The sequence below is a fragment of the Lysinibacillus sp. NPDC094177 genome (assembly GCF_050279145.1).
Taxonomy (GTDB): domain Bacteria; phylum Bacillota; class Bacilli; order Bacillales_A; family Planococcaceae; genus Lysinibacillus.
The window spans coordinates 88,385-135,630 of sequence record NZ_JBNNTW010000006.1 but is presented as its reverse complement, the minus strand read 5'-3'; the positions used below and the strand labels follow the sequence as shown (position 1 = coordinate 135,630).

General features: G+C 37.1%; 49 protein-coding genes, 3 pseudogenes, 1 riboswitch and 2 other annotated features. Of the genes and pseudogenes, 43 read left to right on the top strand and 9 right to left on the bottom strand.

What is annotated here, in order from left to right:
- Positions 1 to 230: 230 nt before the first annotated feature.
- The 3 pseudogenes from ACQKNC_RS12300 to ACQKNC_RS12290 form a co-directional block, all read left to right on the top strand.
- Positions 231 to 461, top strand: a pseudogene (locus tag ACQKNC_RS12300) (DNA-deoxyinosine glycosylase); the annotation flags it as partial.
- Between the two features lie 702 nt (positions 462 to 1,163).
- Positions 1,164 to 2,314 (top strand): annotated as a pseudogene (locus tag ACQKNC_RS12295) (RNA-guided endonuclease InsQ/TnpB family protein).
- Between the two features lie 397 nt (positions 2,315 to 2,711).
- Positions 2,712 to 2,999 (top strand): annotated as a pseudogene (locus tag ACQKNC_RS12290) (DNA-deoxyinosine glycosylase); the annotation flags it as partial.
- An 81-nt stretch (positions 3,000 to 3,080) separates the two neighbouring features.
- Here ACQKNC_RS12290 and ACQKNC_RS12285 read toward each other — a convergent pair.
- Entirely contained in the window at positions 3,081 to 3,233 is a 153-nt protein-coding gene (locus tag ACQKNC_RS12285; protein ID WP_427425131.1) for a hypothetical protein, read from the bottom strand.
- A 286-nt stretch (positions 3,234 to 3,519) separates the two neighbouring features.
- On the opposite strand from ACQKNC_RS12285, the gene ACQKNC_RS12280 reads away from it, so the two are divergent.
- The 3 genes from ACQKNC_RS12280 to ACQKNC_RS12270 all read left to right on the top strand — a co-directional run bounded on the left by ACQKNC_RS12280 (position 3,520) and on the right by ACQKNC_RS12270 (position 6,996).
- Positions 3,520 to 3,930: a hypothetical protein gene (locus ACQKNC_RS12280; protein WP_427425130.1), complete on the top strand. Its 411-nt coding sequence runs from the start codon at positions 3,520 to 3,522 to the stop codon at positions 3,928 to 3,930.
- A gap of 545 nt (positions 3,931 to 4,475) precedes the next feature.
- Positions 4,476 to 6,104 carry a ribosomal protection-like ABC-F family protein gene (gene abc-f, locus ACQKNC_RS12275; protein ID WP_427425129.1) on the top strand — a complete coding sequence of 543 codons (1,629 nt, stop codon included), beginning with the start codon at positions 4,476 to 4,478 and terminating at the stop codon, positions 6,102 to 6,104.
- A gap of 94 nt (positions 6,105 to 6,198) precedes the next feature.
- On the top strand, positions 6,199 to 6,996 hold the full coding sequence (locus tag ACQKNC_RS12270; RefSeq protein ID WP_427425128.1) for a hypothetical protein: 798 nt from the start codon (positions 6,199 to 6,201) through the stop codon (positions 6,994 to 6,996).
- Between the two features lie 187 nt (positions 6,997 to 7,183).
- Here the strand turns inward: ACQKNC_RS12270 and ACQKNC_RS12265 are convergent, their stop codons facing one another.
- Complete coding sequence (locus tag ACQKNC_RS12265) at positions 7,184 to 7,675, bottom strand: SRPBCC family protein (RefSeq protein WP_427425127.1); 492 nt, start codon at positions 7,673 to 7,675, stop codon at positions 7,184 to 7,186.
- Between the two features lie 216 nt (positions 7,676 to 7,891).
- Between ACQKNC_RS12265 and ACQKNC_RS12260 the strand changes: the two genes are divergently transcribed.
- Positions 7,892 to 8,251, top strand: a complete 360-nt coding sequence (locus tag ACQKNC_RS12260) for a YybH family protein (RefSeq protein WP_427425126.1) — start codon at positions 7,892 to 7,894, stop codon at positions 8,249 to 8,251.
- Here ACQKNC_RS12260 and ACQKNC_RS12255 read toward each other — a convergent pair.
- Positions 8,248 to 9,042, bottom strand: a complete 795-nt coding sequence (locus ACQKNC_RS12255; RefSeq protein WP_427425125.1) for a sulfite exporter TauE/SafE family protein — start codon at positions 9,040 to 9,042, stop codon at positions 8,248 to 8,250. The two genes, ACQKNC_RS12260 and ACQKNC_RS12255, sit on opposite strands and share 4 nt — an antisense overlap.
- Positions 9,043 to 9,306: 264 nt before the next feature.
- On the opposite strand from ACQKNC_RS12255, the gene ACQKNC_RS12250 reads away from it, so the two are divergent.
- The 7 genes from ACQKNC_RS12250 (at position 9,307) to ACQKNC_RS12220 (ending at position 13,710) form a co-directional block, all read left to right on the top strand.
- The gene (locus ACQKNC_RS12250) at positions 9,307 to 10,122 is read left to right on the top strand and encodes an alpha/beta fold hydrolase (protein ID WP_427425124.1); all 816 of its coding nucleotides are present in this window, start codon (positions 9,307 to 9,309) and stop codon (positions 10,120 to 10,122) included.
- A gap of 50 nt (positions 10,123 to 10,172) precedes the next feature.
- A complete protein-coding gene (locus ACQKNC_RS12245; protein ID WP_427425123.1) occupies positions 10,173 to 10,730 on the top strand; it encodes a nucleotidyltransferase family protein in 558 nt (185 codons plus the stop codon).
- A gap of 23 nt (positions 10,731 to 10,753) precedes the next feature.
- On the top strand, positions 10,754 to 11,248 hold the full coding sequence (locus ACQKNC_RS12240; RefSeq protein ID WP_427425122.1) for a DinB family protein: 495 nt from the start codon (positions 10,754 to 10,756) through the stop codon (positions 11,246 to 11,248).
- Positions 11,249 to 11,337: 89 nt separating this feature from the next.
- On the top strand, positions 11,338 to 11,811 hold the full coding sequence (locus tag ACQKNC_RS12235; protein WP_427425121.1) for a GNAT family N-acetyltransferase: 474 nt from the start codon (positions 11,338 to 11,340) through the stop codon (positions 11,809 to 11,811).
- A 13-nt stretch (positions 11,812 to 11,824) separates the two neighbouring features.
- Complete coding sequence (locus ACQKNC_RS12230) at positions 11,825 to 12,469, top strand: hypothetical protein (protein ID WP_427425120.1); 645 nt, start codon at positions 11,825 to 11,827, stop codon at positions 12,467 to 12,469.
- Between the two features lie 92 nt (positions 12,470 to 12,561).
- Positions 12,562 to 13,047, top strand: a complete 486-nt coding sequence (locus tag ACQKNC_RS12225; RefSeq protein WP_427425119.1) for a hypothetical protein — start codon at positions 12,562 to 12,564, stop codon at positions 13,045 to 13,047.
- A gap of 150 nt (positions 13,048 to 13,197) precedes the next feature.
- Positions 13,198 to 13,710 carry a YfiT family bacillithiol transferase gene (locus ACQKNC_RS12220; RefSeq protein WP_427425118.1) on the top strand — a complete coding sequence of 171 codons (513 nt, stop codon included), beginning with the start codon at positions 13,198 to 13,200 and terminating at the stop codon, positions 13,708 to 13,710.
- A gap of 232 nt (positions 13,711 to 13,942) precedes the next feature.
- Here ACQKNC_RS12220 and rpmG read toward each other — a convergent pair whose 3' ends face one another.
- Positions 13,943 to 14,092 carry a 50S ribosomal protein L33 gene (gene rpmG / locus ACQKNC_RS12215; RefSeq protein WP_053481849.1) on the bottom strand — a complete coding sequence of 50 codons (150 nt, stop codon included), beginning with the start codon at positions 14,090 to 14,092 and terminating at the stop codon, positions 13,943 to 13,945.
- Positions 14,093 to 14,261: 169 nt separating this feature from the next.
- Between rpmG and ACQKNC_RS12210 the strand changes: the two genes are divergently transcribed.
- Positions 14,262 to 15,455, top strand: a complete 1,194-nt coding sequence (locus tag ACQKNC_RS12210) for a GTP-binding protein (RefSeq protein ID WP_427425117.1) — start codon at positions 14,262 to 14,264, stop codon at positions 15,453 to 15,455.
- Positions 15,456 to 15,479: 24 nt separating this feature from the next.
- On the opposite strand, the gene ACQKNC_RS12205 is transcribed toward ACQKNC_RS12210, so the two are convergent.
- Both ACQKNC_RS12205 and ACQKNC_RS12200 read right to left on the bottom strand, forming a co-directional pair.
- Positions 15,480 to 16,022 carry an isoprenylcysteine carboxyl methyltransferase family protein gene (locus tag ACQKNC_RS12205; RefSeq protein WP_427425116.1) on the bottom strand — a complete coding sequence of 181 codons (543 nt, stop codon included), beginning with the start codon at positions 16,020 to 16,022 and terminating at the stop codon, positions 15,480 to 15,482.
- 1 nt (position 16,023) lies between these two features.
- Positions 16,024 to 17,106 carry a type III polyketide synthase gene (locus ACQKNC_RS12200; RefSeq protein ID WP_427425115.1) on the bottom strand — a complete coding sequence of 361 codons (1,083 nt, stop codon included), beginning with the start codon at positions 17,104 to 17,106 and terminating at the stop codon, positions 16,024 to 16,026.
- A 318-nt stretch (positions 17,107 to 17,424) separates the two neighbouring features.
- Between ACQKNC_RS12200 and ACQKNC_RS12195 the strand changes: the two genes are divergently transcribed.
- The 5 genes from ACQKNC_RS12195 (at position 17,425) to metG (ending at position 22,547) form a co-directional block, all read left to right on the top strand.
- Positions 17,425 to 17,607 (top strand): ATP-binding cassette domain-containing protein, encoded by a 183-nt coding sequence (locus tag ACQKNC_RS12195; protein WP_427425114.1) that lies wholly within the window; start codon positions 17,425 to 17,427, stop codon positions 17,605 to 17,607.
- A 369-nt stretch (positions 17,608 to 17,976) separates the two neighbouring features.
- Entirely contained in the window at positions 17,977 to 19,053 is a 1,077-nt protein-coding gene (gene rsgA, locus ACQKNC_RS12190) for a ribosome small subunit-dependent GTPase A (protein ID WP_427425113.1), read from the top strand.
- A 143-nt stretch (positions 19,054 to 19,196) separates the two neighbouring features.
- Positions 19,197 to 19,625: a FosM family fosfomycin resistance protein gene (gene fosM / locus ACQKNC_RS12185; RefSeq protein WP_427425112.1), complete on the top strand. Its 429-nt coding sequence runs from the start codon at positions 19,197 to 19,199 to the stop codon at positions 19,623 to 19,625.
- 50 nt (positions 19,626 to 19,675) lie between these two features.
- Positions 19,676 to 20,323, top strand: a complete 648-nt coding sequence (locus tag ACQKNC_RS12180; RefSeq protein ID WP_427425111.1) for an HAD hydrolase-like protein — start codon at positions 19,676 to 19,678, stop codon at positions 20,321 to 20,323.
- Positions 20,324 to 20,467: 144 nt separating this feature from the next.
- Positions 20,468 to 20,733 (top strand) — a binding site (T-box leader).
- A gap of 179 nt (positions 20,734 to 20,912) precedes the next feature.
- On the top strand, positions 20,913 to 22,547 hold the full coding sequence (gene metG, locus ACQKNC_RS12175; protein ID WP_427425110.1) for a methionine--tRNA ligase: 1,635 nt from the start codon (positions 20,913 to 20,915) through the stop codon (positions 22,545 to 22,547).
- 53 nt (positions 22,548 to 22,600) lie between these two features.
- Here the strand turns inward: metG and ACQKNC_RS12170 are convergent, their stop codons facing one another.
- The gene (locus ACQKNC_RS12170; RefSeq protein ID WP_427425109.1) at positions 22,601 to 24,172 is read right to left on the bottom strand and encodes a 2-isopropylmalate synthase; all 1,572 of its coding nucleotides are present in this window, start codon (positions 24,170 to 24,172) and stop codon (positions 22,601 to 22,603) included.
- Positions 24,173 to 24,297: 125 nt separating this feature from the next.
- Positions 24,298 to 24,535, bottom strand: a binding site (T-box leader).
- Positions 24,536 to 24,816: 281 nt separating this feature from the next.
- On the opposite strand from ACQKNC_RS12170, the gene ACQKNC_RS12165 reads away from it, so the two are divergent.
- Together ACQKNC_RS12165 and ACQKNC_RS12160 are read left to right on the top strand one after the other, a co-directional pair.
- Positions 24,817 to 25,566, top strand: coding sequence for an HAD-IIB family hydrolase (locus ACQKNC_RS12165; RefSeq protein WP_427425108.1), 750 nt, complete (start codon positions 24,817 to 24,819; stop codon positions 25,564 to 25,566).
- A gap of 93 nt (positions 25,567 to 25,659) precedes the next feature.
- Entirely contained in the window at positions 25,660 to 25,899 is a 240-nt protein-coding gene (locus tag ACQKNC_RS12160; RefSeq protein WP_427425107.1) for a hypothetical protein, read from the top strand.
- A 226-nt stretch (positions 25,900 to 26,125) separates the two neighbouring features.
- Here ACQKNC_RS12160 and ACQKNC_RS12155 read toward each other — a convergent pair whose 3' ends face one another.
- Positions 26,126 to 27,820, bottom strand: coding sequence for a methyl-accepting chemotaxis protein (locus tag ACQKNC_RS12155; RefSeq protein WP_427425106.1), 1,695 nt, complete (start codon positions 27,818 to 27,820; stop codon positions 26,126 to 26,128).
- 309 nt (positions 27,821 to 28,129) lie between these two features.
- Between ACQKNC_RS12155 and ACQKNC_RS12150 the strand changes: the two genes are divergently transcribed.
- From ACQKNC_RS12150 to ACQKNC_RS12130, 5 genes are all read left to right on the top strand, one after another.
- Entirely contained in the window at positions 28,130 to 28,624 is a 495-nt protein-coding gene (locus ACQKNC_RS12150) for a DUF1648 domain-containing protein (RefSeq protein WP_427425105.1), read from the top strand.
- A 205-nt stretch (positions 28,625 to 28,829) separates the two neighbouring features.
- Entirely contained in the window at positions 28,830 to 29,486 is a 657-nt protein-coding gene (locus ACQKNC_RS12145) for a YdeI/OmpD-associated family protein (protein ID WP_427425104.1), read from the top strand.
- 138 nt (positions 29,487 to 29,624) lie between these two features.
- Complete coding sequence (locus ACQKNC_RS12140; RefSeq protein WP_427425103.1) at positions 29,625 to 30,062, top strand: DUF1801 domain-containing protein; 438 nt, start codon at positions 29,625 to 29,627, stop codon at positions 30,060 to 30,062.
- Positions 30,059 to 30,436 (top strand): VOC family protein, encoded by a 378-nt coding sequence (locus ACQKNC_RS12135; protein WP_427425102.1) that lies wholly within the window; start codon positions 30,059 to 30,061, stop codon positions 30,434 to 30,436. Before ACQKNC_RS12140 ends, ACQKNC_RS12135 begins: the two co-directional genes overlap by 4 nt.
- 92 nt (positions 30,437 to 30,528) lie before the next feature.
- Positions 30,529 to 31,509 (top strand): GNAT family N-acetyltransferase, encoded by a 981-nt coding sequence (locus ACQKNC_RS12130; RefSeq protein WP_427425101.1) that lies wholly within the window; start codon positions 30,529 to 30,531, stop codon positions 31,507 to 31,509.
- Between the two features lie 51 nt (positions 31,510 to 31,560).
- Here ACQKNC_RS12130 and ACQKNC_RS12125 read toward each other — a convergent pair whose 3' ends face one another.
- A complete protein-coding gene (locus tag ACQKNC_RS12125; protein WP_427425100.1) occupies positions 31,561 to 31,998 on the bottom strand; it encodes an Rrf2 family transcriptional regulator in 438 nt (145 codons plus the stop codon).
- Positions 31,999 to 32,188: 190 nt separating this feature from the next.
- On the opposite strand from ACQKNC_RS12125, the gene hmpA reads away from it, so the two are divergent.
- The 16 genes from hmpA to ACQKNC_RS12045 all read left to right on the top strand — a co-directional run bounded on the left by hmpA (position 32,189) and on the right by ACQKNC_RS12045 (position 46,682).
- Positions 32,189 to 33,355, top strand: coding sequence for an NO-inducible flavohemoprotein (hmpA, locus tag ACQKNC_RS12120; RefSeq protein ID WP_427425099.1), 1,167 nt, complete (start codon positions 32,189 to 32,191; stop codon positions 33,353 to 33,355).
- 367 nt (positions 33,356 to 33,722) lie between these two features.
- Positions 33,723 to 33,983 carry a metal-sensitive transcriptional regulator gene (locus tag ACQKNC_RS12115; RefSeq protein WP_427425098.1) on the top strand — a complete coding sequence of 87 codons (261 nt, stop codon included), beginning with the start codon at positions 33,723 to 33,725 and terminating at the stop codon, positions 33,981 to 33,983.
- Between the two features lie 43 nt (positions 33,984 to 34,026).
- The gene (locus tag ACQKNC_RS12110) at positions 34,027 to 34,368 is read left to right on the top strand and encodes a rhodanese-like domain-containing protein (RefSeq protein WP_427425097.1); all 342 of its coding nucleotides are present in this window, start codon (positions 34,027 to 34,029) and stop codon (positions 34,366 to 34,368) included.
- Between the two features lie 12 nt (positions 34,369 to 34,380).
- The gene (locus tag ACQKNC_RS12105; RefSeq protein WP_427425096.1) at positions 34,381 to 34,677 is read left to right on the top strand and encodes a rhodanese-like domain-containing protein; all 297 of its coding nucleotides are present in this window, start codon (positions 34,381 to 34,383) and stop codon (positions 34,675 to 34,677) included.
- Positions 34,678 to 34,755: 78 nt separating this feature from the next.
- Entirely contained in the window at positions 34,756 to 35,310 is a 555-nt protein-coding gene (locus ACQKNC_RS12100; RefSeq protein ID WP_427425095.1) for a sulfurtransferase TusA family protein, read from the top strand.
- 12 nt (positions 35,311 to 35,322) lie between these two features.
- Positions 35,323 to 35,718, top strand: coding sequence for a DsrE/DsrF/DrsH-like family protein (locus tag ACQKNC_RS12095; RefSeq protein WP_427425094.1), 396 nt, complete (start codon positions 35,323 to 35,325; stop codon positions 35,716 to 35,718).
- Between the two features lie 90 nt (positions 35,719 to 35,808).
- Positions 35,809 to 36,936 carry an MBL fold metallo-hydrolase gene (locus ACQKNC_RS12090; protein ID WP_427425093.1) on the top strand — a complete coding sequence of 376 codons (1,128 nt, stop codon included), beginning with the start codon at positions 35,809 to 35,811 and terminating at the stop codon, positions 36,934 to 36,936.
- Between the two features lie 153 nt (positions 36,937 to 37,089).
- A complete protein-coding gene (locus ACQKNC_RS12085; protein WP_049663237.1) occupies positions 37,090 to 37,317 on the top strand; it encodes a sulfurtransferase TusA family protein in 228 nt (75 codons plus the stop codon).
- Positions 37,318 to 37,412: 95 nt separating this feature from the next.
- The gene (locus tag ACQKNC_RS12080; RefSeq protein WP_427425092.1) at positions 37,413 to 38,189 is read left to right on the top strand and encodes a sulfite exporter TauE/SafE family protein; all 777 of its coding nucleotides are present in this window, start codon (positions 37,413 to 37,415) and stop codon (positions 38,187 to 38,189) included.
- A gap of 13 nt (positions 38,190 to 38,202) precedes the next feature.
- Positions 38,203 to 38,907: a DsbA family oxidoreductase gene (locus tag ACQKNC_RS12075; protein ID WP_427425091.1), complete on the top strand. Its 705-nt coding sequence runs from the start codon at positions 38,203 to 38,205 to the stop codon at positions 38,905 to 38,907.
- Between the two features lie 12 nt (positions 38,908 to 38,919).
- A complete protein-coding gene (locus ACQKNC_RS12070) occupies positions 38,920 to 39,060 on the top strand; it encodes a hypothetical protein (RefSeq protein WP_427425090.1) in 141 nt (46 codons plus the stop codon).
- 179 nt (positions 39,061 to 39,239) lie between these two features.
- Entirely contained in the window at positions 39,240 to 40,190 is a 951-nt protein-coding gene (locus ACQKNC_RS12065) for a c-type cytochrome (RefSeq protein WP_427425089.1), read from the top strand.
- A 371-nt stretch (positions 40,191 to 40,561) separates the two neighbouring features.
- Positions 40,562 to 42,550 (top strand): ABC1 kinase family protein, encoded by a 1,989-nt coding sequence (locus tag ACQKNC_RS12060; RefSeq protein WP_427425222.1) that lies wholly within the window; start codon positions 40,562 to 40,564, stop codon positions 42,548 to 42,550.
- Between the two features lie 845 nt (positions 42,551 to 43,395).
- Entirely contained in the window at positions 43,396 to 44,568 is a 1,173-nt protein-coding gene (locus tag ACQKNC_RS12055; RefSeq protein ID WP_427425088.1) for an NlpC/P60 family protein, read from the top strand.
- A gap of 812 nt (positions 44,569 to 45,380) precedes the next feature.
- Entirely contained in the window at positions 45,381 to 45,929 is a 549-nt protein-coding gene (locus ACQKNC_RS12050) for a hypothetical protein (protein ID WP_427425087.1), read from the top strand.
- A gap of 207 nt (positions 45,930 to 46,136) precedes the next feature.
- Positions 46,137 to 46,682: a glutathione peroxidase gene (locus tag ACQKNC_RS12045; protein ID WP_427425086.1), complete on the top strand. Its 546-nt coding sequence runs from the start codon at positions 46,137 to 46,139 to the stop codon at positions 46,680 to 46,682.
- 288 nt (positions 46,683 to 46,970) lie between these two features.
- A riboswitch (cobalamin riboswitch) is annotated at positions 46,971 to 47,173 on the top strand.
- Positions 47,174 to 47,246 lie beyond the last annotated feature (73 nt).

The window sequence follows — 47,246 nt, the reverse complement described above, 5'->3', positions numbered from 1 at the left end:
CTAAAGCGAAGCGTCAGCAACAAATGTTTTATCTGTGCGAAAGCGAAGCGTCAGCAACAAATGTTTTATCTGTGCGAAAGCGAAGCGTCAGCAACAAATGTTTTATCTGTGCGAAAGCGAAGCGTCAGCAACAAAGCGCACAGTCGGAACGGCAATCTAATAATTGGATACGTCCCTTCAATGACATTGATACAAATTCTCCGTTACAATATAGGGAAGGAGTGATTGTAATGTCGAATGAACTTAAAAATGTATTATCACCAGTTATTGACTTGTCAACGAAGGTGTTAATCGTCGGCTCAATGCCAGGGAAGCAATCATTAGAGAAGCAGCAATATTACGGTAACCCACGCAATCACTTTTGGCCGATTATTGGGGAAATATTAGAGATGGATGTACCTCAGGATTATGAACAAAGATTAAAATTGCTAAAGAACAATCATATCGGCCTCTGGGTAACTAAACTGTTACAACAAATTTAAACCAAACTATACAAACCTGTATAGAAGCATAGATTTATAACAGAATACCCTTCGTATCAAGCGATTGGTGCGAACTCCACGTTAATTGCTTTTAACTCCTAAAGCCTTGTGACCAAAGCGGAGCTGGAAACGGCAGACGTAACGGTGCGAAAGCAGAAAAAACAACAAGGATGGCATAAGCTGAAAAAAAATACTCAGTGTCCGTAAAGGATCATCGTGACAACGGAAAACGGTAGCGCTAAGTGCTTTGGCAATGGATGTTTAGCAGCGAACTCCTAAATCTCTAATGAGACAAGGAAGACGTTCAACGACTATCTCCTTGAGGGAGAGTAAAACCGCAAGCGAATGGCGGAAGAAAAATGTGGCTCTTATTAGAAAATAAGATGAAGATATAGTCTGCGCTTATGTGAAAGCATAAGAGGTCTACTCGTGAGAGAAAGACTGCATTGAGGGTTGCGTCTTCATGTGAACAAGAAAAATATATACAACTATAAAAATGTTAACAACCTCTCTAAACAGGGTAATGTGATTTTATCATAGTGAAAGAGAGGTGGTACGCATGGAATTAATGTCCATTGAGAAATTTGCTAAACTAATTTGCTATTGTCGAGTCAGTACACCAAGTCAATAAAATCATACGGTCGAAGGAAACTAAACGATTGATTGACGAGGTGAAAAACAATGATATTGGCGACAAGGATAAGACTAAAACCAACTAAAGAACAAGAGGTTTTGTTTTGGAAGTCTGCGGGGACTGCGAGATGGGCTTACAATTATTTCTTGGCTGAAAGCGAACGTATTTATAACGACGAGAAGCGTACAGTCAAAGAGGGCGAAGTTCGGAAGAAAATCAATAACGAACTGAAACCAACAACGCATAAATGGCTGAAGGAAGTCGGAAGCAATGTGATGAAACAGACGGTGAAAGATGCCGATATTGCTAGAAAGCGTTGGTTCGAAGGCTTGACTAAAAAGCCAAGGTTCAAAAGCAGACGAAGAAGTAAAGTTAGCTTTTATGTAAATTACGAAAGTTTAAAACGAACAAATGAAGGTTTTAGAGGTGAAAAGATTGGCAGTGTAAAAACTTGCAAAACGCTTCCTAAGCTTAAAAAAGGTCATAAATATTCGAATCCACGCATTTCATTTGACGGACGAAATTGGTTCTTATCCATTGATATGAGCAAGAATTTGAACAGTTTGATTTGACAGGAGAAAGTTTAGGAATTGATGTAGGGATCAAAAAATTGGCAGTTTGTTCTGATGGCAAGTTCAAAAAGAACATCAACAAAACCAAAGAAGTCAAACGATTAGAGCAAAAGTTGAAACGAGAGCAACGAAAACAAGCTCGTAAGCTCGAAGCCAACACGAAAGAGTATACTAAAAACCGAAAGCCAATCTATAAAACACCTTTAAAGAATATGAAAAATATTCAAAAACAAAACATTGCAATCCGTAATTTATATAAGCGACTTAGCGACATCCGAACAAATCATTTACATCAATGTTCTAATGAGATTGTGAAAACCAAGCCATCTCGTATTGTCATGGAACATTTAAATGTAAAAGGGTTGATGAAAAATAAACATCTGGCGAAGGCGGTAGCCGTGCAAAAGCTATATGAATTCAAATGGCAAATTAACTACAAATGTGAAAAATATGGAATTGAATTTGTTGAAGCTGACAGATGGTTTCCATCATCAAAGACTTGTTCTAGTTGTGGACAAATCAAAACCGATATGAAACTGAAAGACAGATTATTTTTCTGCTCTTGCGGATTAAAGCTGGATAGAGATTTGAACGCAAGCATTAACTTAGCAAATTACTCAATCTAAGGAATTTAACTTCTTTCAGCAGAAGTCTCCTACCTCTATAGGTGGTAAGATGTATGCGGGTTTAAGTTAATTTTCAGCAGGTGTCCAAACATCCGCTGAAAGAAGTTAAAGCCTCCGGTGGATGTCACGGAATCGGAAAGGAGTTCTTTGTGCAAGCACAAAGCCGATTCCGGACGCAATTATGCCGAGGCATAATTGATCTGACACTAAACCTTAGATGTGTACGCAACGATACTGCGGAATTTAAGCCTTTGGAGAGTCATACTAAATGGTAGTAGCTTTGGCGAAACCAGACTCGGAGAATAAGGAAGACACAAATACGAAAGTCGGAAGATATAAGTTGTGTCACAGTAGAGATGTTTACATTTTTTAAGAAATGTATATGTTTTTCGTATCGGATACAATAGAATCGTGCGAGCGTAAAGGAAGCTTAGATGCGGCCATTCGTAATGAAAAACCGAATGATTTTAAAACGCTTTTTGAACACTATCCTAATATTGAGTTAGTGCTTTTTAATGGCGCAAAGGCGTTCGAGGTTTTTAAAAAGCATATTGGCCTTGGGATTTTAGATGGACGAGCATATCAAAAAATGCCTTCGACTAGCCCGATACCAGGTAAAAATATTAAATCTTTTGAAGAAAAGCTTGAGGATTGGCGAGTGATGCAACCCTATTTGCTTAGATGAATACATTACAAAAAATCCCCTCCGCTTAGTGTTACTTAACGGAGAGGATTATCAGCACTATTTTATAGATGGGGAGGACCATTACTGCCATGTGTTGTAGTAAGATCCTGCCGGGTTATAAAAGAATTTATAATGATATTTTTCAGCTAAGGCACGACTTTTCTCTTCATCGTTAAAGCCGATTGTCATCACCTGTGTACCGAATTTTTCTCGAATCTGAACTAATTGCTGCATCCTATTCAACGCCCATTCATCTTCTCCGACTACATCATACGAAAAGTTTCCCACATAATAAAATTGATATATGGTGCTGTATAATCAGCTAATGTTTGAAAGCCCCAATTTTGAGCAACAGACAAGTCATTGGATAGTTATTGGAAAATGAACCTATTATTATACAATGTCAACCATGAAAATACGAATGCAGTTTAGGCCGACTGAACCCAAAGCTAATGGGCAATTGCTCAACAGTTATTAGCCCTTTTACATATATTGAAATATGAAAAAGGAGGGGTTTATCATGTACAATCCATATGAAGAAATTATGCCACTTCCAGAATCCGAATTTGAGCCATCATTCGGACTGCCTGGATTTGGTCCACCGCCATCATATGGACCGCCTAGTTTCGGCCCACCGCCATCATATGGACCGCCTGGATTTGGTCCACCACCAGTAGGTCAAATGCCTCTTGGCCCACCGCCTAGCTTTGCGCCATCACTTCCGCCTTTTGGAGTAGGTACAAGTGGTATTCAATCATGCTTATTCAGGAATACGTATATATGGATGTTAAATGGAACAGGCTTTTGGTTCTTCCTAACTGCTGTAGGAAGAGAGTTTATTGCAGGGTTCCGATGGAGTAGTAGAAGTGGTTGGCGCTTCCAAACCATTGCAAGAAGAAATATTCGCTCGTATGAATGCTCGAGATGGTAATTAAGGGTATTAAGAAGTCATATTAAATAGTTCATTTAGTTGTAAACTATTATGTCTATGAAATATCCCATTCGGAACGGAAATCATCCCCCACGTTGTGCTCCATAGCTATACTTTGTATTAATATGAACGTTAGTTATGAGGAATTATTTTGCAGTTTTATCGTTTTTATTTTAAAGACAATGGTGTTACAATTACTGTAATTAATGATGAAGGGACGATGGGTGGCTAATGATTAACTAATCTTATTTTTTGCGCATGAAATTTTATTTCAATCAAAAATAGGATTAGTCTGCCCATTTTCCATAACGCGCAACTTGTATCGATGAATCTTTGTTGATATGAAGTTGCACTATACTTTCAAGTGCTTGATTTTCCATCTGAACATCTTTATTTAGAAGCAGATGGGGAAGTAGCTTGCTTAGTAATGGGACACAAATAAAGCTGTCTTCATAAGCTTATTTGTGTATGATATTTTTGCGACTAATCCTTCCAAAATATTGGGGGGATTTTTTTGTCCCTCCGAATAGAGAGGAATGGAAGTTATGAAGGAACTTTTAAAATTACAAGACTTACATTATGAAGTAAAGGATATAAAAATTTTTGAACATGTGACGGCATCTGTAAAGGAAGGTGAGGTCATTGGCATTATTGGTAGAAATGGTGCTGGTAAATCAACATTATTGCAGTTGATCGCAGGTTCGATAATGCCATCTGCTGGACAGTTACGTTGGGTGCAGTCTGCTAAAGTTGCCTATGTGGAACAGGAGAGTGCACATTTTGATACGCTGGAGGTAACTGCGAGCGAGGCTGATTTGCTTGCTAAATGGCAAGTACCAGATGTGTTATTTTCAGCCTTAAGTGGTGGGGAGAAGCTTAAAATGCGGCTTGCTGATGGTTTTGCACAAAAAGCTCAATTACTTTTACTAGATGAACCTACGAATCATTTAGATGAGCAAAGCACTATATTGCTCATCGAACAAATAAAAAATTACGATGGTGCAATCATTGTTGTCTCCCATGACCGCTATTTTTTAGACGAGATTGCAACAAAAATTTGGTCTCTAGAAGAATGGACACTGATAGAGCATAGCGGTAATTATACTAGCTATATGGCTGCTAGAGAACAACGAAGACTAACACAACAACGCGCTTATGAAAAACAGCAAAAAAACATCGAACGTATAGAAGCGCAGATGCAGGAGCTAACATCCTGGTCACAGAAGGCACACGCCCAGTCTACAAAGCAAGAGGCCTTTAAGGAATTTTATCGAGTAAAGGCAAAACGTATGGACTCACAGGTTAAATCCAAGAAAAAACGATTAGAGAAGGAGCTTGAGAAGGCTAAGTTTGATGCTGTAGAACCTGAAGAAGAGGTTCGTTTTTCTTTAGATACAAAACAACGGGTAGGGAAGCGTTTTTTAGAGACAAAGCATTTAACGAAGTGCTTTGAGCAACGTGTTTTATTTAAAGAGGTAAACGTAACTGCTCAATTTGGAGACAAGATTGCCATTACTGGATCGAATGGTAGTGGCAAAACAACATTATTAAAAGTGCTCTTAGGACAGATAAAGGCAGAAGGAGAGGTTTGGACATCTCCTGCCGCGAATATCGGTTATTTAACGCAAGAAGTGTTTGACTTACCACTGGATCAGACGCCTGAGCAATACTTCAATAAGGAAACTTTTGAGGAGCAAGGGAAGGTTCGGAATTTAATGAAGCATCTAGGCTTCACGCAAGCACATTGGACTGCACCAATAGGCGAAATGAGCATGGGGGAGCGGGTAAAATGTAAACTAATGGCTTACATTTTAGAGGATAAAAACGTGCTTATTTTAGATGAACCCACGAATCACCTTGATCTACCTTCAAGGGAGCAATTAGAAAAAACATTAGCACAATATAAGGGAACTTTACTTGTTGTCTCACATGATAAATATTTTCTTGAGAAGGTAACAGATAGTGTGTGGGAGCTTAGAAATCAACGTATTGAGAAAAAGTGGAGAAATAACTCACCTGCTCAATTTGATGACAAAGCTACTCTTCGTTTAAAGCTTGAAAATGAAAGACAAGAGATACTTGGTAAACTTAGTTTCCTTACAGTGAAGGATAAGGATTACGTTATGCTTGATCAAAAGTTTAATGAATTGACGAAGCGAATTAATGAGCTTTAATAACTAAGAGAGTTTTTAGGTATGGAAGGAAGAGGACCTAACCCGAGCAATTCTAAGGTCAACCTGATCACTTTTAATAAAGGGGGCCAATGCCATGAAAAAAGTATTTTTTACCTTCATGCTTTTAAGTTTCAGTATAGTAGGTGCATGCTCTGATAAAGAAGAAAAACCTAACGTACCAAACAAGCCACAAGAAGAAGAACATCAATCACATGAAAATCAACAAGAATCGCCTAAAACGAATAAAGAAGATACGGTAGCATCCATTACACAGGCTGGAGTACTAAAAAATATTAAGGACCAGCTTAAAACGAATTTACCGATAACTTTACCAAAAGGGCTTCCGATTACAGAAGGAGCATTTTTAACGGCAACAACGAAGGCTGAAACTAACCAAGTTGAAATAGTATTTCTTGAAAGCAAAGAGTATTTGCCAATTAATGATATTAAACTAAAACAACCAGATAGAGCGACAGTAATTGCTCGACTCTCAGTGCAGCAATATGAAAGTACTGACGAAACAAATAAGCAAATTTCTTTTGAGAATTTTAGTCAAAATGGCGGTCAAGAGGTTGATCTTGGATTTAACATTAAAGGTTACCAAGATGCAGGTGTAGGGTCATTATGGACTGGTTGGAATGAGGGAAGATGGGCAGTAGCGACACATACTAGAACAGACAATCCGGAGACAGGTGTGAAGCTTGCTAAGCAGGCAGTACAATTTTTAGAAACACATATGCTTCCTATTCCAAAGCAGAACGGCTTTGCCCATTTAGATGTTTATGAATCCGGAAATTTAATCGTATGGCAGGATGGCAAACTTGTCTATACGCTTGATTCAATCAAGAATCCGCTAAAAGCACTCGAAATTGCTACAGCTTTTTATCATTAATAAAATATTTGTAATTAATATAAGTTCTTTAGCAGCTTCATTGGGGCGTCCCGGTGAGCCGCTTCGCTCCAGCCAACAGATGTTTTTTGCGCGAAAGTGAGTAGCCGCCTTTATCATTTTTTTTCAACACTAATAAAACTCCTAGGGGGTATGTATTTCTACTCTAGGCGTTTTATTCGTGATATGCTTAAATCTTTTCAACGTCATCCACAAGTTGCTTATACTCCACAAACCATTTCTGCCATTCTTCCATTGGAAATTCTTCATGTATAGTTCCATTTAATAAATCCGATAGCAGGTCTAAGCATACATGCCAGCCGGCTAAATCTTTAGGCGTATGATCAGTTAGCTCACCAATCGTTTCAAGTAATACTAATATGGAGCCATTGCCAGTGGGGGAGAGTTCAAATCTTACTGTATCTTTGCCCCAATCAAATTCGAGTACTTCCTTCTCGGCATAGTCTGTAATTGCTATTTCATTATAAGCATTTGTTCCATCATTCATATTAAAATGGATTTTGCCGTTCTTTCGAAGATCAATGATTTCTAAATTATTCATCCATTTTTGAAGCTTTTCATTTTCCGTTAATACTGCCCAAACAGCATCCACTGATTGTGACAGAGGACGGTTGAATTTCACGACATAGTTATTTTGTTGTTTTTGAATAGTAGCGAGCATAGGGATCCTCCTTGTTTACTTTTCTTCATCATAAACTGCTTGAAATAGTCTTGTCACGCCTTCTTCTATTTCATTCTTCTTTAAATGTCCATACTTTAGAAGTAACAGACATTATTGATCCATCGATGCGAAAATTATTGAACATGCGTTCTACGATGGTTAGTTGCTTTGGCAGTAGAATTCCGATTAATATTAGTTAAAAAAGGGGAAATTACCATGCCATATCAACAAGCTTTAGAGAGCTACATTGCAGCTACAAATTCCCATGATTTTAATAACGTAAAGGAAATTTTGCATCCGCAAGCAGTGTATTGGTTTTCGGATAAAACATGCATAACCTTAGAAGAAATAGGAGCTTATTTCAATAATGCATGGAATTTGATAAGGGAAGAAGTTTATTCGGCTACTAATGTCCAGTGGCTTACGGTTGACGAAAGATCAGCTACCTGTATTTATACATACCACTATGAAGGCTATCATAACGGAAAATTTGTATCAGGTAGCGGGAGAGCAACGAATATTTTTACTGTCCTAAACAATGAATGGAAGTTAATTCATGAACATTTAAGTAGTTAAATTATTTTAATTGCTACTTGAATAAGTAGTAATGAAATGATAGTTATTAATAGTATTTTAGCTGCTTTTATCGGAATTTTCGGTATAATTAAAAGTCCGAGCTGAGAGCCGATAATGGAGCCTATTGCCATCGCAATTGCATAATGCCATTGAATAAAGCCCGTTTGGTAAAATACTAAAAATGCCCCTGTACAGCTCCCGAAAATAAGTACGCGTGTGAGCTGTACAGCCTTTATGTAGGAGTAATGATAACGTAAAAAATGTAGTATGCTGAAAGTTGAAGAGCCAGGTCCAAAGCCACCATCATAAACTGCAATTAAAAATGGCTGCCATAATTTATTGCTATGTTTAGTGTCATTTTCTTCGGAGCTAACAGTCCATTCTTTATTTTTCAACGTTATAAATAAGGCGAAGATAAGTAGCATACATGCAATAATATTCATTGTTTTTTCTGAGATGGATACTGTTAGGAGTGCTCCACAAATGCCTCCTACAATTGCTACAGCAACATATTTCATAATAGCAACTAGACGAAGCTCTTTATGATAAAGAAGATAAAAGATGCTCGACAACGCTGCAATGCCCGATGAAAATTTATTCGTAGCAATGCCTGTTTGAATAGGTATACCAACAAGCATCATAGCAGGGATCGTAATTAGCCCAGCACCTCCAGCAAGGGTACCGATAAAAGCAGCAATAACTCCGATACCGACGAGCGTCAGTGAAAGCTTTGTATAAAAAAGTCCCATTACAATGGCAAAGGTTACAATCAAAATAAAAGATTTTTTCATAAGTGTCTCCTTTAACGTTATTAGTTAAAGGGTACGGGTAAATAATTTATAAATCTAATATATTATTTTTCGTTTTGTATAAATGATATTTATACAAAGTACAACTGAATTTTTTTCTTTTCACTTTAAATACTACTCAAAATACAGTCCTCATAAAGCTTCAACTTCTCCTAATTTGTCATGCTTAGCCCCTTTGAAATTGAACTGTAAATAGTTATTATTGTAAGTAATGGAAGTAATGATTTACCAAAGGGGATGGTAGCAATGAAACAAAATATCTATCAATGGGGCGACTCACAAAATCCAACTTTAATCTTTTTACATGGGCTAGGGAGTACGGGCTTATCATTTGGAGAACTAGCAAAACATTTACCAGAGTATCATATCGTATCCTTTGATTTACCTGGACACGGCTATGCAAAAGCCTTGGAAGAAGAAGAGGCTTATTTTCCTTCCAATTTGATTGAAGACATAGAAGAAACAATAGATCAGCAGTTAGGATATAAATCTCATTATTTAATTGGTCATTCTTTTGGAGCTGATTTGGCATTGCATTATGCTGCTAAATATCCTAAACGAATAAAGGGGATAATTTTGTTAGATGGCGGTTATTTGTCATCGCAAGATTTAGGCATGACATTAGAAAACGAATTACAAGGTATAGAGAAATTTTGCAATGAAGTAAGATTCCCATCTTGGGACGTATTTTTTGAATCGGAAAAAGAAGAGCTTTCACGATGGTCGGACGAGCTTGAAGAAGCATCAAAGGCTCAAGTTAAGGAACAGGATGGAGAAATTAGACTAACGATTTCTACTTTTACAGGGCAATCCATCATAAAAGGTATTGATGCGGAACCAGTCACAGATATAGTAGAACAGGTGCATTGCCCGACTCTATTGATACGTGCAACAAAACCAAGCGAATTAGAAGCTATTAGAAAGAAGAGTATTCAAATTTTGCAAACTAAAATTAAAAACTTGGCAATTGAACCAATCGCTGATGCAGGTCATGATATTTTTCGTGAAGCACCTAAGGATGTTGCCAAAAAAATTAGAACATGGGTTGAGAATCATTCATAAGGAAACAGCGCAAGCATTGGGAATGACACATTCAGAGGTGAGAAAAACTGATGAAAACAGAAGAAGAGCTAATAAACTTAATTGTAGCTGATGAATGGATGATGAACATTTTAACAACTGTAGAGAAGCTACAATTACCTGATTCATGGATATGTGCTGGATTTATTCGTTCAAAGGTGTGGGATTATTTGCATGAAAAAGAATACAGAACATCATTAGCCGATATTGATGTGATATATTTTGATAAAGTTAATACTTTAGAGAATTATGAGAAGCTATATGAACAAGAATTGAAGAAGTATTTACCGAATGAGCCTTGGTCTGTGAAGAATCAAGCAAGAATGCATGTAGTAAATAATAGTGAGCCATATCAATCATCTATTGATGGCATTGCTCATTTTCCGGAAATACCAACAGCTATTGGTGTGAGGCTTGCTAATGGAATACTTGAAATAGCCGCACCTCATGGTATCAGGCATTTAGTTTCTGGGATTGTCGCTCCTACACCATATTTTCAGAATAGCTCTCCAATGCATGAGGTTTATAGAAATAGAGTTCGAAACAAGCAGTGGGAATTATGTTGGCCGAAGCTACAGATTATCTACTAAAATGAAGCGAGGAGCTAAAGAATTTGTATCACGATAAACATCAAATAATCTCTCATTATGAAAGATCTATCGTGTTTGTGGAAAGTTTAGCAAACATAACAGAAGAACAGTGGCGTACTCCTTTAGAGCCTGGGAAATGGACAGTAGCAGAGGTAATTGGCCATCTTACTCCATGGGATGAATTCGTGGTAAAACAACGTTTACCGTTTCTTTTTATAGAAGAAAGCTTACCAAAAGGGCCTGATGTAGAAGAGATGAATGCCAGTGCAGCAAGGGATTGTCGTACACAAAGTAAAGAAGAAACGATAGCCAATTTTATCAAGCAGAGACAGCAGCTAATGGATGCACTTTATCAAATAGTGGATAAGCAATGGCAGCAGCCTTTTAAAATAGGTACAACTGAATTAACACTTCACGGGTATATTGCTAGTTTAGTGGAGCATGATCTGTATCATTTTTCGCAAATCCAGAAAGTTTTAAAGAATGTAGAGACAATTAAGTGGTTATCAAGCAAATAGTTATATCCGCATTTATCTTATGATGATGTGGTTTATTTTCTATTAAATATACATTATAGTGTATATTTAATAGAAAGGAGTGTGGATATATGAACATTATTTTAGCACAAATAGAGGATGCTTCAGTAATTCATAACGTTATGCTACAAGCTTTTAAAGAGTATGAACATGCAACACCACCATCAAGTGCACTAAGTGAAACAATTGAATCGATTGAACAAGCGATGAAGAAAGGAGAGCATGCCTTTATCGGATTTATCGATGAGCAACCAGTTGCGATGGTAAGATTTACACTTAGTGCTCAAGGAATTTATTTTTTTAGATTATCTGTTATTCCAGAAAAGCAAGGACAAGGATTGGCTAAAGCATTAATTGCTGAGATTGAAAAATTCGCACGTACGAAAGGAAAAACGATTAGCGAATGTAAAGTACGTATGAGCGTACCAAGAAATATTGAGTTATATCGCTCATTAGGTTATGTTGTCACAAAAGAGGGCAAGGCAGAAAATCTTAACGGTTTCTCACTTTCTGTAGCGACAATGGAAAAACAGCTTATTAATTAGGGAGGGGCTACTCTTGAGGAAGAAGCTTGGCTGTTTACATGCATATCATTCAAATATTGAGTATATAGAACAGGCATTTCAAAACATTGAGAAGGTAGAGCTAGTCCATTTTGTGGATCCAGGTCTTATACAGCAAGTTTCAAAAGGGACTGACAGGTTAGCCTTTAAGGTGAAAGAGCAACTTAAATGGATGGAAAGTTGTGATATGGATGCCATCTTAATAACGTGCACGAATTATATTGCATTGTTAGAGGAAGAAAAGTTGGAACTTTCTATACCAATTATTAAAATCGATGAGCCATTCTTTGAAACATTATGTGAAGAAAAACAACCTCAAACTGTTCTTTTTACTAATCCTGAAACCGTAGAAGGTACAATGAACAGACTTCAGCAATACGCTTTATTACATGAAAAATCCATTAATACTCAAGTAAAAGTTATTGATAATACGTTTGAACTGATTATGCAGGGAAAAAAGGATGCATATAATAATGCTATTGTACAAACTCTTCATGATGTAGCGGGGGAACAGCAGCATATTTCGGTTGCGCAGCTTTCAATGGTTGAGGCTGCACGGCAATTCGAAAAAGAGTCAGCTTTAACGATTGCTCATCCGTTAAAGTCGTTAGTTAAATTTGTGATGAGATCTATAGAATAATAGCTCGTGTATAGTTTCCAGAATACTCTGTAACAATTTATGCGATACATTCGTTTCATAGGAAATAACTATGACTTGTAGGGAGTGTAGTAATGAGGCGACGGGTACTTATGGTAACAGTGTTGTTGTTTTTGTTAGTAGGATGTACAAAGAATGAGAAAGCGGTTGTTTTGCCGGATGATTTACCGGATTTTGTGCAAGAAAGTGATTTTAAATCTATTGATTGGGACAAAAAGGCAGTAGAGTTCGGGGATAGAGGCATCCTCGGTAATACCAATAAATCAGGTGTTATTGGTGCCAATATGCCAAGTTTAAGTACTCAAAAGTGGATGTGGCATCTTTGGGGAATTGAAGAAGGTCGTGATACAAAGTTAACAATTGTCGGGTATCATAAAGATTCTAAAACAATACACCCTATTTTAGTAGATGGTTGGAGCATAGGACTTGGTGGACCTGTTAATGGTGCAGATGCACATGCACCTTCAAATGTGAAAATCCCGAAACCTGGAAAATGGGCAATTTTACTTTATACGAATGGGAGCTATTTTGATACGTTAATCTATGATATTCATGAATAGAAAGTTAATATTTCGCATAATGTGACCCTCGTTTTGTAAGCTAAATTTCTTGCAAAATGAGGGTTTTATTTAAAATAATAAAAGGAAATGGCATGGAAAATATAAAATTGGTAATATGAAAAGTAGTAAATAGAAACGGAGGAGAGCTACATGACCGATTCACGGTATCCAATTGGACAATTTCAATTTCCGGAAGTAGTTACAGCACAGCAAGTAAAGGAATGGATTGAGGATATTCGTCTATTACCAAAACAACTAGCAGAGGCGCTTAATGGAGCAAGTGAACAAGCATTAACAAAATCCTACCGAGAAAATGGCTGGACGGTTACGCAGCTTGTCCATCATATTGCAGATAGTCATATGAATAGTTATATCCGTTTTAAGCTAGCTTTGACGGAGGATATTCCAACGATTAAGCCTTACAATGAGGAAGAATGGGCAAAGCTTCCCGATTCAGAAATGCCTGCCTCAACATCTTATAAAATGATTGAAGGCTTACATGAACGTTGGGTGTATTTGCTAACAAGCTTAACAGAAGAGCAATTACAACGAGCGTTTAATCATCCGGATTCAGGATTAATGACACTTGAAAGAGCTCTAGCATTATATGCTTGGCACGGAAAGCATCATCTTGCTCATATTAAAAATGCTTTGGCGAAATAGATGCCCAAGTAAATAAGGTATTGGCTCAATCAATGGATTTTGAAAAGTAGTTGAATCATAAATTATGCTTGCTTGATGATTTGGACCACAATTTGAACGAGCTAACTATAGAAAATACTAATAAATGTTGTTGAAGGCTGTTCCAAAAGTAAGAAAAGACTTTTGAAACAGCCATTTTTATGTTATTAGAGGATTCTACATAATTGTAGAGCAATCATATCTTGCCTTGATATTATTTCGTTTCTCTGTGCAATGTAACTCTTTTCAAGCGCGGGGAATATTTCTTAAGCTCCAGCCTTTCTGGATTTGTTCGTTTATTTTTTGTAGTGATATAGTTTTTATCACCTGTTTCTGTACAGGCTAATGTCACTTGTACACGCATAAAATAACCTCCTTTTAAATCGTAATCATTACTCTTTAAACGTTATTATTTTTAATGAAATATGTCAATATCGTATTTCCGCAAAGTTTTTAGCATTGCATTTTGTAGATTTCTATGTTTTAATTACAAACTATAAATAGTAATGATTACGATTTGAGGAGTTGTAAAGATGACAAAGAAAATCCCCGTTACAGTTTTAAGTGGTTATTTAGGTTCTGGTAAAACAACAATGATGAATCACGTTTTACAAAATGAAAAAGATATGCGTGTAGCTGTAATCGTCAATGATATGAGTGAAATTAATATTGATGCAGAGTTAATCGCAAATGGAAGTGGAATTTCACGAACAGAAGAAAAATTTGTGGAGTTATCAAATGGTTGTATTTGTTGTACGCTGCGTGAGGATTTATTGCAGGAAGTGGAGCGTCTCGCAAGACTCGGTACAATTGATTATATTTTAATTGAATCGACGGGGATTAGTGAGCCAATACCTGTTGCCCAAACATTTAGTTATTTAGACGAGGAGCTTGGTATTGATTTAACAAAATTTTGTAAGCTTGATACGATGGTGACTGTTGTAGATGCGAATCGTTTTTGGCATGATTTTCAGTCGGGAGAAAGCCTTTTAGAGCGTAAAGAGGCAGTCGGTGAATTAGATGATCGGGATGTTGCTGACTTACTCATTGACCAAATCGAGTTTTGTGATGTCCTTGTATTAAACAAATGTGATTTAGTATCAGATGAAGAGCTTGAAAGGTTAGAGCGTATTTTACGTGCCTTACAGCCTGAAGCCAAACTAATTCGTACAGTAAACGGTGTAATAGAGCCAGCTGAGATTTTAAATACTGGTTGCTTTGACTTTGAACGAGTATCGGAATCTGCTGGCTGGTTAAAGGAATTAGAGCTTGGTCATGAAAATCATACACCGGAGACGGAGGAGTATGGTATCTCTTCGTTCACCTATATACGTAGGAGACCATTTCATCCAATACGTTTTGTAGAATGGTGTGACCAGATGCCAGAAACGATTGTACGAGCAAAGGGAATTATTTGGAGTGCAAAGCATCAAGATGTTGCATTATTGCTATCACAGGCAGGCTCATCGGCAAAAATAGAGCCCGTTTCATATTGGGTAGCTGCTTTACCAAAGGAACAGCAGCAGGACGTTTTCTTGCAAAGCCCCGAGGTACTAGAGGATTGGGATGAGGAATTCGGAGATCGCATGACTCAACTCGTTATAATTGGTGTTGAAATAGATAAAGAGTCGATTATAAAAGAATTGGACACATGCTTATTAACGGAAGACGAGTTTAATAACTCATGGGAGAGTTTACAAGATCCGTTCAATTGGGAGTGGCATTAAAGATAAAAATAAAGAAGATTTCGGCTAGGATTCCGAAGTCTTCTTTTGAAATACATGATTATAATTTGTAGCATCCCGCAAAGCTTTTTCCTCAATTGGAATACGCACGGACAACATTGTCACATTTAAAAGTGTGAAGCAGAATGCTGTAAAATAGGCTTGAAACATTAAAGGTAGAAGAATAATTTCTAAGCAAACAACTGCGTAATTTGGGTGACGCATAAATGTGTAAGGGCCTTTTCGTACAACTTTTGCATTGGGCAATATGAGTATTTTTGTGTTCCAAAAAGACCCTAATGAACGAATACACCAAATGCGTAATGCTTGAACGGCAATAAATAATAAGAACAATAACGGAAATAAAGGCGATAAACTTTTATGATTAGTAACTACTTCAATAATTAAAAATAGGAAAAAACCAGCGTGTAAAGAAACCATATATGGATAGTGAGAGGAACCAACTTCATATGCCCCTTGTGAAAGCATCCATTTTTCATTGCGTTTTGCAATGAAAACTTCTGTCAATCTTTGTAGAATGACGAGGGTCAAAATAATGTAAATAATCATGCTACTCCCTCCATTTAAGTAATACAGCTTCAGCACAGAAGCCAGGGCCGAGAGCGACGAGCAAACCAGTATCCTCTACTTGTCCTTCTTTTAACATAAATTGCTCCAATACATATAGCACCGTAGGAGATGACATATTTCCATGATATTTCAATATTTCCCGAGAAATATCGGTTTTTTTGGCGGCTAGATAAAGAGTATCTTCATAAGCTTTTAACACTTTTTTACCGCCAGGATGTGCAATGAAATGGTTAAGCTGCTCACTATATAGTTCATGTTCCAATAAAAATTGTTCAATGAATGGGCCGAGCCAATTGGTGATGATGGCAGGAATACTTTTCTGAAAAACGACATGTAGACCATTGTTTTTAATATTCCAGCCCATAACATTTTCTGAATCTGGCAGCCATTTAGAGCCGGTCCCGATAATGGAAGGTATTGATTTTTTTACTGCAATATTCACTTCATCTCCACAGACGAGTATACATGCTGCTCCATCTGCAAAAAGGGAGGCACCGATTAAATTGCTTTTTGAAAAATCATTTGGCTGAAAGGTTAGACTACAAAGCTCGACACAAACGACAAGAACTTTTGCTTCTGGATGGGCACGACAAAAATCATAGGCTCTACTAACACCTGCTGCACCACCAGCACAGCCAAGTCCCCAAAGAGGAATACGTTTAAGCCTGTCTGAAAAAGGAAGTTTATTCATAACTCGTGCATCAATACTTGGTGTGGAAATACCAGTGCTACTTACAAAAATAATGGCATCAATGTCTTTAGGAGAAACCGGAGATTGTAAAAACGCTTCATTTTGTAAACAGGCTTGAATGACGTCAACGCTATATTGTGTAGCTAACTCAATATATAAATTGTTACGTTCCTCAAAGGAATGATCAGTACGATGCCATTCTGGTGGCACACAAAAATGGCGTGTGGCAATACCACCATTCTCAAAAACTTTTAAGTAACGTTCTAATCTAGGGATTTTTGCATGAAAAAGCTCCTTCGTTAGCTCCTCTGCGTTTGTCTGTTGTAATGTGTACGGTGGTTGGTATGTACTGATAGAAATGATTTTTGACAATTCAACATCTCCTTCGCCGATAGTGGTCTTGTTCATTGTATGCAGGGGGAGAGGGGATACATGCTTGTAAGATTGTAATTGAATATTTATATGTTTTATTTCATCAGGGATAATTCCCTGAATTTTGGAATTTTTGTGATTAGAATTGCGGAAATTGCTAATTTGAGTGATTTTTGCGGAAATGCTTCGGTGGCAGAAAGCAAAAGAGGTGTTATATTTTAAACATAATTATTAATGAAACTAAAACCTATAATTTTATAGAAGATGTTTTTAATTATCTTATCGCATTTTAATCAAAACCTTGAAGGGGGGATTCTTATGTTAGAAATTCGGAATATTCAATTTTATTATGATAATAAAGTACCGATTTTAAATAATATTAATCTACAAGTGAAAAAAGGGGACTTTCTAGCATTAATTGGTCCTAATGGTTGTGGAAAAACAACACTAATTAAGTTAATTTGTGATCTATTAGAAAAACAGAGGGGGACAATTAATTAAGTGTGATTATTAACGTGAAATTTTTTTATTATTGTCCCCTTTGAATGTTTTGAAATAAAAAAGTATATAACTTTTATTTGACGTTTTGGTTAAATTTAGTTATATTGAAAATAACTAAATCGGAAGTAGGTGATGTGACATGATGAATAGATCCGTTTTTAACGAACTGCAATTCGGTTTGTTCAATTTCACACGCCTAAAATATATAAATTGACCACGCAGTGTATTTAAATCACAATTGTGGTGATTTGTATATTCTCTTAAATGTGCCTGTGAACCTTGTAACTGCCGAATTGCGCAGAGACAAGGTTTTTTTGTGTTTAGTATCAATTGAGTACAAAGGATATTCACATTTAGGAGGAAAACAAATTGAATTTAACAACATTAGGATTTTCAACATATTTTGAAGAGCAAATGACTGGATTAAAACAGGAGGCTAAGTTGGCGAATTGTGTGCCGGCTAGGGTTACTTTAGAACATAAGCATTCCTATCGTGTACTGGCTGAAGAAGGAGAGTGGCTGGCAACGATTGCTGGACATTACGCGTATACATCATTAGCACGTGAGGATTTCCCCGCAGTTGGAGATTGGGTGCTAGTTGAGAAAATGCCCGGAGAGGAAAAGGCGATTATTCATAAATTGTTTACACGAAAATCAGTCTTTTCCCGCAAGGCCGCGGGTATGGAAATACAAGAGCAGATTGTAGCATCGAATGTTGATATTGTGCTTCTAGTTATGAGCTTAAATGCTGACTTTAATATTCGTCGTTTAGAACGTTATTTAGTAGCTGCGTGGGATTCAGGTGCGAAGCCAATCGTTGTATTGACGAAGGCTGATCTCTGTGAAGATGTCTCTAGTAAGATACGTGAAGTTGAGTCTGTAGCATTTGGTGTGGACGTTTTTGTGACTAGTGCTCTGTTAGGTGAGGGCTTAGAAGATATTCGTGCGCTATTTACGGAAGGTGTGACGGGAGCATTGCTCGGCTCTTCCGGTGCAGGGAAATCCACTTTGACAAATGCTCTTAGTGGTGAGGAACTTATGAAGGTTTCGGATATTCGTGAAGATGATGCGAAGGGGCGTCATACAACAACACATCGTGAGTTAGTTCTATTGTCAGGTGGCGGTTGTTTAATTGATACGCCTGGAATGAGAGAGCTACAATTATGGGATCAGGGTGACAGCTTATCCGCTAGTTTTCAGGATATTGAGGAACTTTCTGCGGCCTGTCATTACAGGGATTGTACACATCAGAAGGAGCCGCATTGTGCTGTGCAGCAAGCAATTACAGACGGTATGCTGGAACAAACTCGTCTCCAAAGCTATTTTAAGCTACAGAAAGAGCTTGCTTTTATCGAACGGAAAACAAATGCACAGGCAAGACTAACTGAGCAACGCAAATGGAAGCAAATCTCGAAAGGCTTAAAGAAAGGTAAAAAATCAAAATAAGTATATCTTGAAATAAGAGTGAGCGAATTATCAGCGGAATTGAAGGTTTTATCAGCGGTGGAATGGAATTTATCATCGATTTTAAACAGTTTATCAGCGATAATCACACTTCTGTCAGCGATTTCAAAGTTGGGGGCATACGCATGACAATTCAAAACATAAATCATTTATTATTTTCAGTTTCAAATTTAGATGAATCCATTGCATTCTATGAAAAGGTTTTTGACGCAAAATTATTAGTGAAGGGTAAAAGCACAGCCTATTTTGATGTAAATGGGCTGTGGCTTGCTCTTAATGTAGAAAAAGATATTCCGCGCAAAGACATACATCAATCTTATACACATATAGCGTTTTCAATCCAGGAGGATGATTTTTACAAAGTGTATGAAAAGCTAGTCCATCATAATGTCAACATTCTGGAAGGTAGACAAAGAGATGTACGAGATAAAAAATCGATTTACTTTACGGATCCAGACGGTCATAAATTCGAATTTCATACAGGGACTTTACAGGATCGATTAGATTACTATAAAAAGGAAAAAACGCATATGGAGTTTTTTGATGTCAAATAGATGCAACAACTCTTCTAATGAATTTGTTAATATTTAGAAGGGGTGATCTTATGAAAAAAGCTATTATTTTTGATATGGATGGTACTTTATTTCAAACAAATCTTATATTAGAGCCAGCACTATCGGCAACGTTCGATGTATTGCGGGCAAAGGGCTTGTGGCAGGGAGAAACACCAATAGAGAAATACCGCGAAATTATGGGGGTTCCATTACCTGTTGTCTGGGAAACGTTATGCCCTATACACACGCTAGAGACGCGAGAAGAAAGCAATGCATTATTCCATGTTAAGCTGATTGAACAAATACGTAATCGCCAGGGCGCATTGTATCCAAATGCAGAGCAAACACTTGAGGCTTTGGCAGAAAACTATCATTTATTCATAGCGAGTAATGGACAAGTTGAGTATTTACAAGCAATAGTAGAAACTTATCAATTACAGCGTTTTATCAAAGGTACATATAGCATTCAGTCTATTTCCAGTGGTCATAAATCGGATTTAGTGAAAAAGGTCATTAAGGAAAATGCTATTCAACACGGAGCAGTTGTTGGTGACCGTTCTTCTGATATTCAGGCAGCTATTGACAATCAGCTACTCTCAGTTGGCGTTCGCTTTGACTTCGCGCAAGAAACGGAATTAGAAAAAGCAGACATCGTCATTAATAATTTAAATGAGTTACTCTATTTGAAGCTAGGATAAAGTTTTATCGACTACATTTTCTATTTGATCCACCAACCTTTTCATTTTATCGAGAACTATGAATGGTTTATCGGAAATTTTCAGTCATTTATCGACATTCATTGCAATTCATAAGGAAAAAGTGTAAAATGATGCCAATCTATAGTAAAAGCGTTGATAAGGAAAAGTAAATTGGATAAGCATTATATAGAGAGCCTCTGTTGGTGGAAATGAGGTAAATGCCCCCTTTTGAAAATGACCTTTGAGCTTCGTACCGAAAGCAAGTTTGCGAGTAGATTACGACGAGATGGGCACTCGTTACAACAGCGGCAGTATCTTTCGCTTCTTTTAAGATGAGACGTACTGATGGAGGCAAATAGTGTGAGCTATTTGTAAATATAGGTGGTAACACGGGTATACTCGTCCTAATCAATTTTGATTAGGGCGTTTTTTTTATCTTCATTCAGGACTTGCCTGAATGAAGATAAAGCCTCCGGCGGATGTCATGGATTTTAAAAGGAAGAATTGTGCTAGCACAATTCAAAATCCAGACGGCGATTACGCCGAGGCGCAATTGATTTACATTTTTTTTTGAGGGGAGCAACTTAGGATGACGATCGTTATTGGAGGAGCGTGGCCATATGCAAATGGTTCTTTGCATTTAGGCCATGTTGCCGCATTATTACCAGGTGATATTTTGGCTAGATATTACCGCCAAAAGGGCGAGAAGATTTTATATGTTTCGGGAAGTGATTGTAATGGTACACCGATTTCTATTCGGGCTGCACAGGAAAATACGACAACGGAAGCAATTGCTAATCATTATCATGAGGAGTTTTCAAGATGCTTCAATGATTTAGGATTTACCTATGATTTGTATACGAGAACCGACGCTCAGCATCATCATGAATCTGTTCAAACAATTTTTTTGCAGCTATTAGCGAACAATTTTTTATACAAAAAGAAAATTGAACAAGCATATTGTGAAACTGACAAGCAGTTTTTGCCGGACCGATTTGTAGAGGGGATTTGTCCAAACTGTGGAGCGAAGGCACGTGGTGACCAATGTGATAATTGCTCAACAATTTTAGACCCACTCGATTTAATCGATAAACGTTGTAAAATTTGTGGGAATGAGCCAATTATCAGGGAGACAGAGCACTTCTATTTTGCATTTAGTCAGTTTCAAGGGAGGCTGGAGACTTATTTAGCGGAGGCAAAGGCGGAAAAACTTTGGCGAGACAATGCTCTAGGTTTAACAGAACGTTACTTGGCAGAAGGGGTTCCGGACCGCGCTGTAACAAGAGACTTACCAAATGGTATAGATGTGCCCGTACCAGGTTTTGAAGGCAAAAAAATATATGTGTGGATTGAAGCTGTAGCAGGTTACTTTACAGCGAGTATTGAATGGGCGAAGCAACATCAAATAGCGATTGAAGATTTATGGAATGAAGAAACGATTTCGTATTATGTGCATGGTAAGGATAATATTCCGTTTCATACAGTTATATGGCCAGCAATTCTTATGGGGATAGGAGCGAAGGCCTTACCTACACATATAGTATCAAATGAATATTTAACATTAGAAAAACGAAAGTTATCGACGAGCCAAAACTGGGCGGTATGGGTGCCTTATATTTTGAGTCGATACGATGCAGATTCTATTCGTTATTTTTTAACAATGAATGCACCAGAAAATCGCGATACTGATTTCTCTTGGCGAGAATTTATTTATAGTCATAATGGCGAATTACTTGGCGCTTACGGTAATTTTGTTAATCGAACATTGAAGTTTTTAGAAAAATCATTTGATCGTCAAGTGCCTCATGCCGAGGTAGATGACACTATCCGAAAACAAACGATTCAGCTGTTTAATGATGTTGGGATTCATATAGAAGCGGGTCATCTTAAACAAGCTTTAGAGGCTATTTTTGAATATATTCGTGCGGCAAATCGCTATTTTGACGAGCAGCAGCCATGGCTACAGGTGAAAGAGAATGTGGAAGCTGGAAATCGAACACTAGCAACGTGTGTGTACATTGTTGCTAACCTTGGACAGCTGTTACATCCATTTTTACCGTTTTCAGCTGAGAAGGTGAGAAAAATGTTAGGAATCGATGAAGTGATGTGGCATGAGCAAGTGGATTTACCAACAAGCATTAGTCAAGTGACACCACTTTTTGAACGTCTTGATGTTGAATTGATTGAAGAGGAATATCAAAAGTTGGTGGAGGGCAGCCGCTAGCGAAAATAAAAGCAGTATGACTCAATATTGTCATACTGCTTTTAACTATTTAATTAGTTCATAACAGGCGTTAATTTAGCAACAACAATACTATTGATAGCATTAATATAAGCTAGCGCACTCGCTTTTAAAATATCTGTATCTGCAGCTTTTGCGATATATTTTTCACCGTCATGCTCGATTGTGATTTTTACTTTACCAAGCGCTTCTTTACCGCGCGAAACGCTATTGATATTATACTCTACAAGTTTCACATCAATGTTTGTAATTTCTGCGATGGCTGAATATAGGGCATCAATTGGACCTGAGCCAACCGCACTTGCTTTAAATATCTCGTCACCTTTACGTACTCTCACACTTGCTGAAGGGAAGCTTGCGTTGCTGACGACTTGTAAATCGTCGAAGTCAAAGAACTGATCACTATAATGAGTGGCATTAGCATTGTTTGCGTCATGTTTTTCATAATAGCTTTCAACAATAACATATAAATCGTGATCGTAAACTTCTTTCTTTGCGTCTGCAAGCTTTAAGAAGCCTTCAAAGATTCCTTCAAATTCATCCGCTGAAAGATTAGAAAAGCCAAGTTTTTCAAGGGCATTTTTCACCGCGTGACGCCCAGAGCGAGCTGTAAGGACTAACTCCATATCGTCAAGACCAACATCTTCTGGATGTACAATTTCATAGGCATCACGAGATTTAAGAAGACCGTCTTGATGGATACCAGAGGAATGGGCAAAAGCATTATCTCCAGTAATCGCTTTGTTTACTTGTACGTCTAAGCCCATAAAGCTTGAAACAAGACGAGACGTATTCATAATTTCTCTTGTGTTGATACGTGTCTCAGCATTGTATACAGAGCTACGCGTTTTCAACGCCATGACGACTTCTTCTAATGCTGCATTTCCTGCGCGCTCGCCAATGCCGTTAATTGTACATTCTACTTTATCAGCGCCGTTTTTAATCGCAGCTAGTGTGTTCGCAGTAGCCATACCAAGATCATTATGGCAATGAACACTCAACAAAACGCTATCGTCTAGGTTTTTCATACGCTCATTTAGTTTATAAATCATGGCTCCAAATTCTTCTGGCTCTGCAAAGCCGACTGTGTCAGGTACATTAATCATCGTTGCACCAGCCTTCATCACGGCCTCAATTGTTTTCCAAAGATACTCGAAATCTGAACGAGATGCATCTTCTGTTGAATATTGGACTTGTGGTAGAAGAGTTTTCGCATATTTTACTGCATCAACGCCAATTTGTAGAATTTGATCCTTGGATTTACTAAATTTTTTCTCAACATGGATGTCAGAAGTACCAAGCACCATATGAATCATCGGATTTTCAGCGTATTTTACAGCGTTATAAACAGCATCAATATCTGCCTGTACGGCACGGGCTAAAGCGGTAATCATAATGTCATTTGTATTACCAACTTTTTGTGCGACTGCTTTAACTGCATCAAAATCTCCTTGTGATGAAGCAGGGAAACCAGCCTCGATAATATCGACGCCTAATTTTTTGAGTTGCTGAGCAATCTCTACTTTTTCGTATAAATTCAGTTTTGCACCTGGCACTTGCTCGCCGTCACGTAAAGTTGTATCAAACACCCAAATTTTTCTTCCCATTTCCAAACACTCCTTTTGTTGTAGTTGTCATTATATTGATAATGTCTCAGCCTTGCACAATAGAGACGAAATCTACACCTAGGCCAATAAAAATAAAAACAAAAAAACCCGCCTCTATATAAAAATATAGAGACGAGTTTATGCTCGCGGTACCACTCTAATTGACCTTCTCCTTACAGAAAAAGTCCCCTTATCGACAGCTATCACTGTCTATCCTGTTAACGGAGGAAACCGACGTCCCTTACTCAAGGTTCAGGGAGTGGCTCATGGACGAGTTCAAAATGTGTGCCTATCGGTTTGCACCAACCACCGACTCTCTACAAGTACACTTGCATTTCTACTATTTCCAATCTTGGCCTACAATGTGTTGTTGAAAGCAATAATACTTGGATATCTTTGAATTGTCAATAAAATTCTAAAAATTATTTTTTTTCTGTATTATAGGGTGTTCAATAATTTATTATAAAATCGATCATAATGAAAAAAACACTCTTAATTTTGGCTCATTGGGCATCACTAGGAAAGTGCCCAGTTGGAAGGAAATCAACCCCACGGTATAGTAATAACTATTAATTTTCACAATCAATGTAAATATTTATGAGATAATAAATGGGTAATTAATAGTTTAGAAAGAAGGCATGACTATGAAATTTGTATTTGATTTAGACGGTACGATTTGTTTTAAGGGTCAACCATTAAGTGAAGGAATTACAAATGCTCTAGAAGCTTGTATACATAATGGGCATGAAATTATTTTTGCATCAGCTCGTCCGATTCGTGATTTATTGCCTGTATTACCTGAAACAATGAGGAAATTTCCAATGGTAGGGGGAAATGGTGCATTTGTTGCACGAAACGGAGAAATTGTTGAGGTAACAGCATTTACAACAGAAATTGTAGAAGAGATTCAAAACATTATTTCAGCTTTTCAACTGCCTTATTTAGTAGACGGTGATTGGGATTATGCGTATACAGGTAGTGAGACACATCCAATTTATCAAAATTTAGATCCATTAAAGCTTGCGAAAAATGTGTCATTCCATGAGTTAAATGATATCGTAAAAATTGTTTTATTTCCTGGAGAGCAACATAAAGAAATATTGGCTGAATTACAGAGGTTACCGATATCAGTGTATGAACATACGTCAGAAAATATTGTCGATATGAGCCCGAATGGCATTGATAAATGGAATGGCTTAATGAAATTAGGTGTCGCTGAAGGTGGGTTTATCGCGTTTGGGAATGATGCGAACGATGCATCCATGTTTGTAAAGGCGAAAGAAAGCATTTGTGTGGGTGACCATAAAGTACATGAGCTTGCGTCCTTACAAGTACTAAGTGACGAGACTGCAGTAATTGACATGTTAAATACGTTAAATGAAAAGTACAAATAAGAGGCTTTAAGTGATTAGTTTCTAATGCTACTGTTCAGTATTGAATCATTTTTCTCTCAATTAAAATGGGTGTTTTAAAAAGGAGAAGACAATTTGACGGATTCTAACACAATTTTATTCCTTTGGCAGCTTTCATTTTTCATTTCGGTTGTCACATTAATAATGGGGATTTTTAAAAAGTCTTGGATTTTTACGCTGATAAGTACAATTACATTTTTGCCTGTAGCATATTATTTTTTAGGAGCAGTAAATACTATTAAATATATTGGATTAACACCAATTATTCTTGTCATATTAGCTATACTATTTTGGTTTTTAAAAAGAAAATCTTAGGCAATGAGGATAAAGAAAAGTAAGTTTCCTCCCAACTTGTATTTAATTACAAGTTGGGAGGATTTTTATAAAAAGTTAATTTGTCAATGAAATAGATTATCAAAATATGTTTGATAATCAACAAATATTGATTTTGGTAATCTTGAAATTAATGCTATTATTTCGTTAATAAATCTGGGTTAAGGGTTGTAATGTTAATCAATACTGAACGCCTACTTTTAACATTTTACTCCACTTTAAAACGCGAAACCTGTGATTGCAATTCCTCAGCCATGTTTGATAGTGTAGCAGCAGAAGCGGCCACTTCTTCAATAGTCGCTAATTGTTCCTCAGAAGCAGAAGCTACATTTTGTAGATTTGAAGAAGACATTTGTGCAATTGTTGCAATTTCATCGAAGGATGCGTAAATTTGTTCAGCACTTGATGACATTTCCTCAGAAACTGTCGTTGCTTCTTGAATTTGCTTGGATACTTGTTCAATCAGCTCAACGATTTTTGAGAAGCCTTCCTCAGCTACGTTTACAACTTGCATACCCACTTGTACTTCTTGTGTACCAGCATCCATCACAGTGACGGCACGGTTCGTATTTTGTTGGATTTCTGAAATCAGAGTTGCAATTTGTTCAGCAGATTTCTTAGATTGTTCAGCTAATTTCTTCACTTCATCTGCAACTACTGCAAAGCCACGACCATGATCCCCTGCACGTGCTGCCTCAATTGCAGCATTCAGTGCTAGTAAATTTGTTTGCTCTGCGATATCCGTAATGAGACCAATAATATTCCCAATTTCAACAGAGTGGTTTTCTAAATTTTTCACAACGCTAGCAGATTCTAAAACCGCTGAATTAATCGTGTCCATCTGAGTAATAACTCGATGTAGCGATTCATTTCCTTTATTAGCTTCAGTATTTGTCTCTATAGCAAGCTCTGAAACGGCAGCTGTAGTCGCAGCCAATTGTTGAATGCCTTTTGTCATAGTTTTCATAGCTACTGAGCTTTCAGTTGCATTTTTGCCTTGAGCTTCGGAGCCACTTGCAACTTCTTGTATAGAGGAAGTAATTTGTTCTGTCGCTTGGATTGTTTGCTCGGCACTTGCGGTTAATTCAGCAGCAGAACCACTTACTTGCACAGTGTTATGACGTACATTTGTAATAAGATCCTTTAAATTTACCGCCATTTGATTAAAGGCCAGTGCTAAATCACCTACTTCATCACGATTCTTAATGTGAATTTGCTCAGTTGTTAAATCGCCCTCAGCAATCTTTTTCGCAGTCTTTGCCATACCTTTGATAGGGCGGGAAATAAGGCTTCCCATGACAATTGCAATTATCAGACTAATGACAACAGCAAACACGCCGAGAATAATCATTTGGACTTTAATGGATTGAATTTCTTTTGATGCAGCAGCGATTTTTCCTTTTATATATTCATCTTGGTAGTTTGCAAGGTTAGCTACACGTTCATCGAATTGTTTATTAATTAGGCGGCCTTGTGAGCTATCGAGCTTTTCATATTGCTCAATTTCTCCTGCAGCCTTTAATGAAAACATTCGATCTGCGAACTGTTGTACATCTTGCTCACTTTTATTGATTGCATCTAATAATTCAATGGATTTTTTAGAATCGAACGATGCCTTTAATTCATCATATTTCTTTTTAAATTCTTCACGTGACGCCTGATTACTTTGAAAATTTTGCTTGTCCCCAAGTAATAGATAGCCTCTCATATTTACAATTTCTTGTTTAGCAATTGCACGAAGCTCTTGAATACCAATAGATTTAGTTGTTTGTTCTTCAAGTAACACACGATAGTTCTCGTTTACGGAATTAAGTTGTTTGAAATTTAACCCAATTGTGCCGACTAATACTAAAATAACGATAAAAAAACCGAGTATTAATTTCTTGTAGATAGTAAATCGCATAGTTGTTGTTTCCTTTCTCAGCATTTTAGTAGAAATGTTACAAAAAAATGAAATATGTATATACCATTTATATCAGATTATATGAATTTTACAAAGTATTATGAGTATTTTAACTATAATTAATAAGATTAAAAAGGAAGTAAATTGTAGAAAAGATGATAAAAAAAGCAGATTAAATTGCTATTTTACTGTACGTGAAAGTGGATAGTTACATATAGATCACAAACAATTATGACAATTTACATAAATTTGAAACTTAATGAACTGTAGTACGTAAATTAATAAAGGAATAAGCAAGGATGTGGGAAGATGTATAGGCCAATTTTGAAATTACCGAAAACGACATATGAAAAGATTTGGGACTATATCGGTGGCGGGTTATTTGTACTGTCCATTCTTTATATTTTTGTAATGTGGGGCAAACTACCCGAGGAGATTCCAGGTCATTTTAATGGTGCGGGAGAAGTTGATCGTTGGGGTTCAAAAATAGAGGTACTCATCGTGCCGTTTATCGGAATATTTCTATGGATTTTGCTTGGGCTACTTGAAAAAGCTCCGCAAATGCATAATTACCCAGCACGTTTAAATGAAAGTAATGTAGAGGCATTTTATTTAAATAGCCGAAAACTATTAAATGAAATAAAAAACCTCTGTCTAATTTTATTTGCAGCTATATCATTCCAAATGGTACGAATTGCCCTTGGGGAGGCAGTGAGCCTTGGTGGGTGGTTCCTACCAATAGTGCTAATTGCAACAGCTATTCCGATTATTAAAGGAATAGTGGCGACTACAAAAATAAAGTAACTTATCTTCATTCAGCAAATGTTTTTTGTAGCGAAAGCGAAGCGTCAGCTAAAAATGTTTTTTGTAGCGAGATTGATTAAGTTATTGTAAACCTTGAACGCTCGAGAAAATTCGAGCGTTTTTTTGTACGAAAATTGCACTAAATCAGCTATACTATCAAAACCAAGAGAAAATTGTATTGATAATTAGAAGAGGTGTCAAAGCTATGCTAAAGAAATTTAAAATGAAGGATGAACTGTCCGTTGCAATTCATAATCAACCACAGGATCTGATACTAGAGGGAATATCCCAAGCAGGAAATGCACCTCATGATCGAATAATTGCCTTTGTGTTTAATATTGATGAAATGGTAACGCATTTACAAAATATACTAAAGTTAAACACTCTTGCGGAACAAGGTTATTTATTTTTTGTTTATCCGAAAAAGGGGAACAAAAAGTATGAACAGTTTATCCATCGCGATGAAATCTTCCCAGCAATTCAAGTGGACGAGGAAAAATACATTGTTGGCAGTGATTATAAATTTGCAAGTCTTATGTCATTAGATGAGACATTTTCTATATTAAGCATAAAGAGAGATGGTAAGGGACGCGGCAAGAAAAAGACAGCGAGTAGTCAGTGTGTTAGTGACTATGAAGGTATGATTCCTCAATTGCGTGAATCACTTGCAGAAAATCCAGATGATTTAGCATTTTATGATGGATTAACACCGGGTTATCAAAAGGACTGGGCACGTTATATCTATAGTGCGAAAAAGGAAGAGACGCAGGTAGCACGTTTAGAGGAGATGCGTGAAATTATTAGATTAGGCTACAAAACAAAGGAACTATATCGAAAAGCAAAGGCAGAAGGTAAAGCATAAATAACAAAGAAACTTTATTGATTCTTTTAAATGATACTATATTCATTGTAATTGGTAATCCTTCATTAGCCTATCTTGTGAAATAAAATAGAGGGTTAGCAACGAATTAGGATTCATATGTTGAAAAGAGGGCAGAGTATGAAGAACACATATATTGAACAAGTGGATGAAAAATGGCGAGAGAGTTTTGCCAATCTTGTGGAAGTGGTAGAAAGCAATTTACCAGAGGGGTTTGAAGAGAGTATGTATTATGACATGGTAAGCTATGTTGTCCCACTATCTACTTATCCGAAGGGCTATCATGTCACACCCAATACTCCCTTGCCCTTTATAAGTCTTGCTGCACAAAAACGTCATATTGCAGTTTATCATATGGGCATTTATGCAGATCAGGCGTTACTCTCGTGGTTCCAGGAGGAATATGCGAAACGAGTGCCGACAAAACTCAATATGGGGAAAAGCTGTATTCGTTTTACAAGCACTAAAAATATTCCGTATGAATTAATTGGAGAGCTTGTTTCGAAAATGACACCAGTACAATGGATTACAAAATATGAAGGGGAGTTAAACACATGAAAAGTGCTACTACATTTTTAATGTTTCAGGGACAAGCCAATGAAGCTATTCAGCAATATCAACAATGGTTTTCAGAATTACAGGTGGAAAGCTTAACTTATATGGAAAACTCACAACAGGTTGCGATGGCTGTTCTTAATTTAAAAGGTTTGAAAATGATGGTGAATGATAGTGTAATACAGCATAACTTTACATTTACACCGTCAACTTCTATTTTTATGGAATGTGAGTCTGAAGAAGAAATCGACAGTCTAGTTGCTCAAATTTTAGAGGGTGGACAAGCGTTAATGCCACTTAATAATTATGGGTTTTCTAAGAAATTTGCCTGGATTCAGGATCGCTTCGGTGTATCCTGGCAATTAACGTATAATTGAATTTCAAAAGAAATATATATAAATAGTGGATGAAATCATTATGTTAGTAGAGGATGAAACAAGGCGTAATTATGTTAAAAGGAGAATAGAATATGGCAGTAACTTTAGTGAGGCAAGACATAAAATATGCTGAAGCAATGCATGCGCTGTCTTCCATGCCACAGGTTCGAGATGCACTAGGGTTACCTGCTGGCAAGGTGGAAGATACGATAAATTTTATTAAACGTGAATGTGTGGATGAAGAGGCTGGAAAGACAGTTCCTCGTGTTGTCTTAGATGAGGAAGGACAACTTATTGGTGTGACGGCGTTAATGTTTATTGATCACAATAAAAAAAGCTGTCATATTGGTTCATGGCTAGGCTATGAATTTTGGGGAAAAGGCTATAATCTTCAATCAAAAATTGCAATTTTAGATATTGCATTCTTTGAGTTAGGGTTAGAGCGTGTTTTTGCAGGAGCTAGAAAGGTTAATATCCGTTCACAAAAGGCTCAGGAGAAGTTGTCTTTTATTCGATTAGGAGTAGAAAATGATTATCCGCAGGAGCATTCGTGGCTAGAGGTTAAAGAAAAGCAGCCATGTGTTTTAAATGTTTTTGAGCGCGAAGATTTTGTTCGATATCGTACAGCCTTAAAGAAAGTGGAAGGTGTGCGAGAAGACTATTTACAACAATTATTATTAGCTGATGAAAGTGAAGTCGCTGTTCGAGAATATTTAAATGACGGTGAATTATACGAGATTAAATGTGGTGATCAGTTAGCGGGTGTAGCTTTACTTCTTGCACAGTCTGATGCAACAGTAGAGTTGAAAAATATTGCGATCGTACCAAAGTATCAAGGTAAAGGGCTTGGGAAGGAAGCGCTGCGACAAATAACAACAGTTTGTCAATCTCAAGGATATAAAACGATAAGAGTTGGAACTGCAAATTCTAGTATTGATAATATTGCATTCTATCAAAAAGCAGGTTTTCGTATGGAAGCAATTGAAAAAGATTTTTTCAGCAATTATCCAGAGCCAATTTATGAAAATGGAATTCGTGCACTAGATATGATTTTCTTTTCAAAGGCATTATAAAATAATATAGACATAAAAAATACCCGTCCAACTAGTGTTGTGCGGGTATTTTTATTCGCCAAGCAACAATGCCATCAACTTTTCTTTCGAATGTAAAAAATCATCTAGAGTATAGCGATCTAGGACGGCTAAATAGGCTTGTAGTGCTTCGTATAATACGCCTTTTAGCTGACATTCTGGAGCAATTTTACAAAGATTATTTTCTTTGTCGAAGCACTCGACAAGATGAAAATCCTCTTCTGTATGACGCACTATTTCACCAATTGTGATGGTTTTTGGGTCAATTGCTAAACGTATACCGCCGCCTCGTCCACGAATGGTTTCTATGTAACCTAGTAGTCCGAGCTGATGTGTCACCTTCATTAAATGGTTTTTCGATATATTATAAGCATCAGAAATTTCTTGGATAGTTGATAGTTGGCCTTCTTCCTTCGCACCCAGGTATATGAGTGTTCGAAGAGAATAATCTGTGTATAAAGTTAAGCGCATAAGAACACCCTACTTTCTATGGTTCAAAATAATTATAGCATTTTTACCTTGAAGTATTATAAATTCAATACTTTTTAAAAGATGTATTTGAAATACATTAATTATGTCCATTTTGTTAAAGATGTATTTTATATATTGCTTTTAAAAAAACAAAGCGTTATATTGTAATCACGAAAGGGTGGTAAGCGATATGTTAAAACAAGAAACAGTACAAATTATTAAAGCGACAGTTCCTGTATTAGAAGTTCATGGAGTGGAGATTACTAAAACGTTTTACAAAAATATGTTTCAAGCTCATCCAGAATTATTAAATATTTTTAACCATACAAATCAAGAAAAAGGTCGTCAGCAAACAGCATTAGCAAACACAGTTTATGCAGCTGCAGTTCATATTGAAAATTTAGAAGCTATTTTACCAGCGGTGATGTTAATTGCTCATAAACACCGTAGTCTAGGTATTTTACCTGAGCACTATCCAATTGTAGGAGAAAATTTACTAAAAGCGATTAAAGAAGTGCTAGGTGATGCAGCAACAGATGACATCATTAATGCTTGGGCTGAAGCATATGGTGTCATTGCGGATATCTTTATTCAAGTAGAAGAAGAGCTATATCAAAAAGCTGAGCGTAATGGCGGATGGCGCTTATTTAAATCATTGAAAGTGGCGAAAAAAGTAGTAGAAAGTGATCTTGTTACATCTATTTACTTTGAAAATGAAGATGGTTCACCTCTACCAGCTTATGAGCCGGGTCAATATATCAGTATCCGTGTGAAAGTACCAGGCGAAGAATATTTAATGAACCGTCAATATACGCTTTCGCAAGCAAGTGGAGAAGGTAGCTACCGCATTTCAGTAAAACGTGAAAGCGATCATACGCCAAATGGTAAAGTATCTAACTTTATTCACGACGTATTAGAAGTGGGAGATTTAGTGGATGTTAGTGCTCCAGCAGGGCTATTTGTCTTAGAAGAAACTTCTGCTCCAATTGCATTTGTAAGCGGTGGTATTGGTGTAACACCATTAAACAGTATGCTGCAATCACTAAAAGATGATGCGACAAATGAAGTGAGCTTTATCCAGTGTGCACGCAATGAAAAAGTTGTAGCATTTAGTGATGACATTCAAAAGAAAGTAAATGTTCTTCCGAATGCAACATACACAGCATTATATTCGGATGAAGATAAGAAAATCTCAAAAGAATTATTAGCTGAAAAAATAGCCAATAATGCAGATGTTTACGTATGTGGACCTGTAGGCTTTATGGAAGCTGTTATTGAAAATTTACATGAGATTGGCGTGAAAGACGAAAAAATTCATTTTGAATTCTTTGGTCCAGCAATGCAATTAGCAAAATAAATAAATATATGAACCCTTGTTATGAGAAGCAGTTTTCTGCACTTGTAGCAGGGGTTTTTGTGTACATAGGTATGAAAAAGTCATTAGATTTTAACTTATTTCATCGGCTGTCCAAACACCCGATGAAATAGGAGAGCTCAGTTTAAGAACGCCACGTCCTGTGGCATTACCGATTAAAAGAAAGAAAAGAAGATGAGGAGAATAACCTGAAATTGACTAGATAAAACGTTGATACAACAGGAAAAGAACATTGTAACTATGTGTAAGAAAAAATTAGGACTTTCATGTTGACATTATACCTAATGGGGTATATTATGAATCTCGTAAGCAAGTTCAATCAATCGTTTCGAAAGGAGGCGTGAACAGTATGGCTTACGGTACAAAAACAGCAAATCGAGTGAAGCGAATAGAAGGTCAATTGCGTGGTGTTTTGCGCATGATGGAAGAAGAAAAAAACTGTAAAGATGTGATTACACAGCTATCTGCCGTGCGTTCTGCGGTTGATCGGACTATCGGAGTAATTGTTAGTGAAAATTTATTGGAATGTGTAACGACGGCTGAAGGGGATGCAGAAAAAGTGAATGCGGCCATCCAAGAAGCGGTGGATTTAGTCGTGAAAAGTAGATAAATTTTATATACCCTAAATAGTATGTGTGAGGAGGCAGTATTACTTGGAAACATGGATTATACTTGCTGTTGTTATAGCATTTTTCGTTTGGCGAATGAAGCCGACGAAAGGAGTACAGTCAATTTCAGCGGCACAATTGAAAAATATTCTAAATGATAAGGATAAAGTTTTTATTGATGTGCGTACACCAGTTGAATATAAGGGGCGAAATATCCCGCAATTCAAAAATATTCCGCTCGGTTCTGGTTTTGACAAATTACCAAAGGATAAAGAGATCGTTGTCATTTGCCAAAGCGGCATGCGTAGTAGTCAGGCATGTAAGCAATTAAAAAAACAAGGATTTGAACGTGTAACAAATGTCCGCGGAGGCATGAGCGCGTATTAGGAGGAGAATAACATGAAAGAAGTTTCGGTCAAGGAAGTACAACAAGCTTTAGAGCAAGGTCAGGCATTACATTTAATCGACGTACGTGAAGTAGATGAAGTAGAGGCAGGACACATTCCTGGCATTATTCATATTCCACTTGGCTTACTTGAATTTCGTATGCATGAGCTAAATAAAAATGAATCATATATTATGGTCTGTCGATCAGGTGGTCGTAGTGGCAGTGCTACTCAGTTTTTAGAAAGCCAAGGCTTCGATGTTTCCAACATGGTTGGTGGCATGCTCGCTTGGGAGGGTGAAGTAAAATAAGGGGATGCATGGAAACCTGTAACGTGGCTATATTTTTTTAGTTAAAATAATACCCATATAGGTATGAGGGAGGAAGTTATGAGTATTAAGGTAGATTTTCAGCTAGATGCCAAGGGGCTTTCTTGTCCTATGCCAATTGTTAAAACGAAAAAGGCGATGGCTGATTTAGTAGATGGCCAAATTTTAGAAGTATCGGCAACAGATAAGGGTTCTAAAGCGGATATTGCTGCGTGGGCTGAATCTGTAGGTCATCAATATATTGGGACAGTGGAAGAAGAAAGTGTGCTTAAACATTACATTCGCAAATGTTCTGACGACACGATGGATGAGCAAGCATTTGAACAAATAATTGAGTTAGAAGAGGTAGTGCGACGGGAAGGTCTGATTCTCGATGTTCGTGAGGAGGCAGAGTTTGCTTTTGGTCACATCGAGGGAGCAAAGTCTATTCCGATGGGAGAGCTAGAAGCACGCCTTTCTGAACTTAATAAAGAGCAAGAGATTTATGTCGTTTGTAGATCTGGGAAGCGTAGTGATTTAGCTGCTCAAAAGCTTGTAGCGCATGGCTTTACAAAGGTATTTAACGTTCTGCCAGGTATGACATCCTGGGAAGGTAATTTAATAAATAACATTTAGGGGGATATTATTATGTCAAATAAAGTAGCGATAATTGCAAGTAACGGTGGTCTTTTCGATGCGTATAAGGTGTTCAATATTGCAACAGCAGCGGCGGCTACAGAGAAAGAAGTAGCTATCTTCTTTACATTCGAAGGGTTGAATTTAATTCATAAACAAGGAATGCATGCATTACCTATGCCTGCGGGAGCGGAGCATTTTGCAGAAGGGTTTGCTAAAGCTAATGTACCAGCAATTCCGCAATTAGTGGAAATGGCACAGGAATTAGGTGTGAAATTTATTGCGTGTCAGATGACTATGGATGTAATGGGTTTAACGACAGATGATTTTGTTGAAGGTATTGAGGTTGGGGGAGCTGTGACGTTCTTAGAGTTTGCAAAAGATGCAGCACCGTCATTAACATTCTAATTAATTTGAAGCTAAACTAACAATACAGGCGGAGAGGGCAACCTTTCCGCTAAAAAAATCAACAAAACAATACCTTGGGGGGTAATAAGAGTGTCAGTTTTAAAATGGAGTGCAGTGCAGGTAGCGAAAAAAGTAATTAATAATGAAGAATTATTTATTTTAGATGTTCGAAATGCAGATGCATTCGAAGATTGGAAAATTGATGGCCATAAATTTGAATACCTTAATATTCCGTATTTTGAGCTGTTAGACGGCGTAGAGGATATTTTACCGAAGATTCCAGCTGATAAAGATGTGTTAGTCGTTTGTGCGAAAGAAGGTTCATCGCTGATGGTGGCTGAGATGTTATCAGAAGCAGGACGTACTGTGGCTTATTTAGAAGGTGGAATGAAAACGTGGAGTGAATATTTAGAACCGATTAAAGTTGGAGATTTAACAGGTGGTGGTGAACTTTATCAATTTGTGCGTTTAGGGAAGGGTTGCCTTTCTTATATGGTCATTTCTGAGGGTGAAGCAGCGATTATCGATGCTGTACGTTTTACAGACGCATTCACAAGCTTTGCAGAAGAGAAAAACGTAACAATTAAATATGTGTTCGATACACATTTACATGCTGATCATATTTCTGGTGGTCGACACATAGCAGCTACTACTGGTGCGACTTATTATTTACCGCCAAAAGATGCCGAAGAGGTTGTGTTTGACTATACACCTTTGCTTGACGGAACAACTGTACAAGTTGGCGCCTCTAAAATTGATGTAGGAGCGATTTATTCGCCTGGTCATACAATTGGTTCAACGTCATTTGTTGTGGACAGCAAGTATTTATTAACTGGAGATATTTTATTTATTGATTCAATTGGACGTCCTGATTTGGCGGGTCTTGCAGAAGACTGGGTTGGTGATTTACGCGAAACGCTGTACAAACGATACAGAGAATTATCGGATGATTTAATAGTTTTACCGGCTCATTTTATGATTATTGATGAACTAAATGAAGATGGGACTGTAGCAAAACATCTTGGGCAATTATTTGCCGAAAATCACGGCTTAAATATTAAAGATGAAGCGGAATTCCGAAGTGTCGTAACAGAGCATTTGCCTCCGCAGCCAAATGCATATCAAGAAATTCGTCGAGTAAATATGGGGAAGATTACCCCAACGCAGGATGAGCAAACAGAGATGGAGATTGGTCCGAATCGCTGCGCAGTTCGATAGTTATAAAATATGTTGAAATGCAATGATTACGCATGCATGGTTATAGCGTGTAAATACCGCGAAGCGAAGGCGCTCATCCTTCGTAAAGTCGTGAAAAAACAAACAGAACCGGCAAAATCGCTTACAACCTTTGCCGTTCCAAAGGAGAAAAATATGAAATCAAACTTACAACTAGACGCAAAGGGTTTATCTTGTCCGATGCCTATAGTGAAAACAAAAAAAGCGATAGATACATTAGCTTCAGGGGAAATTTTAGAGGTTCAAGTAACAGATAAGGGGGCTCTAGCGGACATCCCTGCTTGGGTAAAAGCAGGTGGTCATGCAATTTTAGACAAATCTGAAGATGCTGGTGTCATTACATTCTTTATTCAGAAAGCTTAAGACTGGTGGGGGTTGTCTCTTCTATTTGAAGGTAGAACAACCCTCCTTTCATTTAATATTAGTCCTTAGTGAAGTAACCAGAAAGAAGGGAAAGTATGGATTTGGCATGGATCATTACAATATTTTTAATTGGCTTTGTAGGTTCGTTTGTATCAGGTATGCTAGGAATTGGCGGAGCAATTATTAAATATCCAATGTTATTATATATCCCACCTTTACTTGGTTTTGCAGCATTTTCAGCACATGAGGTATCAGGTATTAGTGCAGTAGAAGTGCTTTTTGCCTCTTTTGCTGGGGTATGGGCATATCGAAAAGGTGGTTATTTAAATAAATCGTTGATTATATATATGGGTGGTGCTGTATTAGCTGGAAGTTTCGTTGGTAGTTATGGTTCCAAATTTTTATCTGAAGTGGGAGTTAACATCGTTTATGGTGTATTGGCGTTGATTGCTGCAGTGATGATGTTTATTCCTAAGAAGCAAATTGACGACAAACCTTTAGATGAGGTAACGTTTAATAAACCGATAGCAGCCATTTTAGCGTTTATTGTTGGTATTGGATCGGGAATTGTTGGGGCAGCTGGTGGTTTCTTGTTAGTACCTATAATGCTAGTAGTATTAGGTATACCGACACGTATGACAATAGCTTCAAGCCTTGCTATTACCTTTATATCCTCAATTGGCGGGACAATCGGAAAATTGATGACAGGACAAGTTAATTATTATCCTGCATTCATTATGATTATAGCTAGCCTAATAGCTGCTCCATTAGGTGCAAGAGTAGGGAAGAAATTAAATACAAAAATTTTACAAGCTATTTTAGCAGTGCTTATATTGGCAACTGCTATTAAAATTTGGATGAATATATTGTAGGAGGCAATCGTAAATGAAAATTGAGATTTTTTCGGATTTTACATGTCCGTTCTGCTATATTGGCAAACGAGAATTGGAACGTGCTATTGACTTAGCGGGTTATTCAGGGCAGGTAGAAATTGAATACAAAGCATATCAAATTGGTTCGGAAACACCTAAGAAAGATGCACCAACTCTATATGAAGGTATGGCTGCAAAATATGACTCAACTATAGAAGAAGTAAAGAAAATAACTCAGGATATAGCTATACGGGCTGAAGAGGTTGGCTTGCATTACAATTTTGGAGATATGAAAACAGCCCATACTGAAAAAGCTCATCGATTGGCAAAATGGACAAGGCAGTTTGATAAAGAATTGGCCTATACGGAAGAGCTTATGAGTGGTTATTTTACGGAAGGAAAAGACTTAAACGATGATATGTTTTTGTTGGAAGTAATTAGAAATTTAGACTTAGATGTTGAAGTTGCGAAGGATGTTCTAACATCAAACGACTTCAGTGAAGCTTTAGACAAAGATCGATATGATGCCCAACAGTTAGGTGTACAAAGTGTTCCATTCTTTGTTTTTGAAAATCGTTACGGTATTAAAGGTGCAGAGCCGAATGAGGTTTTTGTACGAACTTTGCATCAAGCAGCAGAGATAGCAGGTATTCAGCCGGTATTAAAGATGGTAGGTGATGGTGAAGCTATTTGTGCTGATGGTGAATGTAAATTATAGTGGGACGATAAAATGCTGAGTACAATGCTGTGCTCGGCATTTTTATCTTCATTCAGCGAATTATTTCTGTGCGAAAGCGAAGTGTCAGCAGCAATGTTTTCTGTAGCGAAAGTAAAGCGACAGCTACAATTACGCCAAGGTGAAATTAATTAGATCAGGATGTTATACATACTACAAGAGGTATTAAGTCTCGTTTAATGTGTTATAGAACAAGAAAATTTATAATTTTCTCCTCTAAAAGGTTCTATTTACGAGAGGTGTGAGAAAAGTCACATCGAAAAATATGCTATTTTGCTAAAATATAGGTAATTATACAAAGGGGGGTATTGTAGATGAAACCTATAGTAGCAGGAATAGCGGGGACAATACTGTTAGCAGGAACACTTTTTGTTGGGGCAGCCATTAGCGACAAAATTTTAGGCGATGCTAAAGGAGAAAGTAATGAAGCCGCTGTACAGACAAAAGTACCAACAACAGCAGCTGCTCAGTCAGTTGTCTATGCACCACCAAGCATGGAAGAAGTACCTGATGGACCTATGAAGGAAGCAATTTTATACGGTTATGAGCTTGTAAATAATACACATGTTGCTGCAGAAGAATATGTTGGGAATCAATTGTCTTGCACAAGCTGTCATGCAGGGGCAGGTTACGATGAGCAAGTTTCGTCATTAGTTGGAGTTACGGCGAATTATCCTCAATATATTGCACGCTCAGGTGATATTGTAACGATAGAGGAGCGTATTAACGGTTGTATGGTTCGCAGTATGAACGGTAAGAAATTTGACATGAATAGCAAAGAGTTAGAAGCGATGGTCTCATACTTTGCCTATATTTCAGAAGGTGTACCTATCGGAGCAGAACGTGAATGGGTAGGTACAAGTACTATGAAGAACGTTCCAATACCGGACGTTACGAAAGGTGAAGAAGTATATGCCCAGTCGTGTATTGCCTGTCACGCAGCTGATGGCTCAGGTAATGGTGCTAATACAGGTCCGGCATTATGGGGTGAGAACTCTTTCAATGATGGAGCGGGGATGGCGAGAATGTCGAAAATGGCTGGCTACATCAAAAATAATATGCCAGTCGGTGCAGCTGGTACTTTGACAGATCAAGATGCCGCTGATTTAGCAGCCTTTATTTTATCGCAGGATCGACCTGAATGGAAAAATCATGATAAAGATTGGCCTAAAGGTGGACGTCCTAATGATATTATGAATAAAGAAAAACGGGAGCAAGTTAAAAACGGCACAATAAATTGGGAGCAAGTGCTTTCCGCTAATTAGAATGAAGAGGGATTAGCCCATTGTGGAAATAATATACTTTTCGATTTACCTTTAGATAATTTTTGTCTAAAGGTATTTTTTTATCTAAAGATGGCAATCTACATCTGAGATTGTATATATGCACGGTATCTTTTAAAGTCGGAAAGGAAATCAACTACACGTTATGGTGATGAGCTGAATTTTAGAATTAAGGTGGGAGATTATATTTTTAAGCTATGGATGGTAACTCAATGCAAAAAAAAGATACTATTATAAAACCACGCCTTTTATTAAAGTAACTATTTCTCAGGTTATGGGTTCTATACAGAAGTACAGGTCGTATTTTGTTATACTAGCAGTATTAGGAAGTAGCGTCGGAGGTGACACTGTTGATTATTTTTTTAAAATTTTTAATCCAAATCATTGTTGTATTAGGGCTTATTTATTTTGTAAGTGGTCGATTAATTGGTTCAAACATTAATTTTGTTCGTAGGGTTCTTTCTGTAGTCATTAGTGTGACGCTAACGTCCTTTGTTTACTGGTATACCTATTTGCGCCATACAGATTTTTTATATGAACCGATGATGCAAACAGTGACAGAGGTTAGTACACTTATTTGGATTGGTAGCATGCTACTGATTTCGATGCTACTCTATCTCGTTTTTGAGCTTTTCGATCCAAGTGGTATTACGGCTAGAGATCGTCGTAATGGGCAAAAAAATTTATTCATGCGCCTTCGTAGCTACTGGCGCCAACAAAAGCGCTTGCGTCAGGTGTTAAAAATAGCTGTGACAAATGGCGTTGTCCAAACGATTAAATATGCACGACAACGAGAAAATGAAAAGGAACTTGCCGTTGCTTTAAGGGTAACTTTGGAGCAATGCGGTGGGATATTTGTTAAATTTGGCCAGGTTCTTTCTACTCGTAAGGAACTATTTTCGCCTATCTTTATTGACGAGTTAGAGAGGTTACAACATGGTGTGAAGCCTTTACCGTCAGAGCAGGTAACACAAATTTTAGAAGATACACTTCCGAAGCCTATGAATGAAATATTTGCAAGCTTTCAAATGGAGCCTATTGCGGCAGCATCTATTGGACAAGTACATAAGGCGCGATTGAAAAATTTTGATGAAGTCGTGGTGAAGCTACTGCGTCCAGAAGTGAAGGGGATTATGCGAGATGACCTTGAAATATTAGAGGAATTTGCTAATTGGCTTTCGAACAAGTCTACCTGGGCTGAGTCACTTGGTTTTCGAGAGCTTGCAAAAGGATTTGCAGATGGGTTACGCGAGGAAGTTCATTTAGATATTGAGGCTCGTAATACATTACAGGTGACGAATGCTCTTGCCAAAAGCGATTATAAGGTGAGGATTCCTAAAATCTATACAGAATATTGTTATGAAAATATTATTGTTATGGAATATGTATGCGGGAAAAGTGTTGCTAATGCTACGGCTGAATTTAATCATTTAGAAAGTGACCGTAGGCAGTTTGCCCAGACTGTTTTATATTCTTTCTTTGAGCAGATGCTTCTTTCGGGTATATTTCATGCAGATCCGCATCCGGGAAATATTCATATTGATGAGATGGATGGCACACCGATACTGCTTGATTTTGGAGCTGTTGGCCGTTTGGGCGCTACACAACAAGAAGGCCTGAAGCTATTTTTAATGGGGATTCAGCTAAATGATTCAAGTGTTTTATATGACGGCTTAACATTATTGGTTGAAAATGCTGATCATGCAGACCGTGCGAAGATGGAGCAAGCCATTAATCAAATTCTCTTGAAAATTTCTTACGTGGATCGAATTCCAACAGAGGAATTAATACATGCGTTATTTATGGTTGTTCGTGATTTCGGTCTTGCTTTCTATCCGGCAGTAGGTTTAGCACTACGTTCATTAGTAACACTGGATGGGACATTACGAGTAATTGACCCAAGTTTTGATATTTTTACGGAAGCGAAAGATTTTTCATCCGCCTATATGCGAGCATCTTTATTGAAGCCATTTAAAGAACCGATGGCAACAAAGGAACGATTGCAAGAAGAATTAGCAATGCTTATTCCGACATTGCGCAAAATGCCAAGACGAGTTGACCAACTTATTAAACGGGTGGAGAGCGGAAAAATTATTTTACATCACGATGTTTTTTCGGATGAGGATAATGCTCGTTTTATTACAAATCTGTTTTCCCGCTTCGTCTTACTTCTCGTTGGTATTACCTTTGGCATTATTTCTGTAGCACTTTTAGCAATCTCACAATTTATTCGTGATTCATATGCTGTTTACTTAAATACAGCTGCATACTTAGGATTATTTCTATGTGCCATTCTTTTAGTACGCCTTTCTATTCAAGCTTTACGTTCTATGAAGCAATAGGTAGGGGAAATGTTCACTTATCTCAGACTGTTGACATAAGCTATTCTTGATAGCTTGTCTATTCATACTAATAATAAAGAGCTGTTGATATTTCACGGAGAGTGGTGACTCCTGCGGGATGAGCTCGAGTGGAGTGAAAATCAACCTTTGTTTATTGAAACGCATTTATTTTGTCGGCAAACTAAGGTAGAGGAAATATTCCTTTACCTTTTTTTATGTGCACCCGGCATGCGCATGAACTATAGGGTGCAAGTCCCGAACACCGAAGAAGAGTCAGAAATCTCATTCGTTTAAAAGTCCATATAGAAAAGCATACGAATGGGGAAATACCCGAAAAGGATACTGGTACATCTCAAAAAGCCTCATATTACACAGAACCCTCGGCAATTCCTATTGGGAAAGCGAAGGGCAGAAAAGTCTGCAATTTCGTTACAAAACTTTGCGTTATTCATCTTAATTGAACCGTCGTATACGGAACCGTAAGTACGGTGGTGTGAGAGGTCGGGAGTTAATCACTCCCTCCTACTAAAATTTTAAAAGCGTTCTTGAGAAATATTACAAAAACATTACAAAAATGCAGATAGGTCTATTGGGAAAATAGTTAAAATAGGTTGTTTTGTAGAAGAAAACATAATTTTGTAGAATATCGTAGAATTTACGTGAATGTTACAAGAATGTTTCGAGTTTTACTAAACGATTAAAAAGACGTGAATTAGTATAAAAGTTATGCTATTAATGCTAAACTTTAAAAGGCTAATAAAATATAAGATAAAACACAAGAAATCGTTCCAGTGATTACATTAAAATACAAAGAGCGAAATTGACTAGTGAAGGGAAAGAGTAACGTGGGAAAGCGCAATAAATGGCGTAAGTCGATGGTGTTAGCATTAGCACTAGCTGGCGGCTTATTATTTAATACAGTTCAACCAACCGTAGTGCACGCAGAAGAAACATCTCAACAAATGATTGATAAGAAAACGAAAATAGATGCAGAAGTTAAAAAGCTACAAGAAGAATTAACTAATTTACAAAAAGAGATCGATGAAAAAGTAAAAGTATTTAACCAAGTACAAGCAGATATTAAAGAAGTTGATGCAAACATTGTAGATACTAAAAAACGTATTGAGCAACGTTCAACGATTTTAAGTGATCGTATGGCTGCATACCAAGCTCAAGATAGTACTGTGGGTGTTTATTTAAACGCTGTTCTTGAAGCAAAAAGCCTTGCAGATTTAATGGACCGTGTCGTAGCGGTAAAAACATTAATGGATGCTGACCAAGAATTAGTAGATCAACAAGAAGCAGATAAGGCTAATTTAGAGAAACAAAAAGCAACATTAGACGAAAAACAACAAGAGCTTCAAAAGCAATTCCAAGAGCTTCAACAAAAGGAAAGCGAAATGGAAGTAAAAAAAGCTGAGAACGAAGCAAAATCTCTTGCATTAAAGGCACAAATTGCAACGAAACAAGAAGAAGAACGTTTAGAAGCAGAACGTAAAAAAGCAGAGGAAGAAGCAGCTCGTTTACGTGCACTTCAAGCAGCTACTCCAGTTGTACAAGCAACAAACAACAATAATAACAGTGACAATAACGTTAGCAATAACAACGCTAACAATGGAAAATCATCACAAAAAATCGTTATTGGTTCAGGATCAGGCGCTGCATCTTCAGGCGATGCTATTTCAACTGCGAAGCAATTCCTTGGCCGTAGCTATGTATGGGGCGGCAGTAACCCATCGACAGGATTTGACTGTTCAGGTCTTGTGCAGTGGTCTTACAAACAAGCGGGCGTATCTTTACCACGTACAGCGTCACAACAATATTTAGCAACACAACGTATTTCAGCAAGTGAAGCACGTGTAGGTGACCTAGTATTCTTCAGCTATGGTTCAGGCGTAGCGCATGTAGGTATTTACTTAGGAAACAACACGATGATCGATGCTCAAAATAAAGGTGTTGTCGTTGAATCACTTGATTGGTGGAATCAATATTTAGTAGGCTTCGGTCGCATTCAATAAGCCTTACTATTCTATAGACGATTTAAATAACAAAAAGGTCATCTTTGTAAAAAAAAAATTACAAAGATGATCTTTTTTATTATTTGATGGGTGATTGGTTTATAGCGTTTCACCCACCTCAAACGCTAAATTCATCATGCCAAATAACTGAAAACCTACAACACTGCATGTAGTAAAGTGAATAAACTGATATGGTTACCCATTAATTTAGGCTCGACTACTCGACGAATAATGAGTAAAATAACATCTAGGATAAATAAATTTTACATAAGTAGACATATTTACTACTAATAGGTGATAAAGCCCTGGCCACTAAAATGATAATGGAAGCGAAGAAAAGAATGGCATCAATTATCCATAAAATGATTGTTATAGCTTGCGAATTTAAGTTGGATAAATAGTAGGCCAGTAAGTGTGACACCTCCAATAATAAAGCTGACGAGTAAATGTGACTTCATATAGTCAAAAGAAACGTTTCCTTGCATATTGAGTTGCGTTTCTGATAATTTTGAAATATGTAATTAGGAAGCTTGCATTGAAATTTAAAATTTGCGACTTAAGTTGTGGAGTAGTGAAGCAACGAATAATAGAAATTAAGATAACGTTTACTATGTAAAGAAAAGAACCTGTAATTTTAATACATATTTACCATCGTTGTTTGAAGAGATTTGACTCTAAAAGAGTGCACCATAATTAACCTAAAAAAGTTTCCTAGTATTTAAATTATTTATAGACTCTCCTTCTTTACGCAAATTAAGTTAAGTGATCTAAAAGTTTTTTTCGTTCTGAAACAATAAAGGTAGGGATGAATTATGGAAAAAGAGATTTTGCAACTTTTTAGTAATTTAACAGAGCGTGACCGTGATATTCAATACAAATCATATGAAGAATTAATGAAAATTATGCAGGAACCAGTTGATTGGACATATTCAGTTTGGGAACAACTTGTTCAGGCACTTACATACAAAAATGGACATGTGCGTGCAAGTGCTGCACAATTTTTATGCGCATTGGCAGCAAAAAGTGATCCTGAAGAAAGGGTTTTGGAGGACTTTTTAAAGATTTGGGCAGTAACGTATGATGAAAAAACAGTAACTGCGAGGCATACTTTGCAGGCAATTTGGAAAATAGGCTTAGCAGGGCAGGTACAAAGAGATTTAGTCGTTTCATATTTGGCGAAAAGATTTCAAATATGCTTAGATGAAAAGCACCCGACATTAATACGCTATGATATTATTGTATCCTTTAAAAAGCTATTCGATGAGACGAAAGACCCGAAGCTACTAAAAATTGCGGAGCGTTTAATTGATGAAGAACAAGATGTTAAATGCAAAAGAAAATATATGAAAGCCATCCATTAAAACTCGTGGAATGGCTATTTTTTTATGAAAATTCTTTCGTTAATAGAGAATTAGTTTATAATATATCCAGGCGTGTTGATTAGGAAAAAATAGGTTTATTATTGACCGATAATAGGATTTTTTTTGATGCCCTTAGCGGAAAATGCTGTCTTCAAAATGGTTAATAACACACCTGATAATATATGAAAAAGTAAAAGGAGTTAAATAATGAGTATTTATAATTATTTAGTAAAGAAGCCAAATGGTGAAATATTATCAATGGAAACTTATCGAGGAAAAACGCTGTTAATTGTTAATACAGCAAACAAGTGCCGTTTTACATATCAATTCGAAGACTTACAAAAAATGTATGGCAAATATGAGAAAGATAATTTTGTTGTATTAGGTTTTCCTTGTGATCAATTTGATAATCAAAATCCTGAAGATGGCGAACAAACTACACAACTTTGTAAAATCAACTATGGTGTAACATTCCCAATTTTTGAATTGGTGCAGGTCAATGGAGATGCGACACACCCATTATTCAATTATTTAAAGCACGAGATAGACTATCGCGAATTCGGCAAGGCAAGTATGCAGGAAAAAATGCTGGCAGAAGCAATTATCCAAATTGCACCTAGTTTTTTAGACGGTCGTAATATTCGCTGGAACTTTACAAAATTTTTAATAGATACAAATGGTAAAACAGTTGCCCGCTTCGAACCTACAGATTCACAGCTTGATATTGAGCGAGCTATTGAAAGAATCTTATAAAACCTTGGATCAATACTAAAATCCGTTTTTGATTAAAAAAGTTGGTCGATGAAAGTATATGGAGGGAGGATTAGACTAAATTTACGGAAAGCTTCCTCCTACATGGAATGTGCAGTCAAGTACATATTGTGAAGAGCCATAACTTTAACTCTCATTGAAATCAGAATAGAGAATGTTTTTGTATAGCTTTGTAGAAAAAGGGCTTACTATTGTTCATATTCATTTGTTTTCCGTTCATTTCAAAGCTATTTTTTCCTATCAATATATGTTAAACTGCTTTACAAGTGAATAATTCTTGCAGAATAAGGGTGCTAAACTATAGCATAATCGGGAATTCGGTGAAAAACCGAAGCTGTTTCCGCAACTGTAAGTACAGGAATCATAAAGATATACCACTGTCGAATTATTTGATGGGAAGGTTTTTTTATGACTCACAACGTGATTGAATAAACTGTACAAGCCAGGAGACCGACCTTTGTTTGAACGTATAGATAACTCTTCGGAAGCTAGGAGAATATGCGGCAAATACATAGGCTATGACGTGTCTATACGACACACTATTTA

Bases quoted from the DNA above. Each gene is read 5' to 3' on its own strand.
- ACQKNC_RS12285 (WP_427425131.1), bottom strand. From the start codon at position 3,233: ATGCAGCAATTAGTTCAGATTCGAGAAAAATTCGGTACACAGGTGATG.
- ACQKNC_RS12280 (WP_427425130.1), top strand. From the start codon at position 3,520: ATGTACAATCCATATGAAGAAATTATGCCACTTCCAGAATCCGAATTT.
- abc-f (WP_427425129.1), top strand. From the start codon at position 4,476: ATGAAGGAACTTTTAAAATTACAAGACTTACATTATGAAGTAAAGGAT.
- ACQKNC_RS12270 (WP_427425128.1), top strand. From the start codon at position 6,199: ATGAAAAAAGTATTTTTTACCTTCATGCTTTTAAGTTTCAGTATAGTA.
- ACQKNC_RS12265 (WP_427425127.1), bottom strand. From the start codon at position 7,675: ATGCTCGCTACTATTCAAAAACAACAAAATAACTATGTCGTGAAATTC.
- ACQKNC_RS12260 (WP_427425126.1), top strand. From the start codon at position 7,892: ATGCCATATCAACAAGCTTTAGAGAGCTACATTGCAGCTACAAATTCC.
- ACQKNC_RS12255 (WP_427425125.1), bottom strand. From the start codon at position 9,042: ATGAAAAAATCTTTTATTTTGATTGTAACCTTTGCCATTGTAATGGGA.
- ACQKNC_RS12250 (WP_427425124.1), top strand. From the start codon at position 9,307: ATGAAACAAAATATCTATCAATGGGGCGACTCACAAAATCCAACTTTA.
- ACQKNC_RS12245 (WP_427425123.1), top strand. From the start codon at position 10,173: ATGAAAACAGAAGAAGAGCTAATAAACTTAATTGTAGCTGATGAATGG.
- ACQKNC_RS12235 (WP_427425121.1), top strand. From the start codon at position 11,338: ATGAACATTATTTTAGCACAAATAGAGGATGCTTCAGTAATTCATAAC.
- ACQKNC_RS12225 (WP_427425119.1), top strand. From the start codon at position 12,562: ATGAGGCGACGGGTACTTATGGTAACAGTGTTGTTGTTTTTGTTAGTA.
- ACQKNC_RS12220 (WP_427425118.1), top strand. From the start codon at position 13,198: ATGACCGATTCACGGTATCCAATTGGACAATTTCAATTTCCGGAAGTA.
- rpmG (WP_053481849.1), bottom strand. From the start codon at position 14,092: ATGCGTGTACAAGTGACATTAGCCTGTACAGAAACAGGTGATAAAAAC.
- ACQKNC_RS12210 (WP_427425117.1), top strand. From the start codon at position 14,262: ATGACAAAGAAAATCCCCGTTACAGTTTTAAGTGGTTATTTAGGTTCT.
- ACQKNC_RS12205 (WP_427425116.1), bottom strand. From the start codon at position 16,022: ATGATTATTTACATTATTTTGACCCTCGTCATTCTACAAAGATTGACA.
- ACQKNC_RS12195 (WP_427425114.1), top strand. From the start codon at position 17,425: ATGTTAGAAATTCGGAATATTCAATTTTATTATGATAATAAAGTACCG.
- fosM (WP_427425112.1), top strand. From the start codon at position 19,197: ATGACAATTCAAAACATAAATCATTTATTATTTTCAGTTTCAAATTTA.
- ACQKNC_RS12180 (WP_427425111.1), top strand. From the start codon at position 19,676: ATGAAAAAAGCTATTATTTTTGATATGGATGGTACTTTATTTCAAACA.
- metG (WP_427425110.1), top strand. From the start codon at position 20,913: ATGACGATCGTTATTGGAGGAGCGTGGCCATATGCAAATGGTTCTTTG.
- ACQKNC_RS12170 (WP_427425109.1), bottom strand. From the start codon at position 24,172: ATGGGAAGAAAAATTTGGGTGTTTGATACAACTTTACGTGACGGCGAG.
- ACQKNC_RS12165 (WP_427425108.1), top strand. From the start codon at position 24,817: ATGAAATTTGTATTTGATTTAGACGGTACGATTTGTTTTAAGGGTCAA.
- ACQKNC_RS12155 (WP_427425106.1), bottom strand. From the start codon at position 27,820: ATGCGATTTACTATCTACAAGAAATTAATACTCGGTTTTTTTATCGTT.
- ACQKNC_RS12150 (WP_427425105.1), top strand. From the start codon at position 28,130: ATGTATAGGCCAATTTTGAAATTACCGAAAACGACATATGAAAAGATT.
- ACQKNC_RS12145 (WP_427425104.1), top strand. From the start codon at position 28,830: ATGCTAAAGAAATTTAAAATGAAGGATGAACTGTCCGTTGCAATTCAT.
- ACQKNC_RS12140 (WP_427425103.1), top strand. From the start codon at position 29,625: ATGAAGAACACATATATTGAACAAGTGGATGAAAAATGGCGAGAGAGT.
- ACQKNC_RS12135 (WP_427425102.1), top strand. From the start codon at position 30,059: ATGAAAAGTGCTACTACATTTTTAATGTTTCAGGGACAAGCCAATGAA.
- ACQKNC_RS12130 (WP_427425101.1), top strand. From the start codon at position 30,529: ATGGCAGTAACTTTAGTGAGGCAAGACATAAAATATGCTGAAGCAATG.
- ACQKNC_RS12125 (WP_427425100.1), bottom strand. From the start codon at position 31,998: ATGCGCTTAACTTTATACACAGATTATTCTCTTCGAACACTCATATAC.
- hmpA (WP_427425099.1), top strand. From the start codon at position 32,189: ATGTTAAAACAAGAAACAGTACAAATTATTAAAGCGACAGTTCCTGTA.
- ACQKNC_RS12115 (WP_427425098.1), top strand. From the start codon at position 33,723: ATGGCTTACGGTACAAAAACAGCAAATCGAGTGAAGCGAATAGAAGGT.
- ACQKNC_RS12105 (WP_427425096.1), top strand. From the start codon at position 34,381: ATGAAAGAAGTTTCGGTCAAGGAAGTACAACAAGCTTTAGAGCAAGGT.
- ACQKNC_RS12100 (WP_427425095.1), top strand. From the start codon at position 34,756: ATGAGTATTAAGGTAGATTTTCAGCTAGATGCCAAGGGGCTTTCTTGT.
- ACQKNC_RS12095 (WP_427425094.1), top strand. From the start codon at position 35,323: ATGTCAAATAAAGTAGCGATAATTGCAAGTAACGGTGGTCTTTTCGAT.
- ACQKNC_RS12085 (WP_049663237.1), top strand. From the start codon at position 37,090: ATGAAATCAAACTTACAACTAGACGCAAAGGGTTTATCTTGTCCGATG.
- ACQKNC_RS12080 (WP_427425092.1), top strand. From the start codon at position 37,413: ATGGATTTGGCATGGATCATTACAATATTTTTAATTGGCTTTGTAGGT.
- ACQKNC_RS12075 (WP_427425091.1), top strand. From the start codon at position 38,203: ATGAAAATTGAGATTTTTTCGGATTTTACATGTCCGTTCTGCTATATT.
- ACQKNC_RS12070 (WP_427425090.1), top strand. From the start codon at position 38,920: ATGCTGAGTACAATGCTGTGCTCGGCATTTTTATCTTCATTCAGCGAA.
- ACQKNC_RS12065 (WP_427425089.1), top strand. From the start codon at position 39,240: ATGAAACCTATAGTAGCAGGAATAGCGGGGACAATACTGTTAGCAGGA.
- ACQKNC_RS12050 (WP_427425087.1), top strand. From the start codon at position 45,381: ATGGAAAAAGAGATTTTGCAACTTTTTAGTAATTTAACAGAGCGTGAC.
- ACQKNC_RS12045 (WP_427425086.1), top strand. From the start codon at position 46,137: ATGAGTATTTATAATTATTTAGTAAAGAAGCCAAATGGTGAAATATTA.